The sequence below is a fragment of the Olsenella sp. SW781 genome (assembly GCF_012027725.1).
GTDB lineage: Bacteria > Actinomycetota > Coriobacteriia > Coriobacteriales > Atopobiaceae > Thermophilibacter.
Window position 1 is genome coordinate 1 of sequence record NZ_SJOU01000013.1, and the last position, 56,961, is coordinate 56,961.

49 protein-coding genes, 4 tRNA genes and 1 pseudogene are annotated in these 56,961 nt (G+C 68.8%); 42 read left to right on the forward strand and 12 right to left on the reverse strand.

Going from position 1 to position 56,961, the window contains the following annotated elements:
• Positions 1–238: 238 nt before the first annotated feature.
• The 17 genes from E0L17_RS08100 to E0L17_RS08180 all read left to right on the forward strand — a co-directional run bounded on the left by E0L17_RS08100 (position 239) and on the right by E0L17_RS08180 (position 23,042).
• Positions 239–397 carry a hypothetical protein gene (locus tag E0L17_RS08100; protein ID WP_167930750.1) on the forward strand — a complete coding sequence of 53 codons (159 nt, stop codon included), beginning with the start codon at positions 239–241 and terminating at the stop codon, positions 395–397.
• A 34-nt stretch (positions 398–431) separates the two neighbouring features.
• On the forward strand, positions 432–767 hold the full coding sequence (locus E0L17_RS08105) for a YbaB/EbfC family nucleoid-associated protein (RefSeq protein WP_167930751.1): 336 nt from the start codon (positions 432–434) through the stop codon (positions 765–767).
• A 13-nt stretch (positions 768–780) separates the two neighbouring features.
• Complete coding sequence (gene recR, locus E0L17_RS08110) at positions 781–1,389, forward strand: recombination mediator RecR (protein ID WP_167930752.1); 609 nt, start codon at positions 781–783, stop codon at positions 1,387–1,389.
• 16 nt (positions 1,390–1,405) lie between these two features.
• Positions 1,406–2,236: a hypothetical protein gene (locus E0L17_RS08115; protein WP_167930753.1), complete on the forward strand. Its 831-nt coding sequence runs from the start codon at positions 1,406–1,408 to the stop codon at positions 2,234–2,236.
• A gap of 177 nt (positions 2,237–2,413) precedes the next feature.
• A tRNA-Asp gene (locus tag E0L17_RS08120) sits at positions 2,414–2,490 on the forward strand.
• A gap of 136 nt (positions 2,491–2,626) precedes the next feature.
• Entirely contained in the window at positions 2,627–3,319 is a 693-nt protein-coding gene (locus tag E0L17_RS08125; protein WP_167930754.1) for an HAD family hydrolase, read from the forward strand.
• A 39-nt stretch (positions 3,320–3,358) separates the two neighbouring features.
• Positions 3,359–3,850 carry an RrF2 family transcriptional regulator gene (locus E0L17_RS08130; RefSeq protein WP_167930755.1) on the forward strand — a complete coding sequence of 164 codons (492 nt, stop codon included), beginning with the start codon at positions 3,359–3,361 and terminating at the stop codon, positions 3,848–3,850.
• A complete protein-coding gene (locus tag E0L17_RS08135) occupies positions 3,847–4,734 on the forward strand; it encodes an HhH-GPD family protein (protein ID WP_353652968.1) in 888 nt (295 codons plus the stop codon). Before E0L17_RS08130 ends, E0L17_RS08135 begins: the two co-directional genes overlap by 4 nt.
• Before the next feature lie 79 nt (positions 4,735–4,813).
• A complete protein-coding gene (gene rbr, locus E0L17_RS08140) occupies positions 4,814–5,359 on the forward strand; it encodes a rubrerythrin (RefSeq protein WP_167930756.1) in 546 nt (181 codons plus the stop codon).
• 717 nt (positions 5,360–6,076) lie between these two features.
• Positions 6,077–8,242 (forward strand): 1,4-alpha-glucan branching protein GlgB, encoded by a 2,166-nt coding sequence (glgB, locus tag E0L17_RS08145; protein WP_167930757.1) that lies wholly within the window; start codon positions 6,077–6,079, stop codon positions 8,240–8,242.
• A gap of 122 nt (positions 8,243–8,364) precedes the next feature.
• Positions 8,365–10,797 carry a glycogen/starch/alpha-glucan phosphorylase gene (locus tag E0L17_RS08150; protein ID WP_167930758.1) on the forward strand — a complete coding sequence of 811 codons (2,433 nt, stop codon included), beginning with the start codon at positions 8,365–8,367 and terminating at the stop codon, positions 10,795–10,797.
• Between the two features lie 58 nt (positions 10,798–10,855).
• Complete coding sequence (locus E0L17_RS08155) at positions 10,856–12,004, forward strand: glucose-1-phosphate adenylyltransferase (protein WP_075279006.1); 1,149 nt, start codon at positions 10,856–10,858, stop codon at positions 12,002–12,004.
• A gap of 2 nt (positions 12,005–12,006) precedes the next feature.
• Positions 12,007–13,101, forward strand: coding sequence for a glucose-1-phosphate adenylyltransferase subunit GlgD (gene glgD / locus E0L17_RS08160; RefSeq protein WP_167930759.1), 1,095 nt, complete (start codon positions 12,007–12,009; stop codon positions 13,099–13,101).
• 18 nt (positions 13,102–13,119) lie between these two features.
• Positions 13,120–14,619: a glycogen synthase GlgA gene (gene glgA, locus E0L17_RS08165; protein WP_167930760.1), complete on the forward strand. Its 1,500-nt coding sequence runs from the start codon at positions 13,120–13,122 to the stop codon at positions 14,617–14,619.
• 92 nt (positions 14,620–14,711) lie between these two features.
• On the forward strand, positions 14,712–17,870 hold the full coding sequence (locus E0L17_RS08170) for a 4-alpha-glucanotransferase (RefSeq protein WP_353652969.1): 3,159 nt from the start codon (positions 14,712–14,714) through the stop codon (positions 17,868–17,870).
• 408 nt (positions 17,871–18,278) lie between these two features.
• Positions 18,279–21,716, forward strand: coding sequence for a transcription-repair coupling factor (mfd, locus tag E0L17_RS08175; protein ID WP_167930762.1), 3,438 nt, complete (start codon positions 18,279–18,281; stop codon positions 21,714–21,716).
• Positions 21,717–21,983: 267 nt separating this feature from the next.
• The gene (locus E0L17_RS08180) at positions 21,984–23,042 is read left to right on the forward strand and encodes an NAD(P)-dependent alcohol dehydrogenase (RefSeq protein WP_167930763.1); all 1,059 of its coding nucleotides are present in this window, start codon (positions 21,984–21,986) and stop codon (positions 23,040–23,042) included.
• 73 nt (positions 23,043–23,115) lie between these two features.
• Here the strand turns inward: E0L17_RS08180 and E0L17_RS08185 are convergent, their stop codons facing one another.
• A complete protein-coding gene (locus tag E0L17_RS08185) occupies positions 23,116–23,550 on the reverse strand; it encodes a helix-turn-helix domain-containing protein (RefSeq protein ID WP_075278989.1) in 435 nt (144 codons plus the stop codon).
• 13 nt (positions 23,551–23,563) lie between these two features.
• Complete coding sequence (locus E0L17_RS08190; protein ID WP_075278988.1) at positions 23,564–23,818, reverse strand: DUF4160 domain-containing protein; 255 nt, start codon at positions 23,816–23,818, stop codon at positions 23,564–23,566.
• Between the two features lie 175 nt (positions 23,819–23,993).
• Here E0L17_RS08190 and E0L17_RS08195 point away from each other — a divergent pair, with 175 nt between their 5' ends.
• From E0L17_RS08195 to E0L17_RS08215, 5 genes are all read left to right on the forward strand, one after another.
• Positions 23,994–25,028, forward strand: a complete 1,035-nt coding sequence (locus E0L17_RS08195; RefSeq protein WP_167930764.1) for a CobW family GTP-binding protein — start codon at positions 23,994–23,996, stop codon at positions 25,026–25,028.
• A 169-nt stretch (positions 25,029–25,197) separates the two neighbouring features.
• On the forward strand, positions 25,198–26,049 hold the full coding sequence (gene mazG / locus E0L17_RS08200; protein ID WP_167930765.1) for a nucleoside triphosphate pyrophosphohydrolase: 852 nt from the start codon (positions 25,198–25,200) through the stop codon (positions 26,047–26,049).
• 90 nt (positions 26,050–26,139) lie between these two features.
• A complete protein-coding gene (locus tag E0L17_RS08205; RefSeq protein WP_167930766.1) occupies positions 26,140–26,721 on the forward strand; it encodes a hypothetical protein in 582 nt (193 codons plus the stop codon).
• A gap of 1 nt (position 26,722) precedes the next feature.
• Positions 26,723–27,751, forward strand: a complete 1,029-nt coding sequence (locus tag E0L17_RS08210; RefSeq protein WP_167930767.1) for a Ppx/GppA phosphatase family protein — start codon at positions 26,723–26,725, stop codon at positions 27,749–27,751.
• A 20-nt stretch (positions 27,752–27,771) separates the two neighbouring features.
• Positions 27,772–27,856: transfer RNA gene (locus E0L17_RS08215), tRNA-Leu, on the forward strand.
• Between the two features lie 93 nt (positions 27,857–27,949).
• Here E0L17_RS08215 and E0L17_RS08220 read toward each other — a convergent pair.
• Both E0L17_RS08220 and E0L17_RS11280 read right to left on the reverse strand, forming a co-directional pair.
• Positions 27,950–28,441, reverse strand: coding sequence for a hypothetical protein (locus E0L17_RS08220; RefSeq protein WP_286163385.1), 492 nt, complete (start codon positions 28,439–28,441; stop codon positions 27,950–27,952).
• 108 nt (positions 28,442–28,549) lie between these two features.
• Positions 28,550–28,627 (reverse strand): annotated as a pseudogene (locus E0L17_RS11280) (zinc-ribbon domain-containing protein); the annotation flags it as partial.
• A 151-nt stretch (positions 28,628–28,778) separates the two neighbouring features.
• Here E0L17_RS11280 and E0L17_RS08225 point away from each other — a divergent pair.
• Positions 28,779–28,854, forward strand: a tRNA-Glu gene (locus E0L17_RS08225).
• A gap of 187 nt (positions 28,855–29,041) precedes the next feature.
• Here the strand turns inward: E0L17_RS08225 and E0L17_RS08230 are convergent.
• Positions 29,042–30,001 carry a hypothetical protein gene (locus E0L17_RS08230; protein WP_167930769.1) on the reverse strand — a complete coding sequence of 320 codons (960 nt, stop codon included), beginning with the start codon at positions 29,999–30,001 and terminating at the stop codon, positions 29,042–29,044.
• Positions 29,998–31,038, reverse strand: coding sequence for a cupredoxin domain-containing protein (locus tag E0L17_RS08235; protein ID WP_167930770.1), 1,041 nt, complete (start codon positions 31,036–31,038; stop codon positions 29,998–30,000). Before E0L17_RS08235 ends, E0L17_RS08230 begins: the two co-directional genes overlap by 4 nt.
• A 259-nt stretch (positions 31,039–31,297) precedes the next feature.
• On the opposite strand from E0L17_RS08235, the gene E0L17_RS08240 reads away from it, so the two are divergent.
• Together E0L17_RS08240 and E0L17_RS08245 are read left to right on the forward strand one after the other, a co-directional pair.
• Positions 31,298–32,512 carry an iron-containing alcohol dehydrogenase gene (locus tag E0L17_RS08240; RefSeq protein WP_167930771.1) on the forward strand — a complete coding sequence of 405 codons (1,215 nt, stop codon included), beginning with the start codon at positions 31,298–31,300 and terminating at the stop codon, positions 32,510–32,512.
• Positions 32,513–32,668: 156 nt separating this feature from the next.
• Positions 32,669–33,508 (forward strand): HAD family hydrolase, encoded by an 840-nt coding sequence (locus E0L17_RS08245; RefSeq protein ID WP_167930772.1) that lies wholly within the window; start codon positions 32,669–32,671, stop codon positions 33,506–33,508.
• Between the two features lie 193 nt (positions 33,509–33,701).
• On the opposite strand, the gene E0L17_RS08250 is transcribed toward E0L17_RS08245, so the two are convergent.
• Complete coding sequence (locus tag E0L17_RS08250; protein ID WP_167930773.1) at positions 33,702–35,228, reverse strand: Mur ligase family protein; 1,527 nt, start codon at positions 35,226–35,228, stop codon at positions 33,702–33,704.
• 59 nt (positions 35,229–35,287) lie between these two features.
• Here E0L17_RS08250 and E0L17_RS08255 point away from each other — a divergent pair.
• From E0L17_RS08255 to nagB, 4 genes are all read left to right on the forward strand, one after another.
• Positions 35,288–35,363, forward strand: a tRNA-Val gene (locus E0L17_RS08255).
• A gap of 164 nt (positions 35,364–35,527) precedes the next feature.
• A complete protein-coding gene (gene rph, locus E0L17_RS08260) occupies positions 35,528–36,259 on the forward strand; it encodes a ribonuclease PH (protein ID WP_167930774.1) in 732 nt (243 codons plus the stop codon).
• An 80-nt stretch (positions 36,260–36,339) separates the two neighbouring features.
• Positions 36,340–36,963: an RdgB/HAM1 family non-canonical purine NTP pyrophosphatase gene (rdgB, locus tag E0L17_RS08265; protein ID WP_167930775.1), complete on the forward strand. Its 624-nt coding sequence runs from the start codon at positions 36,340–36,342 to the stop codon at positions 36,961–36,963.
• 261 nt (positions 36,964–37,224) lie between these two features.
• On the forward strand, positions 37,225–37,959 hold the full coding sequence (gene nagB / locus E0L17_RS08270) for a glucosamine-6-phosphate deaminase (RefSeq protein ID WP_167930776.1): 735 nt from the start codon (positions 37,225–37,227) through the stop codon (positions 37,957–37,959).
• 303 nt (positions 37,960–38,262) lie between these two features.
• On the opposite strand, the gene E0L17_RS08275 is transcribed toward nagB, so the two are convergent.
• Positions 38,263–39,069, reverse strand: coding sequence for an MBL fold metallo-hydrolase (locus tag E0L17_RS08275; protein ID WP_167930777.1), 807 nt, complete (start codon positions 39,067–39,069; stop codon positions 38,263–38,265).
• An 83-nt stretch (positions 39,070–39,152) separates the two neighbouring features.
• Here E0L17_RS08275 and tilS point away from each other — a divergent pair, with 83 nt between their 5' ends.
• The 7 genes from tilS to E0L17_RS08310 all read left to right on the forward strand — a co-directional run bounded on the left by tilS (position 39,153) and on the right by E0L17_RS08310 (position 47,001).
• Entirely contained in the window at positions 39,153–40,661 is a 1,509-nt protein-coding gene (gene tilS / locus E0L17_RS08280) for a tRNA lysidine(34) synthetase TilS (protein ID WP_206109078.1), read from the forward strand.
• Between the two features lie 71 nt (positions 40,662–40,732).
• On the forward strand, positions 40,733–41,284 hold the full coding sequence (hpt, locus tag E0L17_RS08285; RefSeq protein ID WP_167930778.1) for a hypoxanthine phosphoribosyltransferase: 552 nt from the start codon (positions 40,733–40,735) through the stop codon (positions 41,282–41,284).
• A 98-nt stretch (positions 41,285–41,382) separates the two neighbouring features.
• Positions 41,383–43,287: an ATP-dependent zinc metalloprotease FtsH gene (gene ftsH / locus E0L17_RS08290; RefSeq protein WP_167930811.1), complete on the forward strand. Its 1,905-nt coding sequence runs from the start codon at positions 41,383–41,385 to the stop codon at positions 43,285–43,287.
• Positions 43,288–43,588: 301 nt separating this feature from the next.
• The gene (locus E0L17_RS08295; RefSeq protein WP_167930779.1) at positions 43,589–43,897 is read left to right on the forward strand and encodes a winged helix-turn-helix domain-containing protein; all 309 of its coding nucleotides are present in this window, start codon (positions 43,589–43,591) and stop codon (positions 43,895–43,897) included.
• Between the two features lie 94 nt (positions 43,898–43,991).
• Positions 43,992–45,176, forward strand: coding sequence for a pyridoxal phosphate-dependent aminotransferase (locus tag E0L17_RS08300; RefSeq protein ID WP_167930780.1), 1,185 nt, complete (start codon positions 43,992–43,994; stop codon positions 45,174–45,176).
• 42 nt (positions 45,177–45,218) lie between these two features.
• A complete protein-coding gene (locus E0L17_RS08305) occupies positions 45,219–46,046 on the forward strand; it encodes a phosphatase (RefSeq protein ID WP_206109079.1) in 828 nt (275 codons plus the stop codon).
• A gap of 181 nt (positions 46,047–46,227) precedes the next feature.
• Positions 46,228–47,001 (forward strand): exodeoxyribonuclease III, encoded by a 774-nt coding sequence (locus tag E0L17_RS08310; RefSeq protein WP_167930781.1) that lies wholly within the window; start codon positions 46,228–46,230, stop codon positions 46,999–47,001.
• Here the strand turns inward: E0L17_RS08310 and E0L17_RS08315 are convergent.
• Positions 46,998–47,135 (reverse strand): hypothetical protein, encoded by a 138-nt coding sequence (locus tag E0L17_RS08315; RefSeq protein WP_167930782.1) that lies wholly within the window; start codon positions 47,133–47,135, stop codon positions 46,998–47,000. The two genes, E0L17_RS08310 and E0L17_RS08315, sit on opposite strands and share 4 nt — an antisense overlap.
• A 122-nt stretch (positions 47,136–47,257) precedes the next feature.
• Positions 47,258–48,211 carry a patatin-like phospholipase family protein gene (locus E0L17_RS08320; protein WP_167930783.1) on the reverse strand — a complete coding sequence of 318 codons (954 nt, stop codon included), beginning with the start codon at positions 48,209–48,211 and terminating at the stop codon, positions 47,258–47,260.
• A 166-nt stretch (positions 48,212–48,377) separates the two neighbouring features.
• Between E0L17_RS08320 and E0L17_RS08325 the strand changes: the two genes are divergently transcribed.
• From E0L17_RS08325 to E0L17_RS08335, 3 genes are all read left to right on the forward strand, one after another.
• On the forward strand, positions 48,378–49,115 hold the full coding sequence (locus E0L17_RS08325; protein ID WP_167930784.1) for an NAD-dependent protein deacylase: 738 nt from the start codon (positions 48,378–48,380) through the stop codon (positions 49,113–49,115).
• A 201-nt stretch (positions 49,116–49,316) separates the two neighbouring features.
• Positions 49,317–50,771: a dihydropteroate synthase gene (folP, locus tag E0L17_RS08330; protein WP_167930785.1), complete on the forward strand. Its 1,455-nt coding sequence runs from the start codon at positions 49,317–49,319 to the stop codon at positions 50,769–50,771.
• Positions 50,762–51,280, forward strand: a complete 519-nt coding sequence (locus E0L17_RS08335) for a hypothetical protein (RefSeq protein WP_167930786.1) — start codon at positions 50,762–50,764, stop codon at positions 51,278–51,280. Before folP ends, E0L17_RS08335 begins: the two co-directional genes overlap by 10 nt.
• A 12-nt stretch (positions 51,281–51,292) precedes the next feature.
• Here the strand turns inward: E0L17_RS08335 and E0L17_RS08340 are convergent, their stop codons facing one another.
• The gene (locus tag E0L17_RS08340) at positions 51,293–52,072 is read right to left on the reverse strand and encodes a type III pantothenate kinase (protein WP_167930787.1); all 780 of its coding nucleotides are present in this window, start codon (positions 52,070–52,072) and stop codon (positions 51,293–51,295) included.
• Between the two features lie 182 nt (positions 52,073–52,254).
• Here E0L17_RS08340 and rpmE point away from each other — a divergent pair, with 182 nt between their 5' ends.
• Complete coding sequence (rpmE, locus tag E0L17_RS08345; protein WP_167930788.1) at positions 52,255–52,671, forward strand: 50S ribosomal protein L31; 417 nt, start codon at positions 52,255–52,257, stop codon at positions 52,669–52,671.
• Between the two features lie 157 nt (positions 52,672–52,828).
• Here the strand turns inward: rpmE and E0L17_RS08350 are convergent, their stop codons facing one another.
• Entirely contained in the window at positions 52,829–54,286 is a 1,458-nt protein-coding gene (locus E0L17_RS08350; RefSeq protein WP_167930789.1) for a hypothetical protein, read from the reverse strand.
• Positions 54,287–54,471: 185 nt separating this feature from the next.
• Between E0L17_RS08350 and prfA the strand changes: the two genes are divergently transcribed.
• Together prfA and E0L17_RS08360 are read left to right on the forward strand one after the other, a co-directional pair.
• Complete coding sequence (prfA, locus tag E0L17_RS08355; RefSeq protein ID WP_167930790.1) at positions 54,472–55,536, forward strand: peptide chain release factor 1; 1,065 nt, start codon at positions 54,472–54,474, stop codon at positions 55,534–55,536.
• A 105-nt stretch (positions 55,537–55,641) separates the two neighbouring features.
• The gene (locus E0L17_RS08360) at positions 55,642–56,781 is read left to right on the forward strand and encodes a glycerate kinase (RefSeq protein WP_167930791.1); all 1,140 of its coding nucleotides are present in this window, start codon (positions 55,642–55,644) and stop codon (positions 56,779–56,781) included.
• Positions 56,782–56,961 lie beyond the last annotated feature (180 nt).

The following is a 56,961-nucleotide window of genomic DNA, read 5'->3' on the forward strand; positions in this document are numbered from 1 at the left end:
GCGACTGCGCCACCATAGGCAACTGTGATACAGGCAGACCCCGCCTACACGCGCAAGCCCCCCGCGGAAAACCGCCGGCGGCGCAAGATTTGTAAAAAAGCCGGCCCCCGCCGCCGCCCCCGCCGCGACCAGCGAAACGAGCGAGGAGCGTAGCGACGAGCGCCGAGCGGACGGGCAAGGCCCCAGTGCGGTCGGAGGCGGGGGCGAGCTCACGCCCGAGTTCGCGGACATCGCCTCCATGCTGGCTGAGGCGTTCGGGCAGCCGCTCGAGGTGAGCGTGGAGTCGGCGGTGACGACCTCCGACGAGGACGCCGCGGCCGAGCTCGCCTATGATGGTGACCCCGCCTCGGACGACGGCTTCACGGCCGAGCCCGAGGAGGACGAGGACGACGACTGATCCCGGGGCGCCCGGGAGGACGAAAGGAGCCATGATGGCCAAGGGATTCAACATGGGCGGCATGAACCGCAACCAGATGATGGCGCAGGCCCGCAAGATGCAGGAGCAGCTCATCGCCGCGCAGCAGAAGGCCGCCGAGACCGAGGTCTCCGCGAGCGCGGGCGGCGGCGCCGTCAAGGTGACGGCCACGGGCGACATGCGCCTGACCTCGCTCGCCATCGACCCGGCCGCGCTCGACCCCGAGGACGTCGAGATGCTGCAGGACATGATCCTCGCCGCCGTGAATGACGCCCTCGAGTCCGCTGAGCGCATGGCGAGCCAGCAGATGAGCGCCGTCACGGGCGGCCTCAACATCCCGGGCCTCTTCTAGGGCGGCCTTCGCGATGATCGACCCGGTCAACGATGGTCGCGCGCTCCAGCGGCTGCTCGACGAGCTCGGCAGGCTGCCCGGCATAGGGCCGAAGTCCGCCCAGCGGATCGCCTACCACCTCCTCGAGGCGGATGCCGAGGAGGCGCGCCGGCTCGCCAACGCGATTCTCGACGTGAAGCAGCAGGTGCACTTCTGCCCCGTCTGCTTCTCGTACGCGACGCGCGACACCTGCGACGTCTGCGCTGACGGCACGCGCGACCGCGCGTCCATCTGCGTGGTCTCGGAGCCGCGCGACGTCACGGCCATCGAGCGAACGGGCACGTATCACGGTCTCTACCACGTCCTCGGCGGCGTCATCAGCCCCATGGACAAGATCGGGCCGGAGCAGCTGCACGTCCGCGAGCTGCTCGCTCGTCTCGCCGACGGCGCGGTGGACGAGGTCATCCTCGCCACCAACCCGGACGTCGAGGGCGAGACCACGGCAACCTATCTTGCCCGCGTCATCCGCCCGCTCGGCGTGCGCGTGACCCGGCTGGCGAGCGGCCTGCCCGTGGGCGGGGACCTTGAGTATGCAGACGAGGTGACCCTCGGCCGCGCCATCGAGGCGCGCCGGGAGGTCTAGCTAAGGGGGAAACGCAATGGCTGACGGACAGAGGAGGCGCCCCGCTCACGGCGCGCCGCAGGCCTCGAAGCGGAGCGCGCGCGGGTCCCGCACGTCCGGGGCGCGCCAGCGCCTGGCAAGCGACTCCGACCAGATTTCCACCATCCGGGCGGGCCAGGGGGCACGGGTCACCACGAGGAGCAACGCCGCGGAGGCGGCGGGCCGCGCGCGCCACAACGCCGAGGAGCGCTACTACGAGCGCCATCCCGAGGCCCGCGCCGCGCACGGCGGTCCCGAGCGCAGCCGCAAGAACGTCGTCCTTCTCGTCCTCGCGGCGGTGGCGGCCCTGGTCCTCGTCTTCTTCCTCGGCCGCTGCGTGGCCACGGTGCTGAGCCCCGCCCCCGAGGAGGGCGCGCCCCAGCAGGGCCACGGTCAGGCGGCCCTTACCGACGCGGAGCGCGAGTACCAGGAGCAGCAGACGCAGCATGACGCCGGCTCGGAGCAGGTGGGCGTCGACGGCACCGTCTCGTATGCGGGCGTCACCTACGCCCTGCGACAGCTCGACGACGGCCGGGTGGGTCTCGTCCGCGTTGGCTCCGACGGCTCCGACGAGGTTCTCACGGAGCTTGAGGGCACGCCCGTGGCCCTGGTCCGCCGCGCGGAGACCCTGCTCGTCCCCGAGAACCGCGACGGGGGCTGGGACGTGGTCTGCTACGTGATCGGCGGCCACGGCTCCGCCACGTACGTCGCCGGTCCTGACGGCTCGATGGTCCAGGGCTCGGGGGAGGCTACCTCGGTGGAGCTCTCCGGCGCCACGCTGCGGGTGACGGACGCGTCGGGCTCGGTCACCGAGGTCGCCCTCGAGTAGGCGCACGGCGAGACAAAGGGGACGGGTTCATTTGTCTCATTGGGGTTCATGAGACAAATGAACCCGTCCCCTTTGTCTCGCCCTCCGCACGAAAAAACGGCGGCGGAAGATTTTTTCAAAATTCCTCTTGCCAAAGGGGGCGGACCTATGTAAGAATAGCTTCTGCGCAAGGCGAACGGGGTGTTAGCTCAGCTGGTTAGAGCGCCGGCCTGTCACGTCGGAGGTCGAGGGTTCGAGTCCCTTACATCCCGCCATTGCACCGTACGAGGGGCCCTTCGGGGCCCCTTTTTCGTAGGCAAGCACATCAACCGCCTCCGGTTTTTCCTCCCTCAAATGCTCATCTCGGAGTATCATATTCACATCAGTTTTGAATCTGACGAGGGAACGAGGATGGACCCCAGCGCCGAGCAGCTGACATATCGTGTCGCCGTATTCGACTTTGACGGGACCTCCATCCGGGGGCAGTCGGGTGCGCTCTTCACCGAGTACCTGGTCCTGAACGGCGCGATGTCCCTGCCCAGGGCGCTGAGGCTGATCTGGTGGGGCATCCGCTACAAGCTCCACCTGCCGTATCGCCAGGACGAGGCCAGAGAGCTCGTGCTCGGCTCCCTCAAGGGCCGCAGCGCCAGCGAGGTGGACGCCCTCATGGTGCGCTTCCACGACAAGGTGCTCGTTCCGCGCTACCGCGCGCAGGCGCTCGCCGAGGTTCGCCGCTGCCACGACGAGGGCCTGGTGACCCTTCTCGTGTCCGCGACCTTCGACGCCATAGCTGCGGCCGCGGCCGAGAGGATCGGCTTCGACGGCTATGCGGCCACGCACATGGAGCGCGACGACCAGGGCAACTACACAGGAGCCGTCGACGGCCCCGTGGTGGCGGGCGACGAGAAGTACCGTGCCGCCGCGGCCTGGTGCGACGCCCATCTGGGGGTCGGGCGCTGGGAGCTCGCCCGCGCCTACGGGGATCACCACAGCGACAAGGACCTTCTCGCCCGCGCCGGGACGGCCGTCGCCGTCTGCCCGGGCAAGACGCTGAGGCTGCTCGCGAAGCGCCGCGGCTGGCAGATTCTCGACTGGGACGCGTAGGGTTCGATCGGCGCGGGGGAGGCGCCGAGGGGAGGAACCATGGAGATATCGCGAAAGACAGACTATGCGCTGCGCATGCTCGCCGCGCTCGTGAGCGACCCGGACGGGATCATCTCCGTCCGCACGGCGGCCAAGGAGAACAACATCCCGTACTCCTTCGCCCGCTCGATCCAGCATGACCTCGCCCTTGCGGGAATCGTCGAGAACTCGCGCGGCGCCGCGGGCGGCATGAGGCTCGCCGTGGACCCGCGCGAGACCACCCTGCTCCAGCTCGTCGAGGCGGTGCAGGGCCCCATCATCGTCTCGGGCTGCGCCACCGCGCTCGACGGCACCGAGCCGTGCCCGCGCCGGGGCACCTGCCACTTCACGTCGGTCTGGTGCAACGCCGAGCGGATGCTGCGCCGGCTCTTCTCGTCCGTCACCCTGCACGAGCTCGTGGTCGAGCGCCGCTCGCCGATGTTCCGGGGCACCTTCGAGCTCGTCGACGAGGACGTGGCGCGTGACGCCGCGTATATCGAGGGGGCCGCGTGAGCGAGCCCTCGGAACACGGGACCCTCGACCTGGGGGACTTTCGCGCCCTCGTGCTCGCGCGCGGGCGCGAGCTCTATCGCGACCTTCCGTGGCGCCGCACGCGCGACCCCTATGCCATCTGGATATCCGAGGTCATGCTCCAGCAGACCCAGACGACGCGCGTGGACGGCCGCTGGCAGCGCTGGCTCGAGCGGTTCCCCACGGTGGACGCGCTCGCCGCGGCGGATGCCGCCGACGTGCTGGACGAGTGGCAGGGGCTCGGCTACAACCGCCGCGCCCTCTCCGTGCTGCGCGCGGCGCAGGTGGTCTCGGCCGCAGGCGGCGCGATGCCGGCGGAGACCGCGGCGCTCGAGGCCCTGCCGGGGATCGGGCCGGCCACGGCGGCGGGCATCCGCGCCTTCGCCTTCGACCTGCCTGGCGTCTACCTCGAGACCAACGTCCGCACCGTCTTTCTTCACGAGCTCTACCCAAACGCCGAGTCCGTCCCCGACCGCGAGCTCGTGCCGCTCGTGCGCGACACCTGCCCGCCGGATGCGAGCGACCCCGAGGACGACCCGCGCACCTGGTACTACGCCCTGCTCGACTACGGCGCCTACCTCAAGCGCACCGTCCCCAACCCGTCGCGGCGCTCGCGCGGGCACACGCGTCAGTCGCGCTTCGAGGGGTCTCACCGGCAGAAGCGCGCCGAGCTGCTGCGCGTCCTTCTCGCTCACCGGGGGGACGGGGCCGGCGGCGCGGACTTCGAGACGATTTTCCAGGAGCTTGTTAGCACGGAGCTCCGGGCGGGTAGAAGCGCCATAGGCGAGCCTGACGTCCGGGCACTTCTCGACGAGCTCGAACGCGAGGGATTTTGCCATAACGAGAGTGGCGTTTGGTACGTCTAAATGATACAATGTCCTAATACCGGGCAGAGGGCCCGGCGCACGTCGAGCGTTCCCGAGAGGGGACAGGAGAGGAGTTCCAATGGCCGTTGACTTTGAGAGCTCGCAGACGAAGAAGAACCTCGAGGCTGCCTTCGCCGGCGAGTCCCAGGCTACCAACAAGTACGCCTACTACGCGAGCAAGGCCAAGAAGGAGGGCTACGAGCAGATCGCCGCGATCTTCACCGAGACCTCCGGCAACGAGAAGGAGCACGCCAAGCTCTGGTTCAAGTACCTCCACGGCGGCGAGGTGCCCGACACCCTGACCAACATCAAGGACGCCGCGGCGGGCGAGAACTACGAGTGGACCGACATGTACAAGGGCTTCGCCGAGACCGCCGAGGCCGAGGGCTTCGCCGAGATCGCGGCCAAGTTCCGCATGGTCGGCGAGGTGGAGAAGCACCACGAGGAGCGCTACAACAAGCTGGCCGAGCGCGTCGAGAAGGGCGAGGTCTTCGCCCGCGAGGGCGTCAAGGTGTGGAAGTGCCGCAACTGCGGTCACCTGCACGTGGGCGCCGAGGCCCCCGAGGTCTGCCCGGTGTGCAACCACCCCAAGGCCTACTTCGAGGAGCAGGCCCTGAACTACTAGTCGCCTGACCTGAGCCGGAGGGGCGGCCCCGGGCTCCACGCGAGGATGCGCTTTGCGGAATCCTCGCTTAGGAGCCCGGGGCCGCCCGTCTCATGTCGCTCCTGCCGCCGTGGAATTTGATGCGCTTCGCGGAAGATCCTGCTTAGGAAGTCGGGGGCCTCTCGCATGCAGGGTCGCTCCTGCCGCCGGGAATTTGAGGCGCTTTGCGGAATCCTCGCGTGGAGCCCGGGGCGCCCGTCTCATGTCGCTCCTGCCGCCGGGGAATTTGAGGCGCTGGCGGGGCGGCTGCGCACGCGCGTTGCGGGATCCGGGGCATGGCAATTCCCGGGCTGCGGGCGTTGCCGCTTTGGGGGTTGTGGCAGCCGGGGGCGGGCGCCAGCTGGGCGTTCTTCTCGCCGCGCTGCGGAATAGGGGGTTATGGCAGGCCGATCGCTGCCATAACCCCCTATTCGTTGACGCCGGGAGGGCCGGGATTGCCACAACCCCCAAATCGACAACGCCGGGGCGGCGGGGCGGCGGAGCTGTCGCCCATGCGCCACAGAGTTGGCGAGAAGAACGGGCGGCCGCCCTCGAGAGGGGCTTACGGCGTGATGCCCTGCCAGCGTCGCATTGCTTCGCCGTCCCATTTCCCGCACTCGCCGCCTTTTCGTGGACACGCGGTTGACGTAGGCCGCACAATGAGTGTTGTCCTGTGCACTGACCTTCGAGGAGCCTGACATGGAATCTCTTGACAGCACCCTCTACCTGAGCAACGACGACCTGTTCCTGCTCGCGAGCGGAAAGTGGTACCGGAGCTACGAGAAGCTGGGCGCCCACCCCGCCGTGGACGATGCCGGGACGAGCGGCTACCACTTCGCCGTCTGGGCGCCCGACGTCAAGAGCGTGCACGTCATCGGGGACTTCAACGGCTGGGACGAGCAGGCCAACCCGCTCTCCTGCTCCGAGACCGGCGGCGTCTGGCAGGGCTTCATCCCCGGCATCGGCCAGGAGGCGCTCTACAAGTACCTGATCGAGACCGCGGACGGCCGCAAGCTCTACAAGGCCGACCCGTACGGCTTCTACGCCGAGCAGATCCCCGGCACCGCGTCGCGCACCTTCGACCTCGCCGGCTACGACTGGGCCGACGGCGCCTACATGAAGGCGCGCGCCAAGCGCGACATGTTCAAGGAGCCGCTCAACATCTTCGAGGTGCACCTCGGCAGCTGGCGACGCCACGGCGACGAGCCCCAGGGCGAGCCGCGCCCCGACGGCACCTACCCCGGCCCCGGCGACCCGTTCCCCGCGCAGCGCGGCGTCGTCTACTCCTATGACGACCTCTCCGTCGAGCTCGTCGCCTACGCCAAGGACATGGGCTACTCGCACATCGAGATCATGCCCGTGAACGAGCACCCGTTCGACGGCTCCTGGGGCTACCAGCCCACCGGCTACTACGCCGCCACCTCGCGCTACGGCAACCCCAAGCAGTTCATGCACTTCATCGACGCCTGCCACGAGGCGGGTATCGGCGTGATCCTCGACTGGGTGCCGGGCGGCTTCTGCGCCGACGCCCAGGGCCTCGCCACCTTCAACGGCGAGATGCTCTACGAGCACAAAATCCACCCCAACTGGAGCACGCACCAGTTCGACTACTCCCGCGGCGAGGTCCGTAGCTTCCTCGTCTCCAACGCGCTCTTCTGGGCCGACCTCTTCCACGCCGACGGCATCCGCATGGACGGCGTCTCCTCGATGCTCTACATGAACTTCGGCATCGACGACCCCGGCCAGAAGCGCTTCAACGAGAAGGGCACCGAGGAGGACCTCGACGCCTCCGCGTTCATCCGTCAGACCAACGAGGTCATGGGCAAGTTCCACCCCGACGTCATGATGATCGCCGAGGAGTCCACCGCCTGGCCGCTCGTGACCTATCCGCCCGAGGACGGCGGCCTCGGCTTCCACTTCAAGTGGGACATGGGCTGGATGAACGACACCCTGCACTACATGCAGACCGACTTCCCGTGGCGTCCGGGCAACTACCGCATGCTCACGTTCTCCTCGATGTACCAGTTCAATGAGAACTTCATCCTGCCGCTCAGCCACGACGAGGTCGTCAACGGCAAGTGCTCGCTCATCACCCGCATGCCCGGCGACTACTGGCGCCAGTTCGCCGGCATGAGGGCGCTGGCGTTCTACCAGGTCACGCACCCCGGCGGCAAGCTCAACTTCATGGGCAACGAGATCGCGCAGTTCATCGAGTGGCGCTACTACGAGGGGATCCAGTACTTCCTCGCCGAGCAGTACGAGACGCACCGCCACCAGCAGCAGTTCGTCCGCGACCTCAACCGCTTCTACAACGACCACGCCGCGCTCTGGCAGTGCGCCTTCGCTTCCGAGGGCTTCGAGTGGATCGACGCGGACAACTCCGACCAGTCGATCATCTCGTTCATCCGCAGGGGCGACAAGCCCGGCGACGAGCTCGTCATCCTCATCAACTTCGACGTCAACGCGCGCGAGGACTTCCGCATGGGCGTCCCGGAGTGGGGCGTCTACGAGGAGCTCTTCAACTCCGACGACGAGCGCTACGGCGGCTCCGGCGTCATCAACACCGGCAAGCTCAAGTGCCAGGACGAGCCGTGGAACGGCCGCGAGCAGTCCGTCGTGGTGCGCGTCCCGCCGCTCGGTGGCATGATCCTCAAGAAGACGGGCACGCTGCGTCGCCCGGCCAAGAAGAAGCCCGCCGCCGCCAAGCCCGCGGCCAAGGCCACCAAGGCCGCGGCGAAGACGGCCGAGAAGGCCGCGCCGAAGAAGCCCGCCGCAAAGAAGCCCGCGGCCAAGAAGGCGACGTCTTCCGTAAAGACGGCGTCATCGAAGAAACCCGCCGCTAGAAAAACGACGAAGGCGGAGTAAACTTTTATGGGGCCACCCGGCGGGTGGCCCCAGACGGGTGACGGCCAAGCGACAGCCGACGCCCTCGTGCGGGACCCTCCCGCACGCCCCTGAGTTCTTGTCGCCCGACGCTAGGAGAGGCTTTGACTGACAACAAGATCTTTGAGAACGAGAAGGACTTCGTCGAGCAGTACCGCGAGGCGTGCGTCGCGCGCTACGGCACGCCCTTCGAGGGCCTTGCCGACCACGAGCGCTTCTACGCCCTCGCTGAGCTCATCGCCAACAAGGGCCGCGCCATCTTCCCGGAGTCCCACCCCAAGGGAGCCAAGAAGGTCTACTACTTCTCCCTCGAGTTCCTCCTCGGCCCCCTGCTTGACAACTACCTGATCAACTTCGGCGTCCGCGACCTCGTTGCCGAGGGCGTCAAGGAGATGGGCGCCGACCTCGACGCCCTCTGCCGCCAGGAGGTCGACCCCGGCCTCGGCAACGGCGGCCTGGGCCGTCTGGCCGCGTGCTTCCTCGACTCCATGGCCCACGAGGGCATCGCCGGCTACGGCAACGGCATGCGCTACCGCTACGGCCTGTTCCGCCAGTACATCGAGGGCGGCCGCCAGGTCGAGCGCACGGACAACTGGCTTGCGGGCGGCTTCCCCTGGGAGACCCGCAAGGACGGCAGCGCCGTGCTCGTCCGCTTTGGCGGCCAGGTCGTCCGCCACGAGGAGGACGGCAAGTTCTGGTTCACCCAGGAGGGCGGCGAGGTCGTCCGCGCCGTCCCGTATGACGTGCCCATCATCGGCTACGGCGGCAAGGTCGTGAACAAGCTCCGCCTGTGGTCGGCCGAGCCCTACACCGAGGACTTCGACCTCGACGCCTTCAACGCCGGCGACTACGCGCGCGCCAACAAGTTCCGCTCCGACGTCGAGGCCATCTCCACGATCCTCTACCCCAACGACGCCGGCGAGCACGGCCGCATGCTGCGCCTCAAGCAGGAGTACCTCTTCGTCTCCGCCGGCCTGCAGACGATCCTGCGCACCTACGAGCGCGAGTTCGGCCCCGACTGGGAGCACCTCGGCGAGCACGTCTGCGTCCACACCAACGACACGCACCCCGCCATGTGCGGCCCCGAGCTCATGCGCATCCTCGTCGACGAGAAGGGCGTGGGCTTTGACGAGGCGTACAAGATCTGCAAGGAGACCATTTCCTTCACCAACCACACGGTCATGCCCGAGGCACTGGAGAAGTGGCCCATCAACACCTTCCGCAACCTCCTGCCGCGCCTCTACATGTTCATCGACGAGGTCGACCGCCGCTACCGCGACAGCCTGTCCACCCACCTCTCGCCGAACGAGGGCAACTGGACGGACGTCCTGAGCAAGACCGCCATCCTCTGGGACGGCCAGGTCCGCATGGCCAACCTCTCGATCATCTTCTCTCACTCGATCAACGGCGTCTCCGCGCTGCACACGCAGATCCTCAAGGACAGCGTCTTCCACGAGTTCTACGAGATGATGCCGCACCGCTTCAACAACAAGACCAACGGCGTCACGCACCGTCGCTTCCTCTGCGAGGCCAACCCGTCCTACTCCAAGCTCATCACCGAGGCCATCGGCGACGGCTGGATGGACGACGCGATGGAGCTCGAGAAGCTGCTGCCCTTCGAGGAGGACGCGAGCTTCCTCGATGGCATGGAGGCCGCCAAGAAGGCCGACAAGGAGCGCCTGGCCGCCTTCATCAAGGAGACCTCCGGCGTCGAGCTTGACACCAACATGGTCTTCGACGTCCAGGTCAAGCGCTTCCACGCCTACAAGCGCCAGCTCCTCAACGTCTTCAAGGTGCTCGACGTCTACAACCGCATGCTCAAGGACCCGAGCTACAGCCCGCGCCCGACGGCCTTCATCTTCTCCGGCAAGGCGGCCCAGAGCTACACCTTCGCCAAGGAGGTCATCCGCCTCATCAACTCGGTGGCCGACGTCATCAACAACGACGAGCGCGTGAACGACAAGATCAAGGTGGCCTTCGTGCCTAACTTCGCGGTCTCCAACGCGCAGCTCATCTACTCCGCCGCGGAGATCTCCGAGCAGATCAGCGTGGCCGGCGCCGAGGCCTCCGGCACCTCCAACATGAAGCTCATGATGAACGCCGCCATCACGCTCGGCACCCTCGACGGCGCCAACATCGAGATCTCCGAGCTCGTGGGCCCCGAGAACATCAAGATCTTCGGCCTGCACGCCGACGAGGTCGACGCCCTGCGCGCCAGCGGCCGCTACTACGCCTGGGACATGTACAACGGCGACCGCGACCGCGTCGGCCGCATCGTGGACATGCTGACCGACGGCACGCTCGCGCGCCTCTCCGGCAACTTCGACAGCATCCACGACTACCTGATGGTCGACAACGACCCGGACCTGGTCCTGCGCGACTTCCACTCCTATGTCCAGGCGTGGGAGGAGCTCACCGGAGCCTACGGCGACCGTCGCGCGTGGAACAAGGCGGCGCTCCACAATACCGCCAAGGCCGGATATTTCTCTTCTGACCGAACTATCCGTGAGTACATGACGGATATCTGGCACATTTAGGCTTACGTGCGGGGGCCCTCCGCGGCCCCCGCGTCTGGTAGTCGAAAGGAGTGGGGGTATGAGTAAGAAAGAGTGCATCGCAATGCTCCTGGCAGGCGGTCAGGGCAGCAGGCTCGGTGCGCTGACGAGCAACGTCGCAAAGCCGGCGGTTTCCTTCGGCGGGAAGTTCCGCATCATCGACTTTGCCCTCTCGAACTGCGCCAACTCGGGCATCACGACGGTGGGCGTCCTCACGCAGTACCGTCCGTACCTGCTGCACAGCTACATCGGGACGGGTGAGGCGTGGAACCTCGACGAGCGTGGCGGCGGCGTCTCCATCCTCCCTCCCTACGCGACCCAGACCGGTGGCGCCTGGTACGAGGGCACGGCCGACGCCGTGACCCAGAACCTGGGCTACATCGAGACCAACGATCCCGACTACGTCCTCATCCTGTCCGGCGACCAGCTCTACCGCATGGACTATGACGACATGCTCGAGACCCACAAGAAGAACAACGCCGACCTCACCATCGCCGTCATGCCGGTGCCTTGGGAGGAGGCTTCCCGCTTCGGCATCCTGACCGCCGACGAGGACGGCCGCATCAGCAAGTTCACCGAGAAGCCCAAGAAGCCGGATTCAAACCTCGCCTCCATGGGCATCTACATCTTCACCGCCGACCTTCTCGTCGAGACGCTGAAGGAGGATGCCAACGACCAGAACTCGAGCCACGACTTCGGCGGCGACATCATCCCGAAGCTCCTCGAGGCCGGCAAGCGCCTCTACACCTACAAGTTCGAGGGCTTCTGGCGTGACGTCGGCACCATCTCGAGCTACCACGAGACGAGCATGGACCTCCTCGGGCCCAACCCCGCCTTCGACATCTTCAGCAACGAGTTCCCCATCATGAGCAACTCGTCCACCCGCCCGCCCGCGCTCGTGGGCAAGGACGCCACCATCGACGACTGCCTCGTCTCCAACGGCTGCCAGGTCTACGGCACCGCCAAGCACTCGATCCTCTCGACCGACGCCTACGTCGGCGAGCGCGCCACGGTCATCGACTCGGTGCTGCTCCCGGGCGCGAGGGTCAAGGATGGCGCCCACGTCGTGCGCGCCATCCTCGGCGAGAACTCCGTCGTGGAGGAGAACGTTAGCGTCGGCAGCGTCGACCAGACGAAGGACACCGCCGTCATCGGCAACGACGTCGTGGTCGGAAAGGGGGAGAACTAATCATGGAGAAGGTCATCGGCCTTATCACCTGCAACTACTCGGCAAAAGAGTCGAGCGCGCTCACCGAGAGCCGCCCCGTGGCGTCGCTGCCCTACTTCGGCCGCTACCGCCTCGTCGACTTTGCCCTCTCCAACATGGTGAACTGCGGCATCCGCACCGTCGGCATGGTCATGCCGTACAACTACCGCTCCATCATCGACCACGTGGGCTCCGGCAAGGACTGGGACCTCGACCGCAAGAACGGCGGCCTGTTCATCCTGCCCGGCTCCGCCTTCGGCACCTCCCGCACCGGCGCCCGCTTCCTGCTGCGCGACCTCGTCCACAACAAGGCCTACTTCACGCGCAGCACCTCTGACGCCGTGTTCTTCTCGACCGCCAACTTCGTGTTCAACGCTGACCTCAACAAGGTCTACGACGCGCACAAGGAGTCCGGCGCCGACGTCACGGTGATCGTCAAGACCGCCTCCGAGAAGGACGCCGACGTCACCGCCTTCGACGTCGAGGACGGTCGCGTCTGCGGCGTGCACCACGGCGCCAACTTCGGCGAGACGATGTTCCTCGACTGCTTCGTCATCAACCGCCAGCTCCTGCTCGACATGTTCGACTGGTACGGCCCGACGGACTACCTCGACCTCTTCGAGGCCATGACCGGCGACTTCGGCCGCGTGAACGTGCGCACCTACGAGTACGACGGCTACGTCGCGCCGATCTTCAACAAGCGCGCCTACTTCCGCGCCAACATGGACCTGCTCGACCCGCGCATCACCGCCGAGCTCTTCCCCGACGACCGCACCGTCAAGACCAAGACGCACGACACGCCGCCCGCCAAGTTCGAGGTCGGCTCCCACGTCCTCAACTCGGCCGTCTCCTCCGGCGACCGCATCTACGGCAGCGTGAGCGACACGATCCTCGGCCGCAACGTCATCATCGAGGCCGGCGCCACCGTGCGCAACTCGATCGTGATGCAGGGCTGCGTCGTCAAGAGCGGGGCGCGCGTCGAGAACGCGATCGTGGACCGCGCCAACGTCGTGCCCGCCGGCACCGAGCTCAGGGGCACCCCTGAGGACGTGCTCATCAAGGAGAAGTCTCGCGACTAGTACCGAGGGAGAACCACCGTGTCAACCAATGCCAAGCGCAGGAAGTTGAGGGTGCTCTTCGCGTCTTCCGAGGCCGTCCCGTTTGCCAAGTCGGGCGGCCTCGGGGACGTCGCCGGCTCCCTTCCCCGCGCACTCAAGCACGCCGGCGCCCGCGTCGCCGTCATCCTGCCCAAGTACTCCACGATCCCGCAGGAGTACCTCGACCAGATGAAGCACGTCACCGAGTTCTACGTGCCGCTCGCCTGGCGCAACGAGTACTGCGGCATCGAGAAGCTCACGATGCAGGACCTTGACTTCTACTTCATCGACAACGAGGCCTACTTCAAGCGCGACAGCCTCTATGGCTACTTCGACGACGGCGAGCGCTTCGCGTTCTTCTCGAAGGCCATCTGCGAGGCCATCGCCAAGGTGCCCGAGCTCGAGTGCGACGTGCTGCACTGCAACGACTGGCAGACCGCGCTGTGCTGCGTGTTCCTGCGCGAGTTCTACCAGGACGTCCCGCAGTGCGCCAACGTGAAGACCATCTTCACGATCCACAACGTCAAGTTCCAGGGCCAGTACAGCGACGAGATGCTCGAGCAGGTGCTCGGCCTCGCCCACATCCCGGCCGCCCGCGACCAGCTCCGCTGCGACGAGCGCTCCATCAACTTCATGAAGGGCGCCCTGCTCTACACGGACTTCCTCACCACGGTGAGCCCGAGCTACGCCTACGAGCTGCAGATGCCGTTCTACGGCGAGGGCCTCGACGACATCTTCCGCCGTCGCGCGGGGCAGCTGCGCGGCATCCTGAACGGCATCGACCAGTCCATCTGGAACCCCACGACGGACCCGATGATCCCGGCCAACTACTCCGCCAAGGAGATCGGGAACAAGGCCGAGTGCAAGCGCGCCCTCCAGGAGGAGCTGGGGCTGGCACAGGACCCGACGCGCCCGCTCGTGGTCTCGATCGGCCGCCTCACGGACCAGAAGGGCCTCGGCCTCGTCCGCTACGCGATGGACCACCTCATGTCCCGCGGCGTCCAGGTTGCCATCCTCGGCACGGGCGACAAGGACCACGAGGACGCGTTCCGCTACTTCGCGGCCAAGTACCCCGGTCAGATGTGCGCGCGCATCGCGTTTGACAACGCGCTCTCGCACCGCATGTACGCCGGCGGCGACCTGCTGCTCATGCCGTCCGAGTTCGAGCCCTGCGGCCTCTCCCAGATGATCGCCATGCGCTACGGCACGCTTCCCGTGGTGCGCGAGACGGGCGGCCTGCGCGACTCGGTCATCCCGTACAACAAGTTCACCGGCGAGGGCACGGGCTTCTCGTTCGCCAACATGAACGGCGACGAGATGGCCGACACCCTCCTCGGCGCGTGCGAGATTTTCTGGACCGATCCCGACGCTTGGTCTAACCTGATGCAGCAGGCCATGGCGACGGACTTCAGCTGGCGCCGCGCCGCGAACGACTACATGGACATCTACCACGACCTCCATCCGGAGATCATTCGGTACAACAAGCGGAGAGACAGGTAAGTTTGAAGGCACGTCACGTCACATCCGAGCCGGAGTACAGAAGTCCTTTCGGTGCCGTCCAGTTGGGCGGCACCGTTTCGCTGTCCATAGACGTGTGGGGGGACGACGTCGTCTTCTGCACGCTGCGCGTCTGGACGGACGCACACGGCGAGGAGCTCATCGAGATGCACGGCTCCCTCAAGGGGGACTGCCTGCGCTTCTCGGCAAACTATCGGCCGGCCGAGACCGGCGTCGTCTGGTACAGCTTCGACATCGAGGCCAAGGACGGCTCGGTCTGGCGCTACGGCGCCAAGCCGGGCTGGACCACGGGGGAGGGCGCCTTCGCGTACGGCGACCCGCCCTCGTTCCAGATCACGGTCTACGTCCCGCGCGCCGAGCAGCCCCGCTGGTACCGTGACGCGGTGGTCTACCAGATCTTCCCCGACCGCTTTGCGCGCGGCGAGGACTGGGAGGAGCGCGCCAAGACGCTCGACCGGCCGAGGAGGGGCCCGGGGCACCGGCTCGTGGACTGGGACAAGCCCGTCGACTACGAGCGCACGCCGGAGGGCGGCATCGCTGTGTGGGACTTCTACGGGGGGACTCTCGAGGGCATTCGCGAGAAGCTCGAGTACCTCGAGGGCCTCGGCGTGACGGCCATCTACCTCAACCCCATCTTCGAGGCCTCCTCCAACCACCGCTACGACACGGCGGACTACCTCGCCATCGATCCCCTTCTGGGCACCGAGCAGGACTTCAGCGCCCTGTGCGTGGACGCCGAGGACCGGGGGATCTCCGTCATTCTGGACGGCGTCTTCAACCACTCGGGCCAGGACTCGCGCTACTTCAACTCCTACGGGAACTACCCCGACCTCGGGGCCTATCAGAGCCCGGACTCCCCCTATCGCGACTGGTACTTCTTCAACGAGGACGGCACCTACGCGGGCTGGTGGGGCAACGGCGACCTGCCGGCGCTCAACGAGGACAACCCCGACTACCACGAGCTCATCTGCGGCCGGCGCGGCGTGGTGCGCAAGTGGCTGCGCGCCGGCGCGCGCGGCTGGCGCCTCGACGTGGCCGACGAGCTCTCGGACGAGTTCATCGAGGACATCAAGCGCGCGCTCGTCACGGAGCGCCCCGACGGCGTGCTGATCGGCGAGGTCTGGGAGGACGCCTCCAACAAGCTCGCCTACGGCAAGCTCCGCCAGTACTTCCAGGGGCGGGAGCTCGACGGCACGATGAACTACCCGTTCCGCACGGGCGTGCTCGCCTTCCTAAGGAGGGAGATCGGCGCCCCCGAGCTCGCCGCCCGCCTTGAGCAGCTGCGCGAGAACTACCCGCGCGACAACTTCTACTCGTCCCTCAACCTCCTCGGCAGCCATGACCGCGAGCGCCTCTTCACCGTGCTCGGAGGGGCGCCGGACCCTGACTCCATCCCGGAGGGCGAGCGCGCGGGCTGGCACCTCGCGGACGACCAGGTTGGCCTTGCGAAGGCGCGCCTGTGGGTGGCCGCGCTCCTGCAGATGACGCTTCCCGGCGTCCCCTGCGTCTACTACGGCGACGAGCTCGGCCTCGAGGGCCTGCGCGACCCGTACTGCCGCGGGAGCTTCCCGTGGGACGGCAGCCGCGGGCACGCCGACTGCCTCCTGACGTACCGCAACGCCATCGCCATCCGCCGCACGCTCCCCGTGCTCGTGGACGGCGAGTTCGAGCCCTTCTCGTTTGGGGAGGACGTCTTCGGCTTCTGGCGGACGGGCGCGGACGAGAGCGTGTGCGTCCTCGTCAACGCGAGCCTCTCCGAGGCGCATGACGTCAAAGTCCCCATGGTGGGCGACCTCGTCACGGACGTGGTCTCCGGGCGCGCGCCCAAGGTCGAGGGCGGGCAGGCGTCCACGTTCCTGTGGCCGCTCGGCACGGCGGTCCTGCACTTCCATCGCGCGCAGCGCCTCCAGCTTCCGCTCGGCCGGGGCATGGGCGTGCTCTGCCACATCACCTCGGTCCCCAACGACGGAAAGCCGGGCACCCTCGGCGCCCCCGCCCGCCGCTTCGTCGACTGGCTCGCCGACCACGGGCAGACCTACTGGCAGGTCCTCCCCGTGAACCCCACGGACGAGTACGGCTCGCCGTACGCGGGCGTCTCGGCCTTCGCGGGCAACACGGACCTTCTCGAGAAGGACGTCGCCGAGACGCTCACGAGCCTCGAGAAGGTCGGCACCTCTGAGGACTACCTCGAGTTCTGCCACGAGAATGACTACTGGCTGACGCCCTATGCCACCTTCCGCGCCATCAAGGAGCTCTTCGGCGAGGGTCCGTGGCAGAGCTGGCCCGCGCGCTACCGCCGCTACAGCCCGGCGCTCACGCGCAACCCGCGCATCGCGGCCGCCGTGGAGAACCACCGCCGCCTGCAGTACGCCTTCGACCGCGAGTGGCGCGACCTGCTCGGCTACGCGCACGCTCGCGGCGTGCAGATCATCGGCGACATGCCCATGTACGTCTCCGGCGACTCGGCAGACGTCTGGAGCGAGCCCGACATCTTCGACCTCGACGAGTCGGGGCACGCGCGCCGCCAGGCCGGCGCCCCCGGAGACGCCTTCGCCCCCGAGGGCCAGGTGTGGGGCAACCCCACCTACCGCTGGGACATGCTGCGCGAGCAGAACTACGGGTGGTGGCTCCGCCGCTTCAGCCGCATGCTGGCGCTCTACGACCACGTGCGCCTCGACCACTTCATCGGGTTCTCGTCGTTCTTCTCGGTGCCGTCCGGAAAGCCCGCGAGCGAGGGCTCCTTTGCCTTTGGCCCGGGCGCGGAGCTCTTCGAGGCAGCGTGCCGCCAGTTTGGCCCGCTGCCGTTCATCGCGGAGGACCTCGGCGTCATCACGCCGGCGGTCCGCGCGCTCATGAGCTCGACCGGGTTTGCGGGGATGGACGTGGTCCAGTTCTTCGACGGCGACGTCCGCGCGTCCTACGAGCCGCGGCCCGAGACCGTGGTCTACACCGGCACGCACGACAACCGGACGCTCCGGGGCTTCTGCGAGAGCCGCTTTGGCGTCGTGGGGGAGGACGCCGCCGAGCTTGCCGATTCGGTCCTGCGGAGCGCCCTGGGGTCTTCGGCCGACGTGGCGATCGTGCCCCTCCAGGACGTGCTCGGCCTCGGCGACGAGGCGCGCATGAACGTGCCCGGCATCGCGGGCGGCAACTGGTCCTGGCGTGCGGATGCCGAGCTCGTGGAGGCCGCGGGCGAGCGGCTCTCCAAGCTCGCGAAGGAGTCCGGCCGCTAGCGTGCCACCGTGCCACTGGCGTCAGGTTTATTTGGCACACGGGCCCGTGTGCCAAATAAACCTGACGCCAGTGGCACGCCCCCGGGCTCGTGTGCCAAATAACAGACGTCGCGAGGCCCCCGCAGGGTGGGTGTGCGGGGGTCTCGCGACGTTTTTGTGCGGCGAAGTGTCGCCAATCCCCCGCAGCGCCGACGTGCGGGGCCCTCGCGACGTTCTGCGGCGGGGAAATGTCGCCGCGCCCCCGCACGCTGACTCCGCGGGGCCTTCGCGACGTTCTGGGGCGGAGGGCGGCGCCGGGCGAGAAGAACCTGTGTGCGCACGCCCGCGCAGGTACAATAGCCGGGAAAACCAAGCCGCCACGCACCGACCCCGAAGCCGGGGCCGGCGCGTCCTCATGTAGGGATGCCCATGCTGATCGACCGCGTCTCTCGCAAGCTCCTCTCCGCGCCCGAGCTCGAGCCGCTGCTGCGCGAGCTCAACGCCGGGCATGACGCCACGCTTGCCGTGGCGCAGTCCGCGCGCCCGCTCGTGCTCGCGGCCCTCTGGGCGCGCGACCCGCGCCCATGCCTCTTCGTGGTGTCGGGCGAGGAGGCCGCCGACCGCGCGGCTCGCGCGCTCGCCGCGTGGCTCGGGCAGGACGCGGTCTGCCGCTATCCGGAGCGCCGGGACCGCCCGTGGTCGGACGCCGCCCCGGACGACGCCGTGATCGGGGCGCGCTGCCGCGCCGTCGCGCGCCTCGCCGAGGGCGAGAGGTGCGTCGTGGTGGCCTCGGCACACGCCCTGCTGCGGCGCGTGCCGCCCCGGGGCTCGGGCTACTTCGCCTCGAGCACCTTCGCTGTGGGGGAAGAGGTGCCCTTCGAGGACGTGCCCGCGCTGCTCGTGGGCATGGGCTATACCGACGCCGGGGACGTGGACGCACCCGGCACCTTCCACGTGCACGGCGACACGGTCGACGTCTTCCCTGCGCAGGCCACCTCGCCGGTGCGCCTGGAGTTCTTCGGCGATGAGATCGACCGCGTGCGCCGCATGGTCCCCTCCACGGGCCAGACCATCGGCGAGCTCTCCGAGGTGACGGTCTCCCCCTGCCGCGAGCTGGCCTTCACCGACGAGACCGTGGCCCGCGCCGAGCGTGCGCTCTACAACCGGGCGCAGGATAACGGCAAGATAGCCGCGGACCTCGAGTTGATCCGGCAGCGAGCGGCGGACCCGGCGCTGGAGCGCTACCTTCCTGCGCTCTACGGGTCCACGTCGGGCCCGCTCGAGCACATGAGCGCCGACGCCCTCGTGGTCCTCGCCGAGCCGCGCGCCCTCTTCGACGACTGCATGCGCGCCTACGACGAGATCTCCGTCGCGGCCAACGCCTCGCACGTCTCGCTGGACGGCCTCTACACCGCCCCCCGCGAGATGGACTTCGGCAGCCAGCAGCGCCTGTCCTTCTCGTCCATCCTGCGCGCGGGGTCAGGCGCGGCGACGGCCGAGCTCGCCGTGCGCCAGCCGCAGATCGCAGGCTCTGACGCCAAGCTCATGGGGCGCGTGCGCCAGCTCGTGGACGATAGGGCCTCGGTGCTCTTCGCCGTGCCGGACCGTGCGGCGCGCGAGGCCCTGGAGCTGCGCTTCACCGACGAGTCCGTCCCGGTGGTGGAGTCGCTCGGCACGTCGGCGGAGAACAACGACCCGCAGGTCCCGCCCCTTGAGCGCGGTCGCGTCACGTTCATCGACGCGCCGGTGCCGGCGGGCATCGTGATCCCCACGGCGGGGCTCGCGGTCTTCTCGGTCTCCGACCTCACGGCGCGCACGGCCAAGAACCGCCGTCGCGCCCGCCGCGTGGACCCCACGAGCGTGACCTTCCCCTTCAAGCCCGGCGACTACGTCGTCCACGCCACGCACGGCATCGCGCTCTTCTCGGAGATCGTGCGCCAGGAGGTGGCCGGCCGCGAGCGCGACTACTTCCTCCTGGAGTACGCCGGCGGCGACAAGCTCTTCGTGCCCTTCGAGCAGGTCGACCGCATCACGCGCTACGTGGGGCCGGACGGCAGCTCCCCGCGCCTCACGCGCCTCAACACGGCCGACTGGTCCCGCGCCACGGGCAAGGCGCGCCGCTCCGCGAAAAAGCTCGCCTTTGACCTCGTGGACCTCTACACGCGCCGCAGCTCCGTGCCCGGCTACGCGTTCTCGCAGGACACGCCCGTCCAGGAGGAGATGGAGGCGAGCTTCTCCTACGAGCTCACGCCCGACCAGCGTTCCGCGATCGCCGACATCAAGGCGGACATGGAGGCGCGCCGCCCGATGGACCGCCTGCTCTGCGGCGACGTGGGCTTCGGCAAGACCGAGGTGGCCCTGCGCGCGGCGTTCAAGTGCTGCCAGGACGCCAAGCAGGTCATGGTGCTCTGCCCCACCACGATCCTGGCGCAGCAGCACTTCGAGACGTTCTTCTCGCGCTTCGCGCCCTTTGACCTCAGGGTGGCCGTGCTCTCCCGCTTTGTGACGCCCGCCCGGCAGCGCAAGGCGCTCGAGGGCTTCGCGGACGGCTCGGTTGACGTGCTCATCGGCACGCACCGGCTGCTCTCGGCCGACGTCAACCCCTACGACCTGGGGCTCGTTATCATCGACGAGGAGCAGCGCTTTGGCGTGCAGCACAAGGAGCAGCTCAAGAACATGCGCGAGCAGGTGGACGTGCTCACGCTCTCGGCGACGCCCATCCCGCGCACCATGCAGATGGCCATGAGCGGGGTGCGCGACATGAGCCTCATCATGACGCCGCCGCCCGGCCGACTGCCCGTGAAGGTCACGGTGGGGGAGTGGGACCCGGACATCGTCTCCGCCGCCATCCGCGAGGAGCTCGCGCGCAAGGGCCAGGTCTACTACGTGAGCAACCGCGTCCACACGATCGACGACGCAGTGGAGCGCGTGATGGAGGCCGCGCCCGAGGCCCGCGTGGGCGTGGCGCATGGCAAGATGAGCGCGCGCGAGGTCGAGGACGTGATGCTCCACTTCCAGGAGCATGAGATCGACGTTCTGGTGGCGACCACCATCATCGAGAGCGGCATCGACAACCCGCGCACCAACACGCTCATCATCGAGGACTCGCAGCGTCTGGGCCTGGCTCAGCTCTACCAGCTCAAGGGCCGCGTGGGCCGCGGCCGCACGCAGGCCTACGCCTACTTCATGTTCCCGGCCGAGCAGCCCCTCACGCCCGAGGCCACCGACCGCCTCACGGCCATCAACGAGTACCAGGACCTGGGCAGCGGCATGAAGATCGCGATGCGCGACCTGGAGATCCGCGGCGCGGGCTCGCTCATGGGGGCCGAGCAGCACGGCAACCTCTCCAGCGTGGGCTTTGACCTCTTCACGCAGATGCTCGGCGAGGCCGTGGCCGAGGCGCGCGGTGAGACGCGCGACGTGGAACAGGCCGAGGTCACCATCAACCTGCCCGCGGACTTCTTCCTCGCCGAGGAGTACCTGCCCGACGTGGACAAGCGCGTGCTCGCATACCGGCGCCTGGCGGCCGCCGTGGACCTGGCCGAGGTGGATGCCCTGCAGGAGGAGTGCGAGAAGGACTTTGGCGCGCTGCCGCTTGCCGGGCGCAACCTCTTCGACCGCGCCCGCGTGCGCATCCGCGCGCAGCGGCTGGGGTGCTCCTCCGTCAGCCTCTCCAACGGGCGGCTCATCTACCAGGGCGTCGAGGTGCCGCGTCCCGTGGCGCTGCGGCTCAAGGAGCGCGGCACGCTCGTGTACCCCAAGACGCACAAGGTTGCCTACCCCTTCCATCGCACCGAGGAGGAGGTCATGCCCGCCGCGCTCGGCGTGCTGGAGGAGATCGGCGGCGACGACGAGGCGGAGGAGTAGCGGCGCAGGGCGTGCAGGGGGGGCAGCGTGCAAAGGGGGCGTGCAAAGGGGACAGGCACTTTTGCACGGGGCCGTGCAAAAGTGCCTGTCCCCTTTGCACGCCCCCTTTGCACGGCCAGCGGTCGAGAGGTTCTTCTCGCCGCTTGCGGTCTAACGCCGACCGCCCGCCGCGCCCCCGGTTATGTTTCGACGCTGTTTCGGGAACCCTAAGTGAGTTGGGTTGCCACAGGGGCAACGTGTGAACCACCGACCGAAAGGGGTGCGCCCATGAAGGGTTACGCAATGCTCAAGATCGGCGAGTCCGGCTGGATCGAGAAGGAGCGCCCGGCGTGCGGGCCGATGGACGCGATCGTCCGTCCGCTGGCCGTCGCCATCTGCACGTCCGACGTGCACACGCTCTGGGAGGGCGCCATCGGCGAGCGCCACAACATGATTCTTGGCCACGAGGCCTGCGGCGTCGTCGACGAGGTCGGCGAGCTCGTCCGTGACTTCAAGCCCGGCGACAAGGTCCTCATCCCCGCCATCACCCCCGACTGGAACTCCCTCGAGGCCCAGGCCGGCTACTCCATGCACTCCGGCGGCATGCTTGCAGGCTGGAAGTTCTCCAACTTCAAGGACGGCGTCTTCGGCGAGTTCTTCCACGTCAACGACGCTGACGGTAACCTCGCCCACCTGCCCGAGAACATCAACCCCGTCGACGCCTGCATGCTCTCCGACATGGTCCCGACCGGCTTCCACGGCGTTGAGCTCGCCGACGTGCAGTTTGGCGACGAGGTCCTCGTCATCGGCATCGGTCCCGTGGGCCTCATGAGCGTGGCCGGCGCCAACCTGCGCGGCGCCTCCCGCATCATCGCCGTGGGCACGCGCCCGAAGTGCGTCGAGGCGGCCAAGGGCTACGGCGCCACCGAGTTCATCTCCTACAAGGACGGCCCGATTGCCGACCAGGTCCTCGAGATGACTGGCGGCAAGGGCGTCGACCGCGTGATTGTGGCCGGCGGCGGCTGCCAGACCTTCGAGGACGCCGTCAAGGCCCTCAAGCCCGGCGGCAAGATCGGCAACGTCAACTACCTCGGCGGCGGCGACTTCGTCACCATCCCGCGCGTGGAGTGGGGCGTCGGCATGGGTCACAAGGACATCCGCGGCGGCCTCATGCCCGGCGGCCGTCTGCGCATGGAGAAGCTCGGCGCGCTCGTAAGCTCCGGTCGCCTGGACGTGGCGCCGCTCTCCACCCATGTCTTCCACGGCTGGGACCACCTCGAGGAGGCGCTCTTCCTCATGCGTGACAAGCCGGCCGACCTCATCAAGCCGGTCGTCGTCATCGACTAGCGTTTCATGGTGAGTCGCGGGCGGGGGTCCTTCTCGGCCCCCGCCCGCTCGTCTGTCTGGGGGTCGCATGCGCCTAGGCGCTCAGCGGCTCCCCGTACTCTCTGTGCATGGCAGCGGAGGTAACGATCCACTGCTTGCCAAACTTCCTCGCGTCGATGCCGGCGACGATCTTGCCGTATGAGACCGCCTTGCGGAGTGTGGACTCGCTGAGCCCCCAGAGTTCGCTCGCGTCGGCGAACGACATCAGCCCGTCGAACTCCGTCGTTATGGGCTCGCCGTGTTCCCAGATTTCGTCGCAGGACAGGTCAAGGTTATCGTTCCACGAGACGCCGTATCCGCCGGCGTCGACCTCGACATCCTCGAACAGATGGCCTCTCTTGAGCTCCTGGAAGGCGTCGAATCGCTCGGTAAGCGGTGCGACGTCGTAGAGCTTGGTCGTTCCGTTGACAAACTGCACGCGCATGCAAAGGCCAGGAAGGGGTGTTACGTCCTTTATCTTGTGAAACATGGGACTACTCCTCTCAGTCTAGTGGAGCAAGCGCTCTGAACTCCTGTGTCTCCCACATTTCGATGAGGGCGACTCGATGAAGTCCAATCCATTCGCGGACCATTGTGGCGGCTCGTGAAGGAAGCTCTCCGTCGAGCAAGTTGCCCGTCCGAATGTCGAAGGCCGCTGTGTTGTCTCCATAGATTGCGTGAATGTGCGGAGGGTTGTGCTCCGAGCCAAGGAAGTACATGCGTATGACGATTCCGTAAAAGCGGGCAAGTACGGGCATGCTGACCACCTTCCCTCGGTTGGGAGCAGTATATCACGATACCGTGATACAACGAAATGACGATCTTCTCCTACGCCGGGACGGACGCGGCGGAATGTGGGCCAGCGCAAGGGCTGGCTAACATGTGAGAGAATCGACGTGCCCAAAAGCGACGGCGTTTCAGGTTGGGGGTCGCATGCGCGTGCTGGTGGTGTCCGGCTTCCTTGGGGCCGGGAAGACGACGTTCATCCAGGAGCTCGCCCGTCGCACCGGGCGCGACTTCGTGGTGTACGAGAACGAGTACGGCCAGGCGGACATCGACGCCAAGGTCCTCTCCGAGACCGACGAGCTCTCCGTCTGGGAGTCCACCGAGAACTGCATCTGCTGCTCGGGCAAGCAGGACTTCGCCGCGTCCGTCCTCACGATCGCCAACACGCTCGACCCCGAGTACCTGGTCGTGGAGCCCACGGGCGTCGCGCGCCTCTCCAGCGTGCTGGAAAACGTCGACCAGGTGAGCTACGAGCGCATCTCGCTGCTCGCGCCGCTCGTGATCGTGGACGCGGTCGCCTGGGAGCGTCAGCGCGAGCGCTTCTCGGACATCTACCTCGACCAGGTTGCCACGGCGCCCGTGGTGGTGCTCTCCAAGGTGCAGCATGCGGGGCCGGGCCAGGTCGCCGCCGCGCGGGCGTGGGTGGCCGAGAGGAACCCGGGCGCGCGGATCGTGGACGTGCCGTACGGGCAGCTGCCCGACGAGTTCTTCTCGGCATTGCTCGAGCACGACCTCGACCCAGAGCGCTCCGCGGCGCGTCCGGATGCGGCGTCGGCGGAGGACGAGTTTGAGAGCCTGTCTCTTGCGGGGGTCTCGCTGCCCACGGAGAACCACCTGCTGTGGTTTCTGGACGCCTTGGTCGCAGGGGTCTTCGGCGAGGTCGTGCGCGCCAAGGGCGTGCTGCCCTGCGGTGGCCAGTGGCTGCGCTTTGACGTGGTGGACCGGGCGTGGTCGGTCACCGGGGCCGAGCCGCCCGCTGAGGGCGAGAAGGACGGTGCGCTCGCGGTGTTCATTGGCCCGGAGGTGCGCAGGCCCTGGCTGCGCGAGACGCTGCTGCCGCTCGTGCGCGACGCCGTGGCCGCGGGCCATGCGGAGGCAGCCGATGACGAGTCGCTCGATTACGGGCACCATCACGGGCATCACGACGGGCACCGCCACCATCACGACCACCATCACGAGTAGCGCGTTCTTCTCGCCGCGCGCCGTCGCGTCCCACCCGGCCGAGTGACGCGTTTTGGACGGATGAGGCCGTACGAGGCGGCCGTCCGTCCAAAACGAGCCACTCGCCCGGCGGCAGGGCGCCCCGCGGTAGAATCGCAGGCGAGAAGAACCTGCTGCAGAAGGAGCCGTCATGTCTCAGATCGCCGATCGCGTGGACGCCGAGAACGCCGCTCGCCCGGGAGCGCCGGCCACGCACCCCGAGTTTGATCGCCTGGTCCGCACGATGTGGCGCCTGCGCCAGCCGGACGGCTGCCCGTGGGACCGCGAGCAGACGCACCGCTCCATCACCAAGAACATGGTCGAGGAGGCCTACGAGGCGGTGGAGGCCATCGAGGCGGATGACGCCACGCACCTGGTGGAGGAGCTCGGCGACGTTCTGGAGCAGGTGGTCCTGCACGCGCAGATAGCCGCGGACGACGGCGCCTTCACGATCGACGACGTCATCCACGGCCTGAACGAGAAGCTCGTGCGCCGCCATCCCCACGTCTTTGGCGAGCATGCGGCGGCTGGCGACGGAGGTGAGGTCCAGGACATCTGGGACGAGGTGAAGGCCGCGGAGCGCGCCGCCTCCGGCGAGGACGAGCGGCCGCAGGGGCTGCTCGACAGCGTGCCGCGTTCCCTCCCCGCGCTCATGCAGTGCCAGAAGATCTCCAAGCGCGCCGCCAAGGCGGGCTTTGAGTGGCCGGACGAGGCGGGCGTGTGGGAGAAGGTCGCCGAGGAGCGCGCGGAGATGGAGCGCGAGGCGCCGGGCTCCCCGGAGCGCGCCGCGGAGTTTGGCGACCTGCTCTTTGCGCTCGTGAACGTGGCCCGCTGGGAGGGCATCGACGCCGAGGAGGCGCTCGCGGCCTCCAACCGCAAGTTCAGGGCGCGCTGGGCCCGCATGGAGGAGAGGGCCCGTGAGCTGGGCGTTGTTCTCGACGAGCTTGACGCTGCGGCCCTGAATGAGCTTTGGGACCGTGCGAAGGCGGAGGAGAACCTCTGAGTGCGCCCCCGTGCCGCCGCCCGTCTGGTATAACTAAGGCAGACACAGCGTACAGCCCAGCCAAACACGAACCAGAAACGAAGCAGCGGCATGAGCGAGAGAGTACTCACAAGACCCAGCCTGAGAGTCGGCATGGGGGCACGCCCGGCATCCGCGGGCGCGCCCGGCCGGCGCGTCTCGCGCGCCCAGGGCGCGGCGAGGAGGGCCCCCGGTCGGCGCGCGGAGAAGGGCGCGCCCGCGCGCGGCGACGCGGGAAGGCGTCCGTCGGGCCCGTCTCTCCTGCGCGGCGTGCGGGAGGTCGACGCATCCGGCCTGCTCTCGCGCCTTCGCGCGCCGATCGTCATCGCCGCCGTCGTGCTCTTCGTCCTCGTCTCGGTCTACCCGCCGGCGCAGGGCCTCTATCGCGCGTGGCGTGACCAGGGCGTGAAGCAGGAGACGCTTGACGGGCTCAACGCCAGCATCGAGGAGTATCAGGGAGACATCAGCCGCCTCCAGACCCGCGAGGGCATCGAGGACGAGGCGCGCCGTCGCGGATTTGTGGACGAGGGCGAGGTCGGCGTCGTGCTCGAGGGCGCGCCGGAGGAGTCCGACGACGCCCCCGCCAACGAGGGCGAGGCGCTCCCCTGGTACGTGGCCCTCGGCGACGTCGTCTTCCAGTACGAGGTGAAGTAGCATGACGCGCGTCGCCTGCATCGACATCGGGACCGTGACCGCCCGCCTCGCCGTGGCGGACGTCGAGGGCGGCCGCGTGGTCCGCCTCATCAAGCACTCGGAGATCTGCAACCTCGGCGAGGGGGTCGACGCCACCGGAAGGCTCAGGGATGACGCCATCGGCCGCGTATTCTCATGCGTCCGCGGCTACGTTGCCCTGGCGGTCGAGGCCGGCGCCCCCGCGGCGTGCTGCACCCTCACGAGCGCGGCGCGCGACGCGGAGAACTCGCGCGACATGACGTCTGCGCTCGAGTCCCTGGGCCTCTCGCCGCTCGTCATCCCCGGCCGGATCGAGGGCTCGCTGACGTTTCTCGGCGTGGCCCAGGACTTCCGGGGCCGGCGCATCCTCGTGGCCGACAACGGCGGCGGCTCCACCGAGCTTGCCCTCGGGTCGCTGGGGGAGGACGGGGCGCTCGACCTCACCTACGTGCGCTCGGTCGACGTGGGCTGCCGCCGGGTGACCGAGAAGTACCTCCAGGCTGCCCCGCTGCCGACCGCGGGCGACCTGACTGCCGCCCACGCCTTCGTCGCCGAGGGGTTTGCCCCGGCCGTCGAGGAGGGCGGGCTCTGGGCAGCCGGCTCCGAGCGCGCCGTCGCGGGCGCCCCGGAGGCGCTCGTCGTCTGCGGCGGCACGGTCACGAGCCTCGTGGCCATGGACGCCGAGATGGAGCCCTATGACTCCGCGCGCGTCCACCTTGCCAGCCTCACGCGCGAGAAGGTCGAGGCGCTCGAGGGGCGCCTTGCCGGCCTCACCGTCGAGCAGCGCGCCGAGCTGCCGGGCCTCCAGGCCAAGCGCGCGCCCGTGATTCTGGGCGGCGCGGTCGCCATCTCCGAGCTCATGCGCCAGACGTCCTTCTCGACGCTTCAGGCGAGCGAGTCCGACCTGCTCTTCGGCCTGGCCCTGACGGCCGCGGCCTCGCTCGACGGGACGGCCTCGCCGGTGGGCTGGCGCCCCGAGATGCATGTCCTCCCGGAGCGCCCGCTGCGCTAGGATGGTATGAGCGCGCATATGGGGGCGTGGCGGAATTGGCATACGCAGGAGACTTAAAATCTCTCGCCGCGAGGATTGTGGGTTCGAGTCCCACCGCCCCTACCAGCTGCAACGCAATGCCCGGGACGGCCTCCCGGGCATTTTTGTGTCGGTGCGTTACGGCCGGCCGTTCCCATGCGCCGCCGCGTCGCGTGTCCCCTAGTTGACGAAGAGGTGCGCGCGCCTCTCGAAGTAGACCTTGTTGGCGACGATGAGAACGACGGTCGTGATGGTCGAGGTCACTGTTGAGATGTCGAACATGTCGAGCGGCGAGATTCCTATCACGACCATGACGAACACGGCGTAGAGAATCTGAGCGGCGAGAGACGCCGCGAGGAACATCAGGTAGAGCGACGGCGCGTCGCGCCTGAACTTGGCGAGCCTCATGCGGACGTAGATCGCCGCTCCGGCAAGCGCCACGTATATGATCGCAAAGAGGATGTCGACCGCCCGCAGGCCGGAGTAGAAGGTATAGACCAGGTCTGCGGAGTCCCCATAGCTTGCGCCCGTGAAGAGCGCGAATGCGTTCAGGAGCGACGCCGCGGCGCTCAGAAACAGCTGCGCGTAGATAACGAACTTGAACCACTTCATCCCCTGCGCCGTGCCGTTGGTGGCCTCAAAGGTCGGTGGCTGGGGAGTGGGCTGGGGCATTGGCTGCGCAGGCTGGGGCGCCTGCGGCGTGGGCGCTGCCTCTGGGCGGACGGGCCCGTCCGCGGCAGGCGGCCCGGGGGTCGTCTCGGGGCTGGCCGGGGTTACGGGGCTTCCGCACCCGGGGCAGAAGCGGGCATCGTCGCTCAGCTGTCTTCCGCAGGCAGGGCAGAACATGGCGCCTCCCATCGTCGGGTTTCCTCGTCTCACAATGGTATGCGCGGGACGTTATCTCGCCATTATCAAGCGATAAGAACGGCATACTACTGCCCCAGGCGGCCGTCGCTTGCCCGCCAAAGGATGCCCGCCGGGCAACGCGGTCTGGTATACTCTCCCGTGCGTCCCCATCGTCTAGTGGCCTAGGACATCGCCCTTTCAAGGCGACGACACGGGTTCGACTCCCGTTGGGGGCACCACGAAGCGCTGCGGGCTCGTCCGGGTTTCGGGCGGGCCCGCTTTTCTCGCTGTCGTGACATGCGGGCGGGTGTTCACGAATCCCCTGTGTGGGCGATTATCGCGCAGAATTCGCAATGCGCGATAACGGGTCCCGGAGGGAGAGGCCCCCAGCGGCGCCGCCCCGGCGAGAAGAACGTCGCGCCGGGGCTACCAGTCCAGGTCGTTCTTCTCGGCAAACTGCCGCGCGGACGCCACGAGCCAGTCGTGGCCCTGGCACCAGTTGATAAAGTCGGGCACGTCGGCGATGATGGGCTCCGCCTCGCGCACGGCGAAGACGCTCTCCTCGAATCCGCCCGGCGTCACGTCGGGCCGGTCGGGGAGGTAGGGCTCCACGCAGGTGGGGCGCAGCAGCGCGTAGGCGCCGCCGCGGCAGAGCTGGTCAAAGCCGCGCAGGGCGCGCCGTGCCGCGCTCATGCGGTCGAGCTTGTAGAGGAGGATCACCCGCGCGAGGTGGGACCACGGGTCGCCCTGCCGGGAGAAGCGCGCGTCGAGCTCATCGAAGCCCTTCTCGTCCTCGAGCCGTGCGAGCGCGAGGGCGCAGGTGTGGCGGGCGCCGAGCGGGTCTGATGGGGAGGCGTCCATCACGGAGGTCGCCGCGCGCTCGGCTATGCCGTAGCGCGCCGTGTCGAGGCAGGTTCTCGCCAGGGCGGCACGCAGCCGCAGGTGGGGTCGGTAGAAGACGTCGTCCCAGGCGTCGCCCGGGGGCAGCTCGTCCGAGGAGAAGTCGCGCTCGAGCTCGATGAGGCCCCGGAAGAGCAGGTCGGGGTCGCGGTCCTCCGTGAGCAGCTCGAGCAGGCACGCGTCGAGGCTGCTCTCGTCTATCTCGCGCGCGAGGGTGAACTCGGCGTGCGCCTTCGCGAGCCTTCGCGAGCGCTCCTCCTCGAAGGCGGCGTCGTCGAGGAGGTCGTCGTTCCGGCAGCTCGCCCGATAGGCGTCGAGCGCCCGCGCTATCACGAGCATCGCGCGCTCGGGCGTGTGCTCGATGAACGACTCGGGGTTCTCGCGCACGGCGAGGACCAGCTCGGCGTACGCCTCGTCGGAAAGGGGCCCCAGCTTCTTCAGGCGGCGCTGCGCGCAGCGCTCCACGAGCTCGTCCCATGCGTTCACGACTGCTGGCTCCCCTCTCTTGCCGCCATCGCCTCGCGCGCCGCCTTTGGGTCGATGCGCGCGGCCTCGCGGGCCACCCAGGCACCGAAGGTGCCCCTCCCGGAGCGATCCGTCCCCTCCTGCAGCAGCACGATTCCCTCGCTGACGGCGAGGATGAGCTCGTCCTCGCTGTAGGGCGTCACGTGCAGCCGGGCAAACTCGCCGTCGGGGAGCTCGGCCTGGCGGATGAGCGTCATGGCGCCGCCCGGGTACTTCCGCAGCAGCTTCTCGATCCCCGTGCGCGCGACCATGGGGTTGCCGTTGTGAAACGCGAGCGAGGCACCGGCGAGCAGGGTCCAGGCGTCGTCGGCCGGCCGGCCCGAGGCGAGCGCGGCGTAGCGCTTTGTCAGCGCCAGCCAGCCCTGCAGGTCCTCGAGCTTTGCGAGCGCGTAGGCGAGCGTGAAGCGGACGTCGGAGGTGTCTCGCGGGTCAGATGCGAGGAGCCGTTCGGAGACGTCGATCGCGACGCGGTTGCGCCCGCAGATGAGCGCCTCCTCCGCGAGGGAGGCGAGCCAGCGCCAGTAGGGTCGCATCGCGATGTCCGCCGCGAGGGCGGCGCGCTCGTCGCTCAGCTCGCCGAGCGCCTGGTCGCGCGCCTGCTCGCAGGATGCGCGGACCTCGTCGGCATGGTCGCTGAGGAAGCGGTAGCGCTCGTCGATCGACGCAGTTCTCGAGGACGAGAGCATGCGCGTCGCGTCATGGCACGCCGGGTCGAGCCTCAGGGCCTCCTCGAGCAGCTCCTTCCCGCGCTTGATGAGGTCGGGCGCCTGCTCGTCGGAGGCGAAGGGGAGGCGCCTGTCAACGACGTCGCTCGCCATCGCCACGAGGTGGAAGGCGCGGTCGGCATCCGTCTGGGGGAGACCGTCGCGGTCCTGGGCGAAGCGCCGCCCAAACGAGGCGAAGGCGCGCGCGGCGTCCGCGGGGTCGCCCTTGTCGAGCTCCTCCGCAAAACGCAGGCTCAGTCGCTGGTAGTCCTCTCGCCGTGGGTCGTGCGCCATGCTGCCCCCTCTCGTCCCCCTATGGTAGCCGAGAAGGGCGCGCCACGGGCGGGGGCGGGAGCTCGCGGCTCCGCCCGCGAAGCGGCTCTCGCGCCGGAAACATCGCAATGTTGCCAGTCGATTTCGCTATACTGAATCCGGCCGAGTCGCCGATCCCTCGACGGCCCGGGGCGGTACTTCTCGTTCGGCGAAAACGGGGGAGATGGTCTCCCGTTCGAATCCGTCGCGGTGGCGGCGGCATAGGAATTGGAGGAGTGTTATGGGACGTTTCACCAACCCGCGCGACCTGTACTTTGGTGAGGGCGCTCGCCACGAGGTCAAGAACCTCAAGGGCTCCCGCGCCATGATCGTCACCGGCGGCGGCTCCATGCGTCGTGGCGGCTTCCTGCAGGACGTCGAGGCTGACCTCAAGGAGGCCGGCTTCGAGGTTGAGATCTTCGAGGGCGTCGAGTCCGACCCGTCCGTCGACACCGTGAAGCGCGGCGCCGAGGCCATGCAGAAGTTCCAGCCCGACTGGATCATCGGCATCGGCGGCGGCTCGCCCATCGACGCGGCCAAGGCCATGTGGCTCTTCTACGAGTACCCCGAGGAGACCTTCGAGCAGGCCATCGTCCCGTTCAGCTTCCCCGAGCTCCGCACCAAGGCCAAGTTCTGCGCCATCGCCTCCACCTCCGGCACGGCCACCGAGGTCACGGCCTTCTCCGTCATCACCGACTACGAGAAGGGCATCAAGTACCCGCTCGCCGACTTCAACATCACCCCTGACGTCGCCATCGTCGACCCCGAGCTCACCTACACCATGCCGCAGAAGCTCTGCGCCCACACCGGCATGGACGCGCTGACCCACGCCATCGAGGCCTACGTCTCCACCGCGGGCTCCATGTTCACCGACGCCAACGCCCTCCACGCCATCCGCGAGATCGTCGAGTGGCTGCCCAAGTCCTACCAGGGCGATCACGAGGCCCGTCAGCACATGCACGAGGCCCAGTGCATCGCCGGCATCGCCTTCTCCTCCGGCCTGCTCGGCATCGTGCACTCCATGGCCCACAAGACCGGCGCCGCCTTCTCCGGCGACCACATCATCCACGGCTGCGCCAACGCCATGTACCTCGGCAAGGTCATCCAGTTCAACGCCAAGGACGAGCGCGCCAAGAGCCGCTACGCCTACATCGCCAAGGAGGTCCTGCACCTCGCCGGCGAGACCGAGGACGAGCTCGTCGCGTCCCTCGTCCAGTGCATCCGCGACCTCAACGACAAGCTGGACATCCCGCAGGGCATCAAGAACTACGGCAAGGGCGGCGTGAAGGCCGACGAGTCCATCATCGACTACGCCGAGTTCGAGTCCAAGAAGGCCGACGTGGCCGCCAACGCCATCCTCGACGCCTGCACCGGCTCCAACCCGCGCCAGCCGTCCCAGGAGGAGATGGAGAAGCTCCTCGAGTGCGTCTACAACGACGTGGACGTGGACTTCTAAGCCACGCGTTCTTATCGCTTCGCAGCAGGGGGTCGGGCCTTCGGGCTCGGCCCCCTTTGCGCTTGGGGGTTCGGGTGGAGCCAATCCTGCGGCTTTCATGTCGCTTGTCTTTGTCGGGTACAATGCCGCATCGGAAACGTTGCGTAAGGGGGAGCGATGGGCGAGAAGAACGGGGCGGTCGCGTTCTTTGACGTTGACGGCACGCTGGTGTGGCACGACTTCGAGAGGCTGCGGGCGCGGGCGAAGGAGGGCGCGACCTCCGAGGCCCTTCAGATTCGTCCGAGCGAGGCCGTATACGAGGCGTTTTCCCGCATGCGCGCGGCGGGCAACCTCACCTTCATCTGCACCGGCCGCCACCTGCCGTTCATCCCTCAGGCGATACGCGAGCTCAACCCCGACGGCTTCGTGGCGGGGGCCGGCGCGCTCGTATGCGTGGGGGACGAGGTGGTGCGCGCCGAGTTCATCGAGCGCGACCTGCTCCTCGAGACGGCGCGGCGCTTCGTTGCGGCGGGCATCGACATCACCCTCGAGGGCGACGAGGACAACATCGAGCTCCATCCCTCCGGGCGTCCCGCGCGCTTTCCGGGCTCGCGCCTTGCGCGCACGGCGGAGGAGGTCGCGGAGCTCTCCCGGGAGCGCCGCTACAGCAAGTTCTGCTCGAACGGTGTGGGGGAGCGCGACCTTGTGCCGCTGCGCGACTTCATCGACGCGCACTACACGATCTGCGACCTCCAGGGCGGCGTGCTCGAGTTCTCCATGCGCGGCGTCGACAAGGGGACGGGCATCGAGGCGGCGCTCGCTCACCTGGGGCACGGGCGTGAGGGGACCTTCGCGTTTGGCGACTCGGAGAACGACCTCTCCATGCGCGCCGCCGTGGAGACCTTCGTGGCCATGGGAAACGCGCTGCCCAACGTGCGCGCGGTGGCCGACTACGTGACGCTCACGGCCGCCGAGGACGGCGTGCCCGCGGCGCTGGAGCACTTCGGGCTCATCTAGGACTGCGGCCTCCCGTTCGTGGGGGAATCCCGCCCGAGGGGCCTCCTCCCGCCCGCGGGCCCGCCTCCCTCCCGTAGGGCCTTCATGAGTGACGGCTTTTGGACGGACGAGGGCCTCAAAGGTCGTCCATCCGTCCAAAAGCCGTCACTCGGCGTATGCGGCGTATTCGCGTACGGAGGCGGCCGGCCAGGCGCTACGCCGGATGCCGCTCGTCGTGGGCGGCCACGCCCCGGCGCGCGAGCTCGCAGTCGGAGACGCAGGGAACAAAGCCGTCGCGCGTGAGCTGGTAGGCCTCGTGGCCCTTGGCGAGGAGCAGGACGACGCTCTTCTCGCCCTCCGCGAGCTCGAAGGCTCGGGCCGCCGCGGCCTCGCGGTCGATCACGATCTCGTGGGGATAGCCCTCCGGGAGCGACCGCTCCATCTCGTGGCAGATGTCGAGCGGGTCCTCCGTCCAGGGGTCGTCCGCGGTGAGCACCACGTAGTCCGCATAGCGGGCGGCGACCTCGGGGAGCTCGTGGCGGCGCTCCCGCGCCTTGCCGCCCACCGCCCCGAAGACGGCGATCACGCGGGCGCCCGTGAAGGTGCCCGCGACGGCGGAGAGCAGCGACTCGAAGGCGAGCTTGTTGTGCGCGTAATCGACGATGGCGGTGAGCTGGCGGTCGACGCTGCGATAGAACTCCATGCGTCCGGGGACGCGCGTTTGCGCGAGGCCCTCCGCGATGGCGTCGGGCCCGACGCCCAGCAGATGCGCGGAGAGCGCCGCGGCGAGCGCGTTGGAGACGCTGAAGTCCCCCGGGAAGGGAAGCTGTACGCGGCGCTCCCAGCCGTCGAGGTGCAGCGTGAAGGCAACGCCCTCCTCCGAGTGCGCGATGCCGTCCGCCCAGGCGTCCGCCTCGGGGTGGTCGATCCCAAACGTGAGCGTGCGCGGGGCGCGGGAGGCCGCCTCGAGGACACGGCCTGCATGGTCCGAGTCCAGGTTCACGACCGCGGTCTCGCACTGCGAGAAGATCTTGAGCTTGGAGGTGAAGTAGTCCTCGAAGTCGGCGTGCTCGACGGGGGAGATGTGGTCGAGGCCGATGTTGAGGAAGCAGGCCACGTCGAGGCCCACGCCATAGGTGCGGTCGTACTTGAGCGCCTGGCTCGAGACCTCCATCACCAGGGCGGCGAGCCCCGCCTCGCGCGCGTTGGCGAGGTGACGCCAGAGGTCCGGCGCCTCGGGCGTGGTGTTTCTCGAGGGCTCGTCCGCACGGCCGTCGAAGGTCTCCACGGTGCCGATCATGCCGCAGCTCTTCTCGCCGCGCGCCGCGTCCACGATGGAGCGGAGCATGTAGGCCGTCGTGGTCTTGCCCTTGGTGCCCGTGATGCCTACGGTGGGCAGGTCGCGGTCTGGGTGGCCGAAGGCCTCGGCGGAGGCGATTGCCATGGCGCGGCGCAGGTCGGAGGCCACGAGGGCGGGGACGCCCTGCGCATGGGCGGCAAGCTCGTCCGCGTGCGCGGTGTCGCAGAGGTACGCCGTGGCGCCTGCGGCGAGCGCCGACTCGAGGAACGCGGGCCTGAAGGCCGCCCCCTTGCAGACGAAGAGGTCGCCGGGCCGGACGGAGCGCGAGTCGCAGGAGGCGCCCGTCACGGGCACGGCGTCGTTGCCGGCGGGGATGGACGAGGCAAGCGTCCCGGAGGCCTCGAGCGCCCGCGCGATGTCTGTGAGCGTAATAGTCTTCATACGAGTTAGTATAGCCGCGTCTCGGCGACGCTGCGCCGTATGCTAGACTGCAGGTGCTCGGGCGATTGGCGCAGCGGCTAGCGCAGGTGCCTTACACGCACAAGGTCGGCGGTTCGAACCCGTCATCGCCCACCAGCCATCCTCCGGCCCCCGCCCGCCTCGCGCGGCGGGGGCCTTTTCGTGCCGGCCGACGGCAGCTGCTAGAATTAATCCGCCCTGTGGAAGGGTCCGGATGAAAAAGTGCAGGTCGCTGAAACGCCAGTCGCCCACAGGGCGGATTAATTTTGAGGGGAGATGCCATGACGGAAGAGTCCACCCGCTCATATGGCCGCACGGCCTCGGAGATGCGCCCGGTCACGCTCACGCCCGGCGTCATGAAGAACGCCGACGGGTCGTGCCTCGCGGAGTTCGGCGACACGCGCGTGCTTTGCTCGGCGACGGTGGAGGAGAGCGTGCCCAACTGGCGCAAGGGGTCACATGCGGGCTGGGTCACCGCGGAGTACGCGATGCTGCCGGCCTCGACCAACCGGCGCACGCCGCGCGAGTATCGCGGTCGCAAGGGCCGATCCATGGAGATCGAGCGCCTCATCGGGCGGAGCCTGCGCGCGGTCACGCGCCTCGACCGCCTGGGGGAGATCACGATCACGCTGGACTGCGACGTCATCCAGGCGGACGGCGGCACCCGCACCGCGTCGATCACCGGTGCGTGGGTGGCGCTTCACCAGGCGCTGCTCGGACTCGTGGAGGCCGGGAAGCTTCCACGCCTGCCCCTTACGGGCCGCGTCGCCGCCGTCTCCGCGGGCGTGGTGGACGGCATCGCCCTGCTCGACCTCGACTACCCCGAGGACTCCCATGCTGAGGTTGACCTTAACCTCGTGGGTACCGCCGCCGGGGATATTGTCGAGGTGCAGGGCACCGGCGAGCGCGCCTGCTTCGACCGCGCGCAGCTGGACGCGCTCTTGGACCTCGGCCAGGATGGCATCGCCCGCCTCACCGACCTTCAGGCCCAGGTGACCGGCTTCAGCCTGTAGGTGGGCGCGGGCCCGCCGACCAAAGTGCCTAAAAGGGGCCTGTCCCCTTTTAGGCAAGTTTTCTGACCAAAGGAGGAACGATGGCAGAGATCAGCATCGCCGAGCTGGACCCCGAGCGCACCGTGGTCGTGGCCACGGGCAACGCGCACAAGGTCGTCGAGATAGAGACCATCCTCGCGCCCGTGATGCCGGGCGTTCGCTTTGTCGCCCTCGGGGAGCTGGGCGACTTCCCCGACCCGGTGGAGGACGGGGACACGTTCTTCGACAACGCCCTCATCAAGGCGCGCGCGGCACAGAAGGAGACGGGCCTTCCCATGGCCGTGGCCGACGACTCCGGCCTCTGTGTGGACGCCCTGGACGGCGCCCCCGGGATCTTCTCCGCGCGCTGGGCCGGCGAGCATGGCAATGACGCCGCCAACAACGAGAAACTCATGGCACAGATGGCGGGCGTGCCCGACTCCGAGCGCACCGCGCGCTTCCACTCCAGCGTTGTCCTGGTGCGCGGCGATGAGGTTCTGCGCGGGGATGGCGACTGCGAGGGCCTCGTTGGCCACGAGCCTCGCGGAGAGCACGGCTTCGGCTACGATCCGCTCTTCCTGCCCGCGGAGACGCCGGGCCGCACGATGGCCGAGCTCGCGCTGGACGAGAAGAACCTGATCTCGCATCGCTTCCATGCCCTTGAGGACCTCGCCGACAAGCTGTAGCACAGCCCGTCAGCTGCCCGCCCGCGGCGTTTTTGCACCGCTCGCCCAAAAGGGTGGCGAAACACGTTAGAAATGAGGCACAATCGGTAACCGTCCGGGATGAGGAGTCCCGGTTCGTCGTGGACGGGCAGGGGCCTCGACGCGACGAGTCCTTCTCATAGCTTTTGGCGACCTCGCCCTGGTGGTCGCAGTCACATTGGCCGCGGCCGATGGGGCCGCACGGCGGGCGGGGAGCTTGCCGGTCTATGGAAGGGATGCGTTATGAGAATCGTTCGCGCCAAGGATTACGAGGACATGAGCCGCAAGGCCGCCGCCATCATCGCGGCCGAGGTCACCCTCAAGCCCGACTGCGTGCTCGGCCTTGCCACGGGCTCCACGCCCATCGGCACCTACCAGAACCTCGTTGCCGCCTATGAGGCCGGCGAGCTCGACTTCTCCGAGGTCAAGACCTACAACCTCGACGAGTACCGCGGCCTGCCCGGCGACCACGAGCAGAGCTATCGCTACTTCATGAACGTGAACCTCTTCGACCACGTGAACATCGACAAGGCCAACACCCACGTGCCCGACGGCCTGATGGAGGACTACGAGGCCGCCTGCGCCGAGTACGACGCCGCCGTCGCCGCCGCCGGCAACCAGGACCTCCAGCTCCTGGGCATCGGCAACAACGGCCACATCGGCTTCAACGAGCCCGGCGACGCCTTCGTCAAGGGCACCCACTGCGTGGACCTCACCGAGTCCACCATCCAGGCCAACAGCCGTCTCTTCGACAGCATCGACGACGTGCCGCGTCAGGCGTTCTCCATGGGCATCGGCACCATCATGGCCGCCAAGAGGATTCTCGTCGTGGCCAACGGCGACGCCAAGGCCCAGGCGGTGCACGACATGATCTATGGCCCGATCACGCCGTCCTGCCAGGCCTCCATCCTGCAGCTGCACCCCAACGTGGTGGTCGTGGCCGACGAGGCCGCGCTCGCCAAGTGCCCGGAGGCGTAGGCGCGCGTCGCGCATCTTTCGTCCGTCAGGGGGGGCGATTCCCGGCAGGGGATCGCCCCTTCGTCATGCGGGTCCTTCTCGCCCGACCCTTGTCCGAGCCGGCATGCTCGCGAGCGTGTTCCGGGAGTGCGGCCGCACTGGGCGTGAAAGGGACGCCGGTGCGGCCCGATGGGGCCGATACGCCGGGAAGTGCCCGCCGCGACGCCGGGGACCGACCGCACTCGCGAGTGCGGTCAGCGAGTGCGGTCCGGGAGCGAGTCCGCACGCGTGCCCGCGTGGCGCCGCGCGGCAGGGGCCCGCCCCCTACCAGATCGTGAGCGGCCAGTCCTGTGCGGCGCAGCAGAGGCTGAGCCGCCCGTCGGGCGTGCGCGCCTCGGTGAAGGCGTCGTTCGCCGCCTCTGCGCCGACCGCCCCCGCGAGCGTGCGCATGCAGACGCTCGGCCGGTTGTTCTCCTGCGAGAGGTGCATGGCCACGACGGTCTCGGTGTCCTCTCCCACAAGCGAGCCCAGGGCGTCGGCCGCCTGGGCGTTGGAGAGGTGGCCGGTCCGCCCCGCCACGCGCGCCTTGAGATAGCCGGGGTACGGCCCCGTGGCGAGCATGCGCTCGTCGTGGTTGGACTCGAGGGCGAGGATGCGCACGCCCGCGAGCGCCCCGAGCGCCTCGGGGCCGAGCTCGCCGGTGTCGGTGCAGAACCCGAGCGCGTCGTCGCCGGTCGAGAACCGAAACCCCATCGGGTCCGCGACGTCGTGCGAGGTGGGGAAGGCCTGCACCCGCATGCCGGCCAGCTCGAAGGAGTCGGCGTGCCCCACGATGGTGAAGGGCAGCGCGGAGAGGTACGGGCGGGCGGCGGCCGTGCCCGCGGTGGTCACGAGCTCGCCCTCGAAGTGGTTGCAGAAGACGGTGAGCCCGCCCACGTGGTCGGAGTGCTCGTGGGTGAGCAGGACGGCGCGGACCTCGCCCATGTCCAGCCCGAGCTCCTCCGCCCGGGCGAGAAGCGCCCTGCGCGAGATGCCGCAGTCCACGAGGACGGACCCCTCGGGCCCCTCCACGACGGCGGCGTTTCCCTTGGAGCCGCTGGCCAGGACGTGCAGGTGAATCTCGGGGGTCATGGGCGTCCTCTCGCTGTCGTACACTCTTCCCGTGCGGCGCCCTTCGGGCCGCACGTACTAGGGTAGCCGTTGGGAGGCAGCGCATGCCAAGTGTTTCTCGCCGATACGCCACGGGCCGCAACCGCTTTGCCCGGCCGAGCGGCCGGCCGGACGAGGAGCGGGCCGCCCCCGTGGTGCTCATGGTCTCGGGAGGGGCGGACTCGACGGCCCTGCTCGTGCTCGCCGCGACCTCCGCGCTCGACATCGAGGACGGCCGCGGCGCCGCCCGCATCGCCCGAGAGCGGCTGCACGTGCTCCACGTCAACCACGGCCTGCGCGGCCTGGACGCCAAAGAGGACGAGGAGTTCGTCCGGGACCTCGCCGCGCGCTTCGGCATCCCCTGCACGATCCGGCGCGTGGACGTGGCGGCGCTCGCCGCGTCAACGCCCGGCGGCAACGTGGAGAACGCCGGGCGCGAGGCGCGCTATGCGGAGGCGAGCCGCCTCGCGAACGAGCTCTCCTCCCGCTTCGGCACGCCGCGCTCGGCCGCGCGCATCGTGACGGCGCACACCGCGGACGACCGCGCCGAGACCTTCCTCATGAACGCCATCCGGGGCACGGGTGCGGCTGGCCTCTCGTCCATCCCGCGCCGCCGCAACCGCATCGTGCGCCCGCTGCTCGACCGAACGCACGCGGAGCTCTGCGACCTGCTGCGCATGCGCGGAATCGTCTGGCGCGAGGACGGCACCAACGAGGACACCCACTACCTGCGCGCCTTCGTGCGCCACGAGCTGCTGCCCATCGCCCGAGAGCGCAACCCGCGCGTGGTCGCGAGCCTGTCGACGACCTGCGACATCCTCTCCGAGGAGGACGCCTACCTCACCTCCGTCGCGGCGCGCGTCCTGCGCGAGCTCACGCGCCGCGAAGCCGAGGGGCTCGTCGTGCTCGACGCCGCGCGCCTCGCGGCGACCGAGGTCGCCATCGCGCGCCGGGTGGTCCGCCAGGCGATCCTCTCCGTCTGCCCGGATGCCCGCCTCGAGGCGCGGCACGTGGCCGCGGCGCTGGCGCGCGTCGCTGCGGGGGAGGGCTCGCTGACCGTGCCGATGGGCGCGGACGTGCGCGTTGAGCACGGGCTTCTCGCCATCCGGGCGCGCATCGCCCCGCCTGCGCCGGCCGCGGCGTGGCTCGAGGTGCCCGGCAGGCTGGAGTTCCCGGACGGGCGCGCGCTCACGGCGCGCGTGCTGCGCGTTCCCGAGGGGACGGACGCGGCGGCGCACGCCCGGGCGCACGGGCTCGAGTGGGAGGGGTCCTCCGTCCTGCTCGACGCCGTGGCGGCCGGCGTTGACCCGGCGCGCGGAGGGCGGCTCTGGGTCGACGTTCCCCATGCGGGCGAGGTGCTCTGCCCCCTGGGCATGCACGGACAGTCCAAGAAGCTCTCCGACCTGCTCGGCGAGGCTCGCATCCCCGTTGCGGAGCGCGCGCTTCTGCCCGTCGTGCACACCTCGCCCACGGGCTCGGTCGTGTGGGTGGCGGGCGTGCGCGCGGACGAGCGCGTGCGGTGCGGCGCGCAGACGAGATGGATGCTGGAGTTGACGCTCGTCGTGGGCGAGTAGCAGGCCGTGCGCTATTCTGGAACAATCGAGCCGCCGTGGGGCGTCGGGTGACGCCCGGAAAGGGGAGTGCCATGGAGTCGATGCACCCCGACGTTCAGGGGATTCTGCTCAGCGAGAAGGACATCCACGACGTCGTGAGCCGCATGGGCGCGGAGATCTCTCGCGACTATGCCGACAAGAACCCGCTGGTCGTGGCCGTTCTGCGGGGTGCCGTCGTCTTCATGGCAGACCTCATGCGCGCGATCGACTGCCCGATGGCCATCGACTTCATGGCGGTGTCGAGCTACGGCGAGGGCGCCAAGAGCTCGGGCGTCGTGCGGATCGTGAAGGACCTCGACACCAAGATCGAGGGGCGCAACGTCCTTATCGTCGAGGACATCCTCGACTCCGGCCTCACGCTCTCCTACCTCATGCGCATGCTCTCCAACCGCAACCCGGCCTCCATCGAGGTCGCGGCGTTCCTCGTGAAGGACGTGCCGGGCAACCGTCCCGCCGTCACCCCGCGCTACGTGGGCGCCCACGTGCCCGACGAGTTCATCGTGGGCTATGGCCTCGACTTCGCGGAGCGCTACCGCAACCTGCCCTACATCGGCATCCTCAAGCCCGAGGTCTACCAGAAGTAAGACGCCCGGCCCGCGGCCGGTGGGCGAGAGGCCCGTCACGCATCGTAAGGAGTACCGTGTCCCAGCAGAACAAGCCCGACCTTCCGACCCCGCCGGGAATGCCCGGCCCCGAGCACCGTCGCTCGATCGTCATCTCAACGGCCATCGTCGTCGCCATCGTGCTCTACCTGGTCTTCTCCATGGGCGGCGCCCTCACCCCGGGAGGCAAGGGCCCCGACACGCTTGCGACCAACGAGTTCGTGACCGCGGTCAAGGACGGGCGCGTGCACGATGCCACGTACAAGACCTCGGACGGCAGCGTCTCCGGCACCTACTGGCATGACGAGAAGGACGCGGAGGCCGACAACGAGGGCGCCCTCGTGCGCTACACGAGCGTCTACGTGGGGACCGACTCGCTTGCCGAGCTCATGGCCGCGCACCCGGATGTCACCTACAAGATCGACACCTCGGACTCGGCGATGCTCGAGACGATCCTGCTCTCCGTGGTGCCCACGCTCCTTCTGGTGGGCGTGTTCGTGTTCTACATGAACCGGATGTCCGGCCAGCAGGACAAGACGATGTCGTTCGCCAAGACCAAGGCCAAGACGGCCGAGAGCGAGCGACCCAAGGTGAAGTTCTCGGACGTCGCGGGCATCGACGAGGCCGTGGAGGAGCTCCAGGAGGTCCGCGACTTCCTCTCCGACCCCGATCGCTACCACAGCATGGGCGCCCGCATCCCGCGTGGCGTGCTGCTCATGGGCCCTCCGGGCACGGGCAAGACGCTCCTGGCCAAGGCCGTGGCCGGCGAGGCGGGCGTCCCGTTCTTCTCGATCTCCGGCTCCGACTTCGTGGAGATGTTCGTGGGCGTGGGCGCCTCGCGCGTGCGCGACCTCTTCAAGCAGGCCAAGGAGGCCGCTCCCTGCATCGTCTTCATCGACGAGATCGACGCGGTTGGCCGCCAGCGCGGCGCGGGGCTCGGCGGCGGTCACGACGAGCGCGAGCAGACCCTGAACCAGCTGCTCGTCGAGATGGACGGCTTCGAGGACAACTCCTCGGTCATCCTCATCGCGGCCACCAACCGCCCCGACATTCTCGACCCGGCGCTCCTGCGCCCCGGCCGCTTTGACCGGCGCGTGACCGTGGACCGTCCCGACGTGCGCGGCCGCGAGCAGATCTTGCGCGTCCACGCCGAGGGCAAGCCCTTCTCCGACGACGTGGACTTCGAGCGGCTCTCCAAGATCACTCCCGGCTTCACGGGCGCGGACCTCGCCAACCTCATGAACGAGTCGGCCCTTCTCGCCGCGCGTCGCCACAAGGAGACGATCGGCCCGGGCGAGGTCGAGGAGGCCATGGAGCGCGTCATGGCCGGACCGGAGCGCAAGAGCCGCGTCATCACGGAGCGCGAGCGCCGCGTGATCGCCTACCACGAGTCCGGGCACGCCCTCGTGGGGCACGTGCTCGAGAACTCCGACCCCATCCACAAGATCAGCATCGTGAGCCGCGGCCAGGCGCTCGGCTACACGATGCAGGTCCCCGAGGAGGACCACTTCCTCGAGACGCGCGACGGCATGCTCGACCAGATCGCCGTCCTTCTCGCCGGGCGCACCGCCGAGGAGCTCTTCTGCGACGACATCACCACGGGCGCGAGCAACGACCTCGAGCGCGCCACCAAGCTCGCGCGCACGATGGTCACGCGCTACGGCATGAGCGAGGAGCTGGGCGCGCAGGTCTTTGGTGAGGCGCAGCACGAGGTCTTCCTGGGCCGCGACTACGCCAACCACCAGGATTACTCCGCCGAGACCGCCAAGCGCATCGACGACGAGGTCGAGCGCATCATGCGCGAGGGTCACGGGCGCGCCCGCGCGGTTCTGGACGAGCGCCGGGGACAGATGGACACGATGGCGCGCGTGCTCCTGGAGCGCGAGACCGTCGAGGGCGAGGCCGTGGACGCCCTGCTCGAGGACCGCTGGGACGAGTACGCCTCCGGTGACGGGACTGCCGAGAAGGACGGCGCAGACGCGTAGGCCCTCGCGGATAAAAGTGATAGGTGCTGCCGGTTATGGAGTTCTTCTGAACCAATAACCGGCAGTTTCTGTATCTACAGCTAAAAAACGATAGAAGGTACTACCAAAATGACTGACAGCTGCCAGAACACCGCTCGTCAGATGGCGGAACGCTTCAGGGAAGAGAGGGGGTACGTTCAAATAATGCGCAGGTAGATTGGGGTAACTAGAGGGTCTTCGCGTCAGCTTGATGCTACGTTCTGGAAAGAAAACGGGGATGTTTTGGAAGTGCCCCCGACAGGACGTGGAGGAGGTGTCGCGGTTGGCCAAGCAGCTGTCCCAGAGCGTGCGCATCAAGATCAACGAGACCGATCGCGACGTCCTTCGTGCGATGGGCCTCAGGGCGGGAGGCCCCAACGTGAAGGTCACCGTCCCCAACCGCGAGTTCGCCGACGGCATCAGCAAGTCCGCCCAGGCAGTCCGCCGCTCCTGTCAGAAGCTCGAGAGGATGGGGCTCATCAGAAGCTGGCGGACCAAGCGCGCGGACGGGAGCTTCGACGCCAACAGGTACGAGGTCACGCTGGTGGGCTGGGCGGTGCTCAAGGGCGCGCCGGAGCAGGATAAATCCTGATAACGGCTTGCCGCGGAGCGTCCGTGTGGTCCTTCTCGCGAGTACAATGAGCCGCAGCAACGTGCGAGCGGCGGTGCCGCGAGAGGAGAGAAGCATGTCACTTAACGAGAAGAGCGTCGCCTACGGCGCGCAGAAGTCCTCCATTCGAGAGATCTCCGCCTATGCGGGGGAGCGCAAGGCCCAGATCGGGGCCGAGAACGTCTTCGACTTCTCGCTTGGCAACCCGTCGATTCCCGCCCCCGACGCCGTGCGCGCCTCCATCGAGAAGAGCCTCACGCTGCCCGCCACGCAGCTCCACGGCTACACGCCGGCGAGCGGCCTTCCCGCCGCGCGCGAGGCCGTGGCCGCGAGCCTCTGCCGCCGCTTCGGCGAGGGGACGGCGTCTGCCGGGGACCTCTACCTCACCTGCGGTGCGGCCGCGTCGCTCTCCATCTCGTTCCACTCAATCGTCAACCCGGGCGACGAGGTTATCGTGATCGCGCCGTACTTCCCCGAGTACCGCGTCTGGATCGAGACCTCGGGCGCCACGTGCGTGGAGGTGCTCGCGGACCCCGCCACGTTCCAGATCGACACCGCCGCCGTGGCTGCCGCCATCACGGAGCGCACCAAGGCCGTGGTCATCAACTCGCCCAACAACCCGGTGGGATCGGTGTACTCCCGCGCCAACCTCGAGGCGCTCGCGGACGTGCTGCACGAGGCTGAGAAGCGCCTCGGCACGACCATCTACCTCGTGGCCGACGAGCCCTATCGCGAGATCACCTACGGCGCCGAGGTGCCCTGGGTGCCGGGCGTCTACGACCGCACGATCGTGTGCTACTCCTACTCCAAGAGCTTGTCGCTCCCGGGCGAGCGCATCGGCTGGGTGCTGGTGCCGCCGACCAACCCCGAGCACGACGATCTGGTGCTCGCCGTGGCCGGGGCCGGCCGCAAGCTGGGCTTCGTCTGCGCGCCGGCGCTCTTCCAGCGCGTGCTCATGGACTGCGTGGACTGCCCGAGCGACGTCGAGGCCTACGCCGAGAACCGCCGCGCCCTCACCGAGGGGCTCTCCGCGCTGGGCTACGAGTTCATCGAGCCCGAGGGCGCGTTCTACCTGTGGGTCAAGGCGCTGGAGCCGGATGCGGGCGCGTTCTTCGAGCGCGCCAAGGCCCTCGAGCTGCTGCCCGTCCCGTCTGACTCCTTCGGATGCCCGGGCTGGGTCCGCGTGGGCTACTGCGTGAGCCACGAGACCATCGTCAACTCCATGCCCGCCTGGGCCGCCCTCGCCGCCAGCTACCGATGAGTCAAAAGGGACAGGCACTTTTGACCCATTTTGAGGAGAGCCATGCTGCAGAACCGCTGTGACGTCCACACGCACACGCTCTACTCGCGCCACGCCTACTCCACGGTGCGCGAGAACGTGCTCGCCGCCCGCGAGGCGGGCCTCGAGCTTCTGGGCGTGACGGACCACTTCTCCGACATGCTCTTCCCCAACACCGACCTCACGCGCGGGAGCCTTCGCGACTACCAGCACTTCATCAATATGCGGGTCTGGCCGCGTACGTGGGAAGGCATCCGCCTCCTGCATGGCGCGGAGGCGGACATCCGAACGCTTGACGGGCGCCTCTTCGGCCAGGGCATCGAGGTTGCCGAGGACATCACCGGGCGCTCGCTGAGCGCCGCCGCTACGCTCTACGACCGGGTCGTTGCTGGCTGCGACTACGTGATCGCGAGCGTCCACTACAAGGAATTTGCCGCAGGGGCCTCGCTCGCGCAGACCACGCAGATGTATCTCGGGGCCCTCGCCCAGCCCAAGGTGCTCGTGCTCGGCCACACGGGCCGCGCCGGCGTGCCCTTTGACGTCGACGAGGTGGTGGGGGAGGCCGCGCGCCGGCACAAGCTCATAGAGATCAACGAGCACAGCCTCGAGATCAGCCGTCGTGACGGCCGCACCTGGACGAGCTGCAGCAAGATTGCCGAGAAGTGCGCCGAGCTTGGGTGCCAGATCGTGGTCAACACGGATGCGCACATCTGCCCGTCGATCGGCCGTACGCCCAACGCGCTCGAGATGCTCGAGCGGATTCACTTCCCGCAGGAGCTGGTGGCCACGCGCTCGGCAGAGGCGTTCCTCTCGGCGATGGCGACTACCGGCCTTGAGGTCCCGGGCTTCTAATCAGGGCCCCTGCGCCGATTGTCGGTGGTTTTTCGCCAAGGTGCCAAGTATCACCAAGTTAGTGTCATTTTTCTACCGGCACATTCGCAGCGGGAATTTGTCTATTACTTCGGGTATCTTTCAAAAAGCACCGACAATCGAAAGCCACGGGGCACGCCCGCCCCGCGCCGAAAGGAATGCCATGTCTCGCGAGCTGCGCCTCGTCTCCTGGAACGTCAACGGCCTGCGCGCCGTCATGAAGAAGGATCCCAGCTTCACCGACGTGGTTGAGGCCACGAACGCCGACGTCTTTGCCATCCAGGAGACCAAGCTGCAGGAGGGCCAGATTGCCCTTGACCTGCCCGGCTACTACCAGACCTGGAGTTATGCCGAGCGCAAGGGCTACTCCGGCACCGCCGTCTTCAGCCGCGAGGAGCCGCTGCGAGTGATCAACCACATCGGCGCCCCCGCCGCAGACGACGAGGGTCGCGTCTGCGCCCTGGAGTTCCCGAGCTATTGGTTCGTGGACGTCTACACGCCCAACGCCCAGAACGAGCTGGCGCGCATCGACACGCGCCTGGCCTGGGACGCGGCGTATCGCGAGTTCCTGTGCGGGCTGGCCGCCAAGAAGCCCGTGGTGACCTGCGGCGACTTCAACGTGGCCCACAACGAGATCGACCTCAAGAACCCCGGCCCCAACCGTGGCAACGCCGGCTTCTCCGATGAGGAGCGCGAGAGCTTCACCCGCCTGCTCGACGCCGGCTTCACCGACACCTTCCGCGCGCGCCACCCCGACCTCGCCGGCGCCTACAGCTGGTGGAGCTACCGCTTCAACGCGCGCAAGAACAACGCGGGCTGGCGCATCGACTACTTCCTCGTGTCCAACGACATCGCCGACCGCGTGACCAGGGCTTCGATCCTCTCCGAGGTCTATGGCTCCGACCACTGCCCGGTGGAGCTGACCATCAGCCTCTAGCGGGGGAGGTGCGGGGGCGCGTTCTTCTCGCCGCGCCGGGCGTGCCGAGCGGCATGCCCGGCGATGCGCTTCCGACCCTGCGCGCTTCTCCGTCCTATCTCGAGCATGCCTCCGCTCACGGTTGCGCCGAGCATGCCCCGGCGCACGCTTTTGGCCAAAAATCGAGAAGAACCGTGCACAGAGGCATGCTCGGCGCAACTGTGCGCGGAGGCATGCTCGAGGCAGGGGGATCGTGGCCTGAAGGCGGGGCGGGTCCCTAGCCCAGGGTGATGTAGCCGGTTCCGGCGTCGGGGTCCTCCGGTCGCGGGCCGGCGTCAGGCGTGCCAAAGAGGAACGTGCGCCAGAGCGGCAGGTCGCGCAGGCCCTGTTCGTGCGCCGCCTCATAGGAGGCCGTCAGCTTGCGCGTGCTCACGGTCCCGCTCTCGACGGTCATCTCGTCGGGATAGACCACGTAGGCACGACCCTCGGCGGCGAGGCGCTCCACGTGCTCGATGGCGACGTTGTAGCGCTCCCAGCGAGAGAGAAGGGCCTTGCGCAGGTAGGGGTGGTCCTTGGCGACGCGGGCGTAGATCCGGGCCTCGCGGTCCGTCGGGGGCTGCTTGCGGTAGCCGCGCGGACGCGTTGCCACGAAGAAGAACCGCTCGAACCCGTCGTCCTCCGCCATGCAGAGCGGGATGCCCGCGCCCGTCCCCAGGCCGCCGTCGTAGTAGGTCACGTCGTCGATGGGGAGGGGCTGCATCGCGCCCGGGAGGGTGGAGCTTGCGCGCACGATGTTGACCATGCGCGCGGGGTCCGTCATGTCCTCGCGGCCAAAGCGAACGGTGCGGCCGGAGTCGCGCTCGAAGGCCTGGATGCGGACTCGGGCGGGGTTGGCCGAGAACGTCTCCCAGTCAAAGGGGAGCGCACCCGAGGTGAGGGCGCCCTCATAGAGCGCGTCGGCGTCGAAGTACCCCTTTCCGCGCAGGACGGAGCGCAGGCCCACGGCAGGCTTCGCGGGGCCGTCCACGATGAACGACTTCCTCACGCGCGTGCGGTCGCGCGAGACGTAGTTGATCGTGTTGCTCGCCCCGGCCGAGAGGCCGCAGACGTAGTCAAAGTGGATTCCCTGTTCCAGCAGGACGTTGGCGATTCCGGCAGAGAAGCTGCCTCGATACCCGCCGCCCTCGAACACGAGGGCGCAGTCGAAGACGTTGTTGGTGAGCGTGTTCACGGTGCCTCCTTCGCGCAATTCGACGCTCCGGCGCGCAATACCCTGTTATATGCCCCAAACCTTGCCAGGGGATTCCCCGTCGACGGTTTCTCCATGACGTTGGGGTGCCTGCGCGGCGGCGCCGTTCGCGCTACCATGGCGAGAAGAACGACGAGGGGAGAGGAACATGGCGCAGACCATCACCGATCCGACCCAGGCCGCCGCGGAGCTCGCGGAGCGCTTCTCACGTGCGCGCCGCGCCGTGTTCTTCGGGGGCGCGGGCGTCTCGACGGCGAGCGGCATCCCCGACTTCCGCAGCGCGGACGGGCTCTACCACCAGCACTTTGCCTATCCTCCGGAGGAGATGCTCAGCCATGGGTTCTTCGTCTCCCACACGGAGGAGTTCTACGACTTCTATCGCGAGCGCATGATCTGCCTCGACGCGCGCCCCAACCAGGCCCACCGGAAGCTCGCCGAGCTCGAGCGCGACGGGCGCCTCGCCGCGGTGGTGACGCAGAACATCGATGGGCTTCACCAGGCGGCGGGCTCGCGCGTGGTTCACGAGCTCCACGGCTCCACGCACCGCAACGTTTGCACGCGCTGCGGCGAGACCTACGCCGCCGAGTGGGTCATGGCGACTGACGGCGTGCCGCGATGCGAGAAGTGCGGAGGCCTTGTGAAGCCCGACGTCGTCCTCTACGGGGAGCAGCTCGACGAGCACGTCCTTCTCGCCAGCGTGCGCGCGATATCCGAGGCGGACCTGCTCGTCATCGGGGGGACGTCGCTCGTGGTGTACCCCGCGGCGGGGCTGGTCAACTACTTCCAGGGGGAGGATCTCGTGATCGTCAACCGGGACCGCACCCCGCAGGATGACGTCGCCGACCTCGTCTGCGCCTGCGACATCGCGGCCGCCTTCGACTTCTAGCCGCTCAAAGGGGGCGCGTCCCACTGGCGTCAGGCTTATTTGGCGTGCCACTGGCGTCAGGTTTATTTGGCACACGTTACCCGCGTGCCAAATAAACCTGACGCCAGCGGCACGCCAAATAAGCCTGACGCCGGTGGCGCGGCGGCATGCCGGCCGAGGCGGGTACAATGGTCGAATACGCTCGGACCGAGGAGGATGACCATGCTTCGAGAGAACCACACCACCTGGCGCTGCGGCGCGCATGAGATCTCGCTCGCGCGCCCACGCATCATGGGCGTCCTCAACGTCACGCCGGACTCCTTCTCGGACGGCGGGGAGAACCTCGACCCCAAGGCCGCCGTCGCGCGCGGCCTTGAGATGCTCGACGAGGGCGCGGACATCATCGACGTGGGCGGCGAGTCGACGCGGCCCGGGCACACCCCCGTCCCCTCGAAGGAGGAGGCGGAGCGGATCGTCCCGGTGGTGCGCGCGCTCGTCGCGGAGGGGGCCGTCGTCTCCGTGGACACGCGTCACGCCGACGTCGCCCGCATGTGCGTCCGCCTGGGCGCCGCCATCGTGAACGACGTGACGGGCTTCACCGACCCCGAGATGGTGCAGGTCGCGGCAGACACGGACTGCGGGTGCATCGTGATGCACTGGAGCAAGGACTCGCTCGCCGCCCGACCGCCGCGGCGCCAGGTCCTTCTCGACGAGTCGCGCCCCACGGGGTCTGCCGCCCAGCGCCCCGTCACCTCCCAGCGCCGCTTCACGCTGCCCGAGGAGGCCCCCATCATGCGCAAGGTCATGGGCTTTCTTGGGGACCAGGCGCGCACGCTCATGCGCGCCGGCGTCGCGCGCGAGCGGATCTGCGTGGACCCGGGCCCCGGCTTTGACAAGATGGCGGACGAGGACGTGGTCATCCAGCGCGCCACCCGCTCGATGGTCTCGATGGGCTACCCCGTGGTCACGGCGGTCTCGCGCAAGCGCTTCGTCGGGGCGGTCTCCGGCGTGGCCGATGCCGCGGAGCGCGACTTTGCCACGGCGGGCATCTGCATCTCCGCGCTCGAGAACGGCGCCCGCATCCTGCGCGTCCATGACGTGGCGGGGGTCTCCCAGGCGGTGAACGCCTACTGGGCCGTGTCCCACAAGGACGCGCGCCAGGGGTTTGTGAGCCTCGGCTCCAACGTGGGCAACCGCGTGGCCAACCTCGCGCGGGCCACGCAGCTCATCGACGAGATTCCCCTCACCTGCGTGGTCAACGTGAGCCACGCGTACGAGACCGAGCCCGCCTACGGTATCGCCACTCCCGTGGCCAACGCCGTGGCGGAGATCCGCACGGAGCTCCACCCGCTCGTCCTCATGGGCAAGCTGCTCGAGGTGGAAAACGAGCTCGGCCGCATCCGCGCGGACGCCGCCACGCGCGACCCCAAGAAGCCCGGGACGGGCCCGCGCACCATCGACTGCGACCTCATGTGGGTCGAGGGCGAGCGCCACGCCGGGTCCCGGCTCACCCTGCCGCACCCCCGCCTCGGCGAGCGCGACTACGTCATCGTCCCCATGGAGGACCTCATGCATGACCCGGTGCGCTTCCTCACGCACGGCGACGTGGAGGTGCTCCCCCGCGAGCAGCGTGTGGGCCTCGTGACCGCCGACCTCGGGGAGGTCGCATGGGAGTAGCCTCGCTCACGCTGCGCCCCGCGGTGCCGATGGGGCATGTGACCGGCGTGCCGTTCGTGGCGGCCCTCGGCGTGGCGGGCGCGCTCGGCGCGCGCGTTTCCTGGCCGCATGAGGTGGTGGGCGCGGACGGGGAGCCAATCGCGTCCGTCCGGGCCCGTGCCGGCTACGATGACGAGGGCATCTACGTAAGCTGCGACATCGTGCCGCGGGGCGAGAAGGACCTCGATGCCGACGCGCTCTCCTGCGCCGTCCGTGAGGCCGTGGACGCATGGGCGGCATCCGTCGCCGCGGGCCGCGCCGCCGCGGGCCCGCTCGCGCCCGTGCTCTCCGACTACTTCGACGCCCTCGCCTCCATGGGGGAGGCCGTGGAGGTCCTGCGCGCGGGACGAGCCGTTGCCGAGGGCACGCTCGTGGCCGTGGACGTGTGGGGTCGGGCCACGGTGCGCCTCGCGGACGGCCGGGAGCTCGAGCTCGCCCCCGAGCAGGCGGAGCTTCGTCGCATCGCGTAGGGAGGCGCCGCGCTAGCCGCGCGCCCGCTCCCAGAGCCAGATCTCGCGGATGCCGCGCAGGGTGAGGTCGGGGTCCACGGCGTCGAAGAGGTCCGTCGCCTGGGCGACGGTCCCGGCGAGGCCGCCCGTGCCCACGACCGTGGCGTCAGGGGCGCCCAGCTCGGCGCGGATGCGCGCCACGAGCCCCTCGGCCTGCGCCGCGGCGCCGACGACGAGGCCCGACTGCAGGGCCGACTCGGTGGAGTCGCCGAGCGTCCGGGCGGGAGCCTCGATGGGCACGCTCGCGAGCCGAGCCGCGCGCGAGAAGAGCGCGTTCGCGGAGAGCATGAGCCCCGGCGAGATGGCGCCGCCGCGGTAGCGCCCCCGCTGGTCCACGACGTCGATGTTCGTTGCCGTCCCAAAGTCCACCACGATGACCGGCGAGCCGTAGGTGCTTCTCGCCGCGATGGCGTTGGCGATGCGGTCGGCCCCGACCTGGCGCGGGTCGGGCATGGCGACCTCCATCCCATAGCCCTCGCTCGCGCGGACGACGAGCGGGGCCTTGCCGAGATGCGCCGTGAGGCAGCGCTTCCACGCGCGCTCGAGCGCGGGGACCACCGAGGCCACGCCCGCCTCGCTCGCGTCGTCGAGCGCGAGGCCGTCCTTCGCGAAGAAGGAGAGGAGCCGAGCGTGAAGCATGTCGGCCGTGTCGCTCGCGTCCGTGGACATGCGCCACCCGCGCGCAAGGGAGCCGTCCTCCCGGAAGAGCCCCAGCGTGGTCTGCGTGTTTCCGACGTCGATGGCAAGGAACATGCGTGCCTCCCCGTGGCCTGCCGCCCGCGGCGGCGCGTTCTTCTCGCCTCATCTTACGCGGAAATCTCCACATATGCGCTACGGGGTTTCTGATATAGTCATACGGCTATTGTGTCTTGGTCGGAACCAAGACGAACCCCTGCTCTGGTCGGAAACCAGGGCCGAAGAAGAGGAGTCCTGCCATGAAGCAAGGTATCCACCCCGACTACGTGGAGTGCACGGTCCGCTGCACCTGCGGCAACACCTGGACGACCCGCTCCACCAAGAAGGAGATCGTCGTCGACCTCTGCGACAAGTGCCACCCGTTCTACACCGGCACCCAGAAGCTCGTCGACACCGGCGGCCGCGTCCAGCGCTTCGCCGACAAGTTCGGTGGCGCCGCTGCCGCGCAGCTGAAGAAGGCCCAGGAGGCCAAGGCCGCCAAGGCCGCCAAGGCCGCCGAGGAGGCCGCCGCCAAGAAGGCCGCCAAGGAGGCCAAGGCCGCCGAGAAGGCCAAGCGTGCCGCCGAGTACGCCAAGAAGGCCGAGGCCGCCAAGGCCGCTGCCGCCGCCCCCGCCGAGGAGGCCGCTGCCGAGCCGGAGGCCACCGAGGCCGAGTAGCCCCAGGCATCATGGCATGAGAGGGCGCCCCGCGGAATCGCTCCGCGGGGCGCCCTTCTGTGTGCGCGTCGGGCATGCGCCCGGGGCAACCCGGCGCGAGGGCCAGCGGGCCGTTCTCGCCGTGCGATCGCCCGGGGCGCCCTTTTGCGTGCGAGGCTCACTTCCGCAGCGAGAACACGTCCGTGTACGTGAGGGTCTCGTCGTAGGGGATGAACAGGAACGAGCCCGTGTGCGCGAAGCTCGTCGTGACCTCGGCGGTCGCGGCCGTCGGGTCGTCGGGGCTCCCCAGCCGCAGCGTGAGCGAGACCACGCCGTCCACGTCCTCGGGAAGCGTCGCCTCGAGGACGAGCGTCCCGTCCTCGTCGTCAACGAGGGTGGCCGTGAACGGGACCTCCTGGAACAGGGCGTCGCCGTCGCAGCCCTGGGCGTCCTGGGCGGGGTGGGCATGGTAGTGGGCGACGCCCGCGACGGAGCCCGAGACCTGCGTGACGCCGCCCTCCGTCCACGTCTGGTCAACGTTGATGACAAGGCCCGCCGCCCGCGCGGCAAGGCACTTGGTGCCGTCGGTCTCCTGGCGCGAGAAGGTGCCCGACCACGTCCCCACCAAGGGGTCCAGGCTGCGCGTCCGGCCGTCCTCGGACACCCGCACCCCCTCGATCTCCCACTGCCCGGTCGACGAGCGGAAGGAGAACGTCACGGTCAGGCGGCACTCGTACGACTCGAAGATCCCCGCGCGAACGCACACGAGGTCCAGGACGTCGGTGCCCTCCTCGGGGTCGAACTCCTCGCGCTCGACGGTCAGCTCGGCGCCCTCGTAGAGCTCCTCGAGGCTCGCCCCGCCCCCGTCGCCGCCGAGCTGCTGGTCGGCGCGCTCGAGCACGGTCGCCATGTTCGCGGCGAGTCGCTCCCGGCTGATGCCGTTGACCGGCGTCCATGACACGCGGACGTCCTCGGGCTCCCCCGCGGCGACCCACTCGCCGTCCCGGAGCGCGTAGCCCAGCGTGGCCGACTTCTCGGCGCGCACGGCGTTCGAGCCCTCGTAGGTGACGAGCACCTCCGCTCGCGCCACGCCGTCCTCGGACGGGGCGATCGAGCGGACCTCGACGTCCCGCGCGACGAGGATGTCATCGATGCCAAAGGCGCCCGGCGCATACTCGGGCGTCGTCAGGCGCGTGCGCGCGTCCTCGGCGACGAGCTCCTCCGAGGGGGCCTCAGGGGGTCGGAGCGCCAGCGCGACGCCCACGGCGAGAAGAACGAGGACGGCCACCGCCACCACCACGGCCGCGACGCGATGGGCGTGCAGCGCGTCGCGGACCGCCTGCGCCCTGCCGCGCAGGTAGCGCCCCATCGTCCCCGCCACGTCGCGCAGCGCGGGGTCGTCGGCGCCCGCATCGGGGCCGGCCGGCGTGGGGGCGACGGGCGGGCGCCGCTCGGTGTCATCCGCCGGGCGTCCGCCGAGCGCCGCGGTTCTGCCCGCGACGGTGGCGTCGGCATCGCTCGCGTCGGGGGCGTCGTCCGTCACCCTGGCCGGCGCGGGCGTCGCCTCAAGCAGCCCGTCTTCGGCCGCCTCGCGCGCCTCGCGCCCGTCCTTCTCGCTCTCGTCAGCTGCCGACATGCGTTTCTCCTTTGGTCGCACTGGGCTCTAGTGTCTCATACCGGCGGCTCGGGGTATGATAAGACGGTTAAAGACACGTGCGGGGGAGGGCCTGTGTACGCGAGATTCGACATGCTCTAGCGGCTGGGAAGGGGGAGACCCCCCATCGCGCATGCCCAGACACCAAGCCCCCACGAGGAGAAGAAATGCGAGACAAGCTCACCAAGATCATCCAGGCCTACGAGGAGCTCGAGCAGAAGCTCATGGACCCGGCCGTGGTCTCCGACCCCAAGGAGTACGCGCGCCTGGCCAAGGAGCACGCGAGCCAGGCCGAGCTCGTGGCCCGCGCCCGCGAGTACCTCGGCGCGCTCGACGACATCGAGGCCGCCAAGGAGATGCTCCACGAGGCAGATGCCGACGAGAAGGCCATGCTCCAGGAGGACATCTCCGCCAACGAGGCCAAGCTCCCCGAGCTCGAGGACGAGATCAAGTTCCTGCTCATCCCGGCCGACCCCAACGACGAGAAGGACACGATCGTGGAGATCCGCGGCGGCGTGGGCGGCGACGAGGCCGCCATCTTCGCCGGAGACCTCTTCAAGATGTACCAGCGCTTCTGCGAGAGCCGCGGGTGGAAGATCCAGATCCTCTCGTCCAGCCCGAGCGAGGCCGGCGGCTTCAAGACCATCGAGTTCAAGGTCACGGGCGAGAAGGTCTACTCCGTCATGAAGTACGAGTCCGGCGTCCACCGCGTCCAGCGCGTGCCCAAGACCGAGAGCCAGGGTCGCATCCAGACCTCCACGGCCACCGTTGCGGTGCTGCCCGAGGCCGACGAGATCGACATCCAGATCGATCAGTCCGACCTGCGCATCGACACCTACTGCGCGTCCGGCCCCGGCGGCCAGTGCGTCAACACCACCTACTCGGCGGTGCGCATCACGCACCTGCCCACCAACACCGTGGTGCAGTCCCAGGACCAGCGCTCGCAGATTCAGAACCGCGAGGTCTGCATGCAGATGCTGCGCGCCCGCCTCTACGAGATGGAGCTGGAGAAGCAGCAGGCTGAGCAGGGCGCCGCGCGCCTCTCGCAGATCGGCCACGGCAACCGCTCCGAGAAGATCCGCACCTACAACCAGCCGCAGGACCGCGTGACCGACCACCGCATCGGCTTCAACAGCACGTATAACGGCGTCCTTCTCGGCGACGCGCTGTCGAGCGTCATCGAGGCGCTCGCCGCCGCCGAGCGCGCGGAGAAGCTCGCCCAGGCGGTCTGATCTCAGACGGGTACGCCCGGACGCCCCGCGGCCCTGATGGGCGGCGGGGCGTCCTGCCATCGGGTGCGGCACCGCTCTGACCGCACATGGAGCAAGGGGGGGATCGTGCGCATCGTCGTGGCGTCCGACTCGTTCAAGGGCACGCTCTCGTCCGTCAGGATCGCCCGCCTCGTCGCCGAGGAGGCCCCGGGCGTCATCCCGGGGGCCGAGGTGGTCGCCGTCCCCATGGCGGACGGCGGGGAGGGCACGTCCGAGGTGCTCGCCTCCGCCTGCGGGGGCAGGCTCCGGGAGGTCGACGCGCTCGATCCCCTCGGGCGGCCCGTGCGCGCATCGTATGCCCTGCTCGGATCGGGCAGGGCCGTCGTGGAGGTCGCTGCGGCGTCGGGCCTTCCGCTGCTCGCCCCCGAGGAGCGCCGCGCCGGGCGGACCACGAGCTTCGGGACGGGCCAGCTCATCCTCGACGCCCTTGACCAGGGGTGTCGCAGCATCACGCTCGCCCTCGGCGGAAGTGCCACCAACGACTGCGGAACGGGGGTCCTGCGCGCCCTGGGCGCCCGCTTTCTTGACGTCGCGGGCGACGAGCTCCAGGGGACGGGCGACGAGCTGGGGAGCATCTCCCGCATCGACCTCTCGGGTCTGGACGAGCGCGTAGGCCAGACGGAGTTTCGCGTCATGTGCGACGTCGACAACCCCCTGACGGGGCCGGACGGGGCCACCGCGGTGTACGGGCCCCAGAAGGGCGCGAGCCCGGAGGACGTCGCCCGGATCGACGCGGGCATGCGTCGCTTTGCCGCGGCCATCAGAGACCAGCTCGGAATCGACGTCGAGGGCATTCCCGGCAGCGGCGCGGCGGGTGGCATCGGGGCGTGCTGCGTGGCGTTTTTCAGCGCGGCGCTCGTCCCCGGCGTCGAGCAGGTGGCCTCGCTCGTCGGGCTTGGGGACAGGCTCGCCACGGCCGACCTCTGCATCACGGGTGAGGGGCGGCTCGACGCGCAGAGCGTCCGCGGCAAGGTGGTCGCCGGGGTCGCCCAAGCGTGCGCCCGCGCGGGGGTCCCGTGCGTCGCCATCACGGGCGCTCTCGACCTCGAGGCCCCTGAGCTGCCCGGGCTTGCGGCGGTCGTTCCCACGGCGGTCGATTCCGATCTGGGGCTCGCGCACGCGCTCGAGCATGCGGAGGAGCTCTATCGGCTGGCGGTTCGCCGGGCGCTCGCCCTCGTCTCCCTCGGGGCGTCGCTCAGGGCCTGAGGGGGCTCCCTCCGGCCCGTCCGTCGCAAAACCCCCGCACAAACACTGCGCGGGGCCAATACGACACTTTCTGGCGGCTTTTCGTCGCGAAACCCCCGCACAGGCACCGTGCGGAGCCGAGGCGACACCTCGCCCAGACCGCCCGTCGCGAAGCCCCCGCACGGCGGCTGCGCGGAGCCA

Bases quoted from the DNA above. Each gene is read 5' to 3' on its own strand.
- E0L17_RS08100 (WP_167930750.1), top strand. From the start codon at position 239: ATGCTGGCTGAGGCGTTCGGGCAGCCGCTCGAGGTGAGCGTGGAGTCG.
- E0L17_RS08105 (WP_167930751.1), top strand. From the start codon at position 432: ATGGCCAAGGGATTCAACATGGGCGGCATGAACCGCAACCAGATGATG.
- recR (WP_167930752.1), top strand. From the start codon at position 781: ATGATCGACCCGGTCAACGATGGTCGCGCGCTCCAGCGGCTGCTCGAC.
- E0L17_RS08115 (WP_167930753.1), top strand. From the start codon at position 1,406: ATGGCTGACGGACAGAGGAGGCGCCCCGCTCACGGCGCGCCGCAGGCC.
- E0L17_RS08125 (WP_167930754.1), top strand. From the start codon at position 2,627: ATGGACCCCAGCGCCGAGCAGCTGACATATCGTGTCGCCGTATTCGAC.
- E0L17_RS08130 (WP_167930755.1), top strand. From the start codon at position 3,359: ATGGAGATATCGCGAAAGACAGACTATGCGCTGCGCATGCTCGCCGCG.
- rbr (WP_167930756.1), top strand. From the start codon at position 4,814: ATGGCCGTTGACTTTGAGAGCTCGCAGACGAAGAAGAACCTCGAGGCT.
- glgB (WP_167930757.1), top strand. From the start codon at position 6,077: ATGGAATCTCTTGACAGCACCCTCTACCTGAGCAACGACGACCTGTTC.
- E0L17_RS08155 (WP_075279006.1), top strand. From the start codon at position 10,856: ATGAGTAAGAAAGAGTGCATCGCAATGCTCCTGGCAGGCGGTCAGGGC.
- glgD (WP_167930759.1), top strand. From the start codon at position 12,007: ATGGAGAAGGTCATCGGCCTTATCACCTGCAACTACTCGGCAAAAGAG.
- mfd (WP_167930762.1), top strand. From the start codon at position 18,279: ATGCTGATCGACCGCGTCTCTCGCAAGCTCCTCTCCGCGCCCGAGCTC.
- E0L17_RS08180 (WP_167930763.1), top strand. From the start codon at position 21,984: ATGAAGGGTTACGCAATGCTCAAGATCGGCGAGTCCGGCTGGATCGAG.
- E0L17_RS08185 (WP_075278989.1), bottom strand. From the start codon at position 23,550: ATGTTTCACAAGATAAAGGACGTAACACCCCTTCCTGGCCTTTGCATG.
- E0L17_RS08190 (WP_075278988.1), bottom strand. From the start codon at position 23,818: ATGCCCGTACTTGCCCGCTTTTACGGAATCGTCATACGCATGTACTTC.
- E0L17_RS08195 (WP_167930764.1), top strand. From the start codon at position 23,994: ATGCGCGTGCTGGTGGTGTCCGGCTTCCTTGGGGCCGGGAAGACGACG.
- mazG (WP_167930765.1), top strand. From the start codon at position 25,198: ATGTCTCAGATCGCCGATCGCGTGGACGCCGAGAACGCCGCTCGCCCG.
- E0L17_RS08205 (WP_167930766.1), top strand. From the start codon at position 26,140: ATGAGCGAGAGAGTACTCACAAGACCCAGCCTGAGAGTCGGCATGGGG.
- E0L17_RS08210 (WP_167930767.1), top strand. From the start codon at position 26,723: ATGACGCGCGTCGCCTGCATCGACATCGGGACCGTGACCGCCCGCCTC.
- E0L17_RS08220 (WP_286163385.1), bottom strand. From the start codon at position 28,441: ATGCCCCAGCCCACTCCCCAGCCACCGACCTTTGAGGCCACCAACGGC.
- E0L17_RS08235 (WP_167930770.1), bottom strand. From the start codon at position 31,038: ATGGCGCACGACCCACGGCGAGAGGACTACCAGCGACTGAGCCTGCGT.
- E0L17_RS08240 (WP_167930771.1), top strand. From the start codon at position 31,298: ATGGGACGTTTCACCAACCCGCGCGACCTGTACTTTGGTGAGGGCGCT.
- E0L17_RS08245 (WP_167930772.1), top strand. From the start codon at position 32,669: ATGGGCGAGAAGAACGGGGCGGTCGCGTTCTTTGACGTTGACGGCACG.
- E0L17_RS08250 (WP_167930773.1), bottom strand. From the start codon at position 35,228: ATGAAGACTATTACGCTCACAGACATCGCGCGGGCGCTCGAGGCCTCC.
- rph (WP_167930774.1), top strand. From the start codon at position 35,528: ATGACGGAAGAGTCCACCCGCTCATATGGCCGCACGGCCTCGGAGATG.
- rdgB (WP_167930775.1), top strand. From the start codon at position 36,340: ATGGCAGAGATCAGCATCGCCGAGCTGGACCCCGAGCGCACCGTGGTC.
- nagB (WP_167930776.1), top strand. From the start codon at position 37,225: ATGAGAATCGTTCGCGCCAAGGATTACGAGGACATGAGCCGCAAGGCC.
- E0L17_RS08275 (WP_167930777.1), bottom strand. From the start codon at position 39,069: ATGACCCCCGAGATTCACCTGCACGTCCTGGCCAGCGGCTCCAAGGGA.
- tilS (WP_206109078.1), top strand. From the start codon at position 39,153: ATGCCAAGTGTTTCTCGCCGATACGCCACGGGCCGCAACCGCTTTGCC.
- hpt (WP_167930778.1), top strand. From the start codon at position 40,733: ATGGAGTCGATGCACCCCGACGTTCAGGGGATTCTGCTCAGCGAGAAG.
- ftsH (WP_167930811.1), top strand. From the start codon at position 41,383: ATGCCCGGCCCCGAGCACCGTCGCTCGATCGTCATCTCAACGGCCATC.
- E0L17_RS08300 (WP_167930780.1), top strand. From the start codon at position 43,992: ATGTCACTTAACGAGAAGAGCGTCGCCTACGGCGCGCAGAAGTCCTCC.
- E0L17_RS08305 (WP_206109079.1), top strand. From the start codon at position 45,219: ATGCTGCAGAACCGCTGTGACGTCCACACGCACACGCTCTACTCGCGC.
- E0L17_RS08310 (WP_167930781.1), top strand. From the start codon at position 46,228: ATGTCTCGCGAGCTGCGCCTCGTCTCCTGGAACGTCAACGGCCTGCGC.
- E0L17_RS08315 (WP_167930782.1), bottom strand. From the start codon at position 47,135: ATGCTCGGCGCAACCGTGAGCGGAGGCATGCTCGAGATAGGACGGAGA.
- E0L17_RS08325 (WP_167930784.1), top strand. From the start codon at position 48,378: ATGGCGCAGACCATCACCGATCCGACCCAGGCCGCCGCGGAGCTCGCG.
- folP (WP_167930785.1), top strand. From the start codon at position 49,317: ATGCTTCGAGAGAACCACACCACCTGGCGCTGCGGCGCGCATGAGATC.
- E0L17_RS08335 (WP_167930786.1), top strand. From the start codon at position 50,762: ATGGGAGTAGCCTCGCTCACGCTGCGCCCCGCGGTGCCGATGGGGCAT.
- E0L17_RS08340 (WP_167930787.1), bottom strand. From the start codon at position 52,072: ATGTTCCTTGCCATCGACGTCGGAAACACGCAGACCACGCTGGGGCTC.
- rpmE (WP_167930788.1), top strand. From the start codon at position 52,255: ATGAAGCAAGGTATCCACCCCGACTACGTGGAGTGCACGGTCCGCTGC.
- E0L17_RS08350 (WP_167930789.1), bottom strand. From the start codon at position 54,286: ATGTCGGCAGCTGACGAGAGCGAGAAGGACGGGCGCGAGGCGCGCGAG.
- prfA (WP_167930790.1), top strand. From the start codon at position 54,472: ATGCGAGACAAGCTCACCAAGATCATCCAGGCCTACGAGGAGCTCGAG.